Here is a 56,857-nt window from a genome sequence, read left to right on the forward strand (position 1 = left end):
GTGGTGCCCCGAGCCCCTCGGAGCACCACCACGCCCCCACTGTCCCCAGGGCCCTCCCCCATCACGTACCGTGTTCGGACCACCACAGGTTTGGGTACGTACCTCGGCGCGCCCGACGGCCGGGCGCCCACCGAGCAGGAGACCCAGCGGCCCATGGATCACAACCGCATCCCCCCGACCGTGCGCAAGACCTACGGCACCGATGATCTGGCCAAAGTCGCCAGTTTCGCCGGAGGCTTCATCAATTTCGGTTACTGGCAAGGGATCGACCTCGCCGCCCCGACCACCGAGGACCGGGTGCGCAGCCAGGAGCAGCTCTACCGGCGGGCGTTGCGGGAGTTCCCCGAGCCGCGCGAACGGCTGCGGCTGGCGGAGGTGGGCTGCGGGCGCGGGCTGGGCTCGGCGCTGGCACTGCGGGAGTTCCGCTTCGCGGGGGTGACGGGGGTGGACATCCACCCGGACCAGATCGAGCGGGCCCGTGCCGTCAACGCGAGAGCCCTGGCGACGTACCCCGATCGGCTGGCGTACACCCTCGGATCGGCGGACGAACTCCCCTTCTCCGACGGCTATCTGGACGGCGTCTTCTCCGCCGAGGCGGCCCAGCACTTCCGCGAGCTGACCGGCTTCGCCCGTGAGTCGGCCCGCGTGCTGCGCCCAGGCGGCCGGCTCGTCGTGACCACCTTCTTCACCGCCCCGGGCGCCGACATCGCCGAACGCCTCAAGATCCTCCTCGCCAGCTTCGCCGACGGCCTCGACGTCGCCCACCCCCTCGACGACTTCACCGCCGCCCTCACCCGCTCCGGCTTCACCGACATCACCACGGAGTCCATCGGCGCCGAGGTCTGGCCCGGCTTCGACCGCTACCTCGTCGACGTCGTCCCCACCGCCCACTGGTCCCGCAACTTCCTCACCGCCTGGCGCGACGGCCTCGTCGACTACCACGTCGTCACCGCCATCCGCATCTGATCCGCCGCCCGGCGCCGCGACACCCGACCCGACCGGCCCGGGCACCGCCCACCGAACCGACCCGAGCACCGAACCGGCCCGAGCACCGCCCGGTGCCCACCGGCCGCCGGATCCCGGCCGTGCAGGCCCGGCACAACGGTGGGCGCTGACGGTCAAGCCCACCGGCGCCGTCGGCACTAGCGTTCCCGGGGCAGGGAGCGAGGGGCTCTCCCGGGACCGCCCGACGACGTCGACCGCCCCCGTACCGTCGCGTCGTCGGGCCTCCCGACAGGGTGCGACGAGGCGGACAGGTGGTACGTCGATGACCGGGACCGACGACGGACGGGCCGGCGACGGCGGACAGGTCGGCGACGGCGGAGAGACCGGCGAGGCCGGCGGTTCGGCCTGGTCGCCGCTGCGCCGACGGGTCTTCCGCGACCTCTGGCTGGCCCAGTTCACCTCGAACGTCGGCAGCTGGATGCAGACCGTCGGCGCCCAGTGGCTGCTGGTCGGGCACGGCGCGGCCCAGGTGTCCCTGGTCCAGCTCGCGGCGGGCCTGCCGGTGCTCTTCCTCGCCCTGCCCGCCGGCGTCCTCGCGGACCTCGTGGACCGGCGCCGCCTGCTGCTGGCCATGCAGGCCGCCATGGCGCTGGTGGCCGCCGCACTGGCCGTGCTGGCCTTCACCGGACGGCTCGGGCCCTGGACGCTGCTGGCGCTCACCTTCCTCCTGGGCTGCGGGAACGCGCTCAACGGCCCGGCCTGGCAGGCGGTGCAGCCCTCGCTCGTCCCCCGGGACGAGTTGCGGCAGGCCGCGGCGCTGGGCGCGGTGAACCTGAACCTGGCGCGCGCCGTCGGCCCTGCCCTGGGCGGGCTCCTCATCGCCGTCCTCGGCGTCGGCTGGACCTTCGCCGTCAACGCCGCGTCCTTCCTCGCGATCCTGGCCGTGCTGGCGACGTGGCGCCCCGGTACCCCGGCGCGGGTGCCGCGGCCGGGCCAGGAGCGCGAGCACCTGATCGCGGCCCTGCGGGCCGGCGGCCGGTACGTCCGCAGCGCACCCCGGATCCGCCGGATCCTGCTGCGCAGCGCCCTGTTCGTCCCCGGCGCCTCCGCCCTGTGGACGCTGCTGCCGGTGTCCGCGCACCAGTCCCTCGGTCTCGGTGCGGCCGGGTACGGCCTCCTCCTGGGGGCCGTCGGGCTGGGGGCGGTCGCGGGCGCGGCGGCGCTGCCCGCGCTCTCGCGACAGGTCGGCGGCAACGGCGCGCTGGCCCTCGCCGGGGCCGTCTTCGCGGGCGCGCTGGTGACCCTGGCCGTCGGCGCGGGCGTGCCGGTCGCCTTCCTCGCCCTGGTCCTGGCGGGAGCGGCGTGGATCACGGCGCTGTCCACCTTGAACGCGGGCCTGCAGGTCGCCCTGCCGGCGTGGGTGCGGGCCCGGGCCTCGGCCTTCTACCTGCTCGTCTTCCAGGGCGGCAGCGCCCTCGGCGCGCTGTGCTGGGGACAGGTGGCCCAACACGCCGGTGTGTCGGCGGCGATGCTCCTGGCGGCCCTGGTTCTGCTCGGCGGGGTGCTCTCGTTGCGACGGCTGCCCCTGCCGGGCGGCCGGACCGACCCGACGCTCTCCGAGGCATGGCCCGAGCCCCGGCTGACCGTCGAGCCGGCGCCGCAGGACGGGCCGGTCCTGGTGACCGTGACCTACCGGGTGCGCGCCGAGCGGGCTCCGGCGTTCGTCACGGCGATGCGCAAGGTGGAGTCCTCCCGGCGCCGGACGGGTGCGGTCAGCTGGGGCCTGTACCGGGACGCCGCCCGGCCGGAGCAGTTCGTCGAGACGTTCACCGTGACGTCGTGGTCGGAGCACTGCGCCCAGCACCACGGGCGCTACACCGGCACCGACCGCGCCTTCGAGACCGACGCCCGCGCCCTGCTCACCGGGGAACCGACCGTCACCCACGCCGTGATGGCGCACGACCGCGACGCGTGACGGACCCTCCGTCCCGTTCCCGCGAACAGAGCGCGGGCACGGACGCGATCAGAGCGTGGGCACGGGCACGGGCACGACAGCATTCGTACACATCAGGACAAATCCGCTGTCCTCTCCGCTCATAGCCTCGTGGAGCGATCCCGGCCCGCCGCTCCGCGAGCGGCCTCCCCGACGACGCCGAGTACCGAGAGCACGTCCCGAGAGCACGTTTCGAGGGCACGTCCCGAGAACAAGGAGCGACATGATGACGGCAGTGGTGACGGAAGAGAAGCGCGCGCACGGTCCGGACCCGACGGCGGCCGGCACCGGAGGCGAGCCGGACCTGCACGCCATGACCCGGATCACCATGCGACCCATCGCGTCGCCGATGCCGCTGGGCTTCTTCACGGTGGCCATCTCCTCCGCCGTGACCAGCAGCCTGCAGCTCGGCCTGATCGACAGCGCCCACCGGCAGGCCGTGGCGCTCACGGTCTTCTCCGCCTTCGTGCTCCAACTGCTGGTCAGCATCCTGGCGTTCGGTGCCCGTGACGTCATCGCGGCGACGCTGATGGCCGGGTTCGCCGGCGCCTGGCTGGCCAACGGCCTGGTCACGTCGACGGATGCCCACGGCGGCGCGCAGGTGCTGGGAGTGATGAACCTGGTGTTCACGGTCTTCGCCGCCCTGATGGCCTCGGTGGCCAGGCCGAAGCGGGTGCTGTGGCTGCTCCTGATGATCGCCGTGCCGCGCTACTTCGTCGCCGGCCTCCACGGCGTCTCGGGCGTTTCCTGGCTGGGCCACGTCGCCGGAGCGCTCGGCATGCTGCTCGCGGCGGTCGCGATGTACGCGGCCTACGCCCTGATGCTGGAGGAGCTCCGGGGCCGGGAGGTCCTGTGGATCGGGCGCAGCGGTCCGGTCCGCGAGGCCATGCACGCGGGTCTGACCGGCCAGCTGCAGCGGCTGGAGCAGCAGGCGGGCGTACGCCGGACCCTGTAGCCGGCCCGCCCCGTCCGACCGCCCGGATCCGACGGCGTGACGCGAATCGGCTGTGCCCCCTCCCGGAGGACCCTCGGGTTCCAGGGAGGGGGCACAGCCGATTCCGTCGTTCGGCCGCCACCCGTGGGGCGGTCGGCGGCACGGAGCGGCGCCGGGCCCGCCGTCCCGTCGGGCACACGGTCGTCGCCCCCACCGGTCCTCGCCCCCGACCGGTCTTCGCCCCGGACCGGTCGTCACTCCCCGGGCCCGGGGGTGACGACCGTGTGCCCGACGGGACGGCGGATCCGGTTCAGTCGGCCACGGACCGGACGGCCTCGCGGATCACGTCCACGACCCGCTCGGGCCGGGAGAGCATGACCAGGTGCGAGGAGTCGACCTCGACCGCGGTCGCCCCGGCACGCCGGTAGCCGAACCGCTGGACGTCGGGGTTGAGGGTGCGGTCGGCGGATGCGACGATCCCCCAGGACGGCTTGTCCTTCCACGCCGCGGTCGGCGCGGCCTCACCGAACGCCGCCGCGGCGAGCGGACGCTGGGTGACGGCGAGGACCCGGGCGAGGGCGGGGTCGACATCGGCCGCGAAGATCGCCGGAAGGCGGTCGACCTCCACCGACACGTCGGTGCCCTCGCCCTCCCCGCCGTCCAGCGGGAACGGGCTGTACACGAGGGCGGAGGCGAGCTCGGAGTCGGGGAAGCCGCCCTGCAGTTCGCCCAGGCTCTCCCCCTCCTCCAGCGCGTAGCCCGCCAGGTACACCAGGGCCTTCACGTTCTCCTCGGCACCCGCCACGGTGATCACCGCGCCGCCGTAGGAGTGGCCGACCAGCACGACCGGCCCGGGTATCCGCCGGACCACCGACGCAATGTAGGCGGAGTCGCCGGTCAGACTGCGGTTCGGCACGGCGGGCGCCACCACGTCCAGTCCGTCGGCCAGCAGCTCGGGGATGACCCGGGCGAAGCTGGAGGCATCGGCGAAAGCACCCTGCACCAGTACGACGATGGGCGTGTCATTGGTCGTCATGGCTGAGTCCTCTTCGGATCGCTGATTTCCTCGGGGCGTCCGCGGGCACGCCGGGAGTCCGGCGGGTTCGCGTGGCAGGCCCGGTCGCGGCAAGGCGCCTGCTCGGGCCGGGGATCGCCCTCGGCGCCGGTTCCCGGCGCTGCCCACCAGGCTAGGAGCGCGTGGCCCCGGGGCCTGTTCCCCCGGCGCACCGGGTGCGGTCGGTCCGCGCACCGTCGGGGGCGGGCCTGCTCAGCCGACCGTCCGGGGGATGTCGGCCGGTCGCGGCGCGCCGCCCGGGCTCACCAGGAGCGGCGGTGCAGCGCCATGTGGACGGTGTCGACGGCCTGGATCAGCGCGGCCCGGGTGGTGCCCGTGGGATGGATCCCGCCGACGAGCAGGAAGCCGTGCATCACGCCCTGGTAGCGCGTCGACACCACCGGCACACCGGCCGCCCGGAGCCTGGCCGCATAGGCCTCGCCCTCGTCCCGCAGCACATCGGCCTCCGCCGTGACCACCAGCGCCGGCGGCAACCCCACCAACTGCTCCAGCGACGCCCGCAACGGCGCAGCCGTGGCCCGCGTACGCAGCCGCGGTTCGGGCAGGTAGTCGTCCCAGAACCGGCGCATGTGGTCACGGTGCAGGAAATAACCGCTGGCGAAACGACGGTACGAGCCGGTGTCGAAGTCCGCATCGGTGACGGGGTACAGCAGCACCTGCTGCGCCAGCCGCACATCGCCGCGCTCACGCGCCAGCAGCGTCAGCGCCGCCACCAGATTGGCCCCCGCGGAATCACCGACAGCCGCGATCCGCTCCCCCTCCAGACCGATCCCACGACCGTGCTCCTGGATCCAGCGGGCCACCGCGTGGCACTGCTCGACCGCCACCGGATAGCGCGCCGCGGGCGCCCGGTCATAGTCCACGTACACGACCGCCGCATCGGTGCCGAGGGCGAACTCCCGCACCAACCGCGCGTAGCAGGCGGCATCGCCCAAGGACCAGCCGAGACCGGGCAGGAACAGCACCACCGGACTCGGCTCGGCGGCACCGACCGGCCTGGTCACCTGGACGTGCACCCGCCCGGTCGGCCCGCACGGCAGCACGAACCACTCCGACGTGGTGCCGTACGGATCGTCCTCGTCCTCGTCCGCGCTGATGCTCGGCAGGCTGTCGAGAGCGAGGAAGGAGAGGTCCGGCAGCTCCGTCCGTGCCGCTCCGGCCCGGGTGTCCAGGAACTCCTGGAGTTCCCGGTCGAGCACCGGTCGCCGGGCCGGGGAGGGAGTGGGGTCGGACAACTCTTCGCTCCTGGCGTGATCGGAAGGGCCTGACCGTGCGCGGGGAGCACACCACGGCCGGGCGCGCCCGGCCGGACTTCCTCAACCGGCCCGGTGGCGACCGTCTCGTTGTCCATCCGGTCCGGTCTCCTGAATCGGGAGATTCACAGACCGTACACGACCCGGCCTGGTGGCGTCATGGATGAAGTCCGCGACGGCCGTCGGCCGGGAGAGGGCCACACTGTGGGAGGCGCCGGGCAGTTCGAGGACGGTGGCGCCGGCCCGCCGGGCGGTGAAGCGCTGGATCTCCGGGTGCAGCGCCCGGTCGGCCCCGGTCACCAGGGCCCAGGAGGGCATGGTGCGCCAGGCCGCCGCCGTCGGCGCGTCACTGAACACCCGCTCGGCGACGGGGCGTTGGAGCGCCCCGAGCACCTGCGCCACCTCCAGGTCGAGGTCGGCGGCCATCAGCGACCGGAAGCACTCCGCCGGCACGGTCAGCTCCGGCTCCCGCCCGGTGCCGCCGGTGGGAAGCTCGGTGCGCCGCAGTCGGGGAATCAGCGGCGCGGGGGTGAAGCGCTCCGCGAGCGCGTCGAAGCTCTCCCCCACGTCGGGCAGGTAGGCGGCCACGTAGACCAGCGCCAGGACGTTCGGGGCGGCGGCCCCGGCCTCCGTGATCACGGCGCCCCCGTAGGAGTGGCCGACCAGGACGACCGGGCCGTCGATGTCCGCCACGACGGCGGCCAGGTAGGCGGCGTCGTGGGCGAGTCCCCGCAGCGGGTTGGCGACGGCGAGGACCGCCAGGCGGCGCCACTGGAGCTCGGCGATGACGCCGAACCAGGTACTCGCGTCGGAGCAGCCGTCGTGGACGAGCACGACGGTGGGCCGGGTGGGGGGCATGGCGGCCTTTCGGACGGGCGCCGGACGTCCGGGCGCGAAGGACTGCGGGGACGGGTTCGGAAGGGTCGGCGGTCGTCGAGCGGCAGCCCGCGGTGACGATTCTCCCGGCGTGCCGACCGGCTGACCACCGACCGACGTAGGGATCGCCCGGCCGAACTTCATCGCTCTGTAGCAACGGCCCACCGGCCCTGCCGGCCGACAGGGCCGACCGGGCCGGCGGGCCTCCGGCCGTGGACGGCGCACGCGGCCGCGATGGGGCCGCCCCGCACGGCGTACCCTCGGGGAGCCGCGAACAGCGGCAGGGCGGGGTCGTCCGTCGGCACGGGCCGAGCCCGGCCCCGGCAGGCGAGCACGGAACGGGAAGGCGTCCATGGCAGGGTCAGGCGGTCCGCTGTCCCGTTGCGGCCTGCGCGGCCGGGAGGCCGAGCTCGAACGGCTCCAGGCGCTGATCACCTCGGTGGCCCGCACCGGAAGCGGCGGACTGGCCCTGATCCAGGGGGAACCGGGCATCGGCAAGACCACCCTGCTCGCCGAAGCCGCCGCCAGGGCCCGGGCCGCGGGCTTCTCCGTGGGCGTCGGCAGGGCCGACGAGCTGCACCACGTCGTGCCGCTCTCCTCCCTGGCCACCGCCGTCCGGCACGGCGAGCGTCCACTGCTGTCCGGCGACGCCTTCGCCGACCTCGCCCGCCATCACGACCAGCGGATCTGGCTGGTGGAGCGTCTGGCCGAGGCCGTCGAGGCCAGGGCGGGCGGCGTGCCGGTGCTGATCGGCCTGGACGACGTCCAGTGGGCCGACGCGCTGAGCCGGTTCGCCCTGCAGCAGCTCCCGACCCGGCTGCGGAGCTCGCCGGTGCTGTGGGCGCTGACCTCCCGTCCGGAGCCCTCGGGCCCGGCCGAGGAGATCGTGACGGCCGCGACCGGCGGCCTCCCGACGGTCACCGTGACCCTGGGCCCGCTGTCGGGCGCGGCCATCGGTCAGCTGGCCGGCGACACGCTCGGGGCGGCGGTCGACGGACGGGTGCGGGACCTGTTGGACGGAGCGGGCGGCAACCCGTTCCTGGCGGTCGAGATGCTCGTGGGTCTGCGCGGCGCCGGGTCCTCGCCGGAGGCCGTGCCCCCCGGGCTGGTGGCGGGTGTGCGCGGCAGGCTCAGGTCGCTGCGGCCCGACACGCTGCGCTTCCTCCGGATGGGGGCGGTGCTGGGACGCGGCTTCGGCTTCGAGGACGCCGCCATGCTCTGCGGCCGGTCGGGCGCCGACCTGGTCCCGGCGCTGGAGGAGGCCGTGCGGGCCGGGCTCCTGGACGACGACGGTGACCGGCTGGTGTTCCGGCACGATCTGCTGCGCCAGGCGGTCTACGCCGACATCCCGCCGTCGGCCCGGAAGGCCCTGCACCGCGAGGCCGCCCGCGGCCTGGTCGCCGCGGGCCGGCAGCCGATCGACGCGGTGCCGCACGTCCTCAGGGGTTCGCTGCCCGGGGACGAGGAGGCCGTGGCGTTGCTGCGGCGGGCGGCCGAGGACGTCCTGCCGGTCACCCCGGGCCCGGCGGCCGACCTGATGACGCGTGCCCTCGACCTGGTGCCGTCCGCGGGGCCGCTGCGGTTCGCCGTGGGTGAGCAGGCGGTCCTCTGCCTGACCCGGGCCGGCCGGAACCGGGAGGCGCTGTCGACGGGTGACCGGCTGCTGGCCGAGCGACCGCCGCTGGCGACCTTCGGCCGCCTCCAGGCCGCCCTCGGCGGGACGCTGTGGACCATGGACCTCGCCGACGAGCTGCGCCGCCGCACCGAGGCCGCCCTCGCCGTGGGGGGCTCCGCCCCGGAGGTCCGTGCCAGGCTGGCCGCCCAGCGCGCACTGGCCCTGTCCCGGGGCCCCGACCTCGTCGCGGCGCGCGAGGCCGGCGAGGCCGCGCTGGGTGACGCCACCGCGGTCGGTGACCGGGAGGCGCAGGTCCTCGCCCTGTCCGGGCTGGGCGAGATCGCGCTGAACGCCGGTGAGAACGCGGTCGCGCTGGAGCGCTTCGCCGCGCTGAGCGCCGTCGATTCCGCCTTCCTCCCCGAGGAGGTCGTCGCGCACCTGCACATGGACGACTTCGCGTCCGGCGAACGCCTGCTCCTGAGGGCGGCGGACGGGGACGGGGCGACGCGTCAGGCCATGCTGCTGTGGGCGCAGGGCCAGCACGACCTGGGAATCGGCCGGCTCGACGACGCCGATGCCGGCTTCGTGACCATGGAGCGCCTGGAGGACGAGGTGCGGGTGCCCGTCCAGCAGGTGAACGGTCGTGTGATCCGCTCCCGGATCGCCCTGCTGTGCGGCGACCGGGAGGCGGCGCGGGAGCACCTGGTCGCCGCGCGGGAGCGGCTGGCGGTCAAACCGAACCCGGGCAACACGGCCGCGGTGCGGTTCCTGGAGGCGGTCCACGCCGAGGCCGACGGGGACACCGGGCTCGCCGTCGACCGGATCCGCCGGGTCCAGCGGGAGGGTTCCTTCATGCGGTGGCGGCTCCTGCGGGACTGGGTCGATTCCGCGATCCGCATGTCCCTGCGCGGCGGGGAGCGCGAACTCGCCGAGGACCTGGCCACGCAGGCCGAGGCCCACGCCGCACGCAACCCGGCCGTGCCGACCGCCACGGGCATCGCGGCGCAGGCCCGCGGGCTCGTGAACGGTGATCCCGCCCTGCTCGAACACTCCGTGGAGCTGCTCGGGGCGAGCCCCCGCCCGCTGGTCCGGGCCGCCGCGTACGCCGACCTCGGGCAGGCGCTCCTGACGGCGGGACGCGCGGAGCGGGCCGCGGCCGCGCTGGCCCGCGCACGGGAGACGTTCGCCGGGTCGGGCGCCCACGCCGCGGCGGCACGGGTGCCACGGGCTCGGGAGGGTGCGGGCGCCGGCAGTCGCGGGGCGGCCGCCGTACGTCGCCCCGTCCAGGGCTGGGGGGCCCTGACGGCCTCGGAGCGGAAGGTCGCGGGCCTCATCGCCCAGGGCCACACCAACCGGTCGGCCGCCGAGGTGCTCGTGGTCTCCCCGCACACCGTCAACACCCATCTGACGTCCGTCTTCCGCAAGCTGTCGATCAGCTCCCGGGTGCAGCTCGCCAACCTGGTCGCGGCCCTGCCCGACGGCTGAGCGGGGCGCGCGGCCCGGGCGTCCGGCGCTTCACGGCCCCACGCACGCCGTGGTGCTGTCACGGCCCGAGGCCGTGGTGGCGATGGTCCGGGAGGCCACCGCGCACACGACGGGTACTCCCGGGGGTGTTTAATATGCGTTCGGACGGAAGGGACCGGTCGGGCCGCTACGACGCCCCCGGAATCCGCCCCCTCGCACGACCGACCCCGGTCGCCCCGTCGCCCCGTCGTCCTGTCACCCAGTAACCCGGCAAAGGCACCAGCATGATCCCACCGGCCAGCTCGTCGGTGCGGCGGATCGCCGCGCTCCTGACCGGGATCCTCGCCCTGGTGTCCGCCGCCGGGTGCGGTGACCCGACCGGTTCCCGGTCCGCCGGGGGCGAGGTGACCTCCATCACCGCGCTCGACTACTACACCGACGAACCCGAGCACGCCCAGTGGGGCGGGATGCTCACCGAGTGCGGCAGGACCGCCGGGGTGGAGGTCCGGCACACCAGCGTTCCGGGGGCGTCCCTCGTCCCCAAGGTCCTGCAGCAGGCGTCCTCGCGCACCCTCCCCGACCTGCTGATGCTCGACAACCCGGACCTGCAGCAGATCGCCCGGACCGGCGCGCTGACCCCGCTGGACGACTACGGCATCGACTCCAGCGGCTTCTCCGAGGGCATCCTGTCGGCGGGCACCTACCAGGGATCGGTGTACGGGCTGGCCCCCGCCGTCAGCACCGTCGCCCTCTTCTACAACGAGGACATGCTCGCCGAGGCCGGCGTCGCCGTCCCGAGGACCTGGGACGAACTGAAGGCGGCGGCGGCCGCGTTGACCCGTCCCGGGCGCTACGGGATGGCGGTCGACGCCAACCCCACCTTCGAGGGCACCTGGCAGTTCCTGCCCTTCCTGTGGTCCAACGGCGGTGACGAACGGCAGTTGGACACCCCGCAGGCCGCGCAGGCACTCCAGCTCTGGGTCGACCTGGTGAACAGCGGATCCATGTCCAGGTCCGTGCTGAACTGGACGCAGGCCGACGTCCACGACCAGTTCGTCGCCGGGAGGACGGCCATGATGATCAACGGCCCATGGCGGATCCCGGCCCTGAACCAGGAGGGGAACCCGCACTGGGGAGTGGCCCCCGTACCCGTCCCCCGGCTGGGGCAGACCCCGGTCACCCCGCTCGGCGGTGAGGTGTGGACGGTCCCGAAGGGCGCTTCCAGGGCCCGGCAGGAGAAGGCCGCCCAGGTCCTCGCCTGTCTGAACACCCCCGCCAACATGCTCACCGCGGCCGAGCAGCACTTCACCGTGCCCTCGCGCACCGCGGTGGCCGCCCGGTACGCCGAGGAGGTCCCCTCGATGGGCGCGTTCGCCAGGAGCGTGGAGGCGGCACGCTCGCGCACCGGTGAGCTCGGCGCCGCCTGGCCGAAGGCGGCGACGGGGATCTACACCGCGGTCCAGTCCGCGCTGACGGGTGAGCGGACACCGGAGGAGGCCCTCAGGCATGCGCAGCGGATCGCGACCGCCGGCTGACCCCGCCCCGGGGCGCCTGCGGGAGCGAACGGCGCGGTGGCTGTTCATCGCGCCCGCCGCGGCGTACCTGTCGCTCTTCTTCGGCTACCCGCTCGTCAAGAACCTCGTGACGAGCTTCCAGCACTACACGGTCACCACTTTCTACACGGGTGACGCACCGTTCGCGGGGCTGCGGAACTACGCCGGGGTCCTCTCCTCGGACCAGTTCCCCCGCACGCTGCTGACCACGCTGCTGTTCACCGCCGGCTCGGTCCTGGGGCAGTTCGCCGTCGGCCTGGCCCTCGCCCTGTTCTTCCGGCGCGGCTTCCCGCTCGGCGACGTGCTGCGGGCGCTCCTGCTGCTGCCGTGGCTGCTTCCGCTGGTCGTCTCCGCGACCGTCTGGAAGTGGATGCTCGACCCCGACACCGGAGTCGTCAACGCCGCACTGCGCGGCCTCCACCTCTCGTCGTCCGGCGTCCCCTGGCTCACCGGCAGCTCACAGGCGCTGGTGTCGGTGGTCCTCGTCAACACCTGGGTCGGCATCCCGTTCAACACCGCGATCCTGTACGGCGGTCTGCGGGACATCCCCACCCACCTGTACGAGGCGGCGGAGCTGGACGGCGCCGGACCGCTCGCGTCGTTCCGCCACATCACCTGGCCCCTGCTGCGGCCCGTGGTGAACGTCGTCCTGGTACTGGACGCGGTCTACACGCTCAGGGTGCTGGACATCGTCCTCGTGGTGACGGGCGGCGGGCCGGCCAACGCCACGGAGACCCTCGCCACCCAGTCCTACGAAATGTCCTTCCGGCAGTTCGACTTCGGGCGCGGCGCCGCGATGAGCAACCTGCTCGTCGTCCTGTCGCTCGTGTGCGCCCTCGCCTACCTGCGCGCCGGGCGACGCGCCAGGAACGACCGGGAGGCGGCCCCGTGAGGCGCGCGCCGCGCCGACGCGGCCCGCTGTCCACCGTCGTCGGGATCGTCCTGCTCGCGCTGATGCTGTTCCCCGTCTACTGGATGGTGAACGCCTCCCTCCAGCCGACCGGCAACACCCTGCGAGGAGAGTGGTTCCCGCTCCGTCCGGACCTCGGCGGGTACGCCACCGCGCTGCGCGACCAGGGGCGCAACCTCGTCACCAGCCTCGTCGTGGCCCTCGGCAGCGTGCTGCTCAGCCTCGCGCTCGCCGCCCCGGCGGCCTACGCCCTGGCCCGGTTCCGGCTGCGCGGAACCGACCTCGTGCTGCTCGGCATCCTGATCACCCAGACGGTGCCGGGCATCGTCGTGGCCAACGCGCTGTACGGCGCCTACGCCGATCTGGGGCTCCTGAACTCCTGCCTCGGGCTGATCCTCGCCGACTCCACCGCGGGCGTCCCCTTCGCGATCGTCCTCCTGCACGCGTCCATGCGGAGCATCCCCGGGGAGATCGTCGAGGCCGCGCAGCTGGACGGCGCCGGCCGGCTGCGCGTCCTCCGCTCCGTGGTGCTCCCGCTGAGCAGGAACGCGCTGATCACGGCCGCCGTCTTCACCTTCCTGTTCACCTGGGGCGACCTCCTCTTCGCCCTCACGCTCACCACCACGGGAACGGTCCGGCCGGTCACGCTGGGCGTCTACCAGTACATCGGCGCCCACACGAACCAGTGGAACGCCGTCATGGCCACCACGGTCCTGGCCGCCGTTCCGGCCGCCGTCCTCCTCGTCGTCGCCCAGCGCTTCGTCACCACCGCGGCCACCGACGGAGCCCTCAGGTGAGCGGCGGCCGCGGCCGGCCCGGCCCGTCACCGGCCCGCGGACGGCCACCGGTCCGCCGCCCCGGTGCCGATTCCCGGATCTGGTAGGTTCACGCGATGCTCCGCCGCGCCCCCCGCTGGCATGGTGTTCCGGAAGGCACATCTGTCGGGAAGGCGGGGAACCATGGCGCCGGACGTTCGGGAGAGAGGCGCCTCCGGCGACAGCGCCACCGCGACCACGTCGTTCTCCACCGCCCCGCTGTCCGCCGCCGCACGGGCGGAGGCCTGGCACGAAGCGGTGTCCCACACCTTCGTGCCGATGGCGGTGGACCTCCTGGAGAAGGTGCCGTCGCCCGGAACGATCGTCAGCCACCGGCTGGGTCCGATACGGATTTCGAGGATCCAGGCGGGACCCCAGGTGGTGACGCGCGGCAGGCGCATGATCGCCGCGGACGACCCTCCGACCCTGATCCTGAGCCTCCAGGAGCGGGGCACCGCGGTCAAGGAACAGGACGGGCGGGAGACGGTCGTCCGGCCCGGCGAATTCTCCGTCACCGACTCGTCCCGGGTGTTCCGGAAGCGGATCGACGAGGGGTTCGTCCTCACCTCCTTCCACTTTCCCCGGGAGGAGCTGGACGTGCCGGAGCGGGACCTGCGCGGGCTGACCGCGACGGCGTTCAGCGGCACCGGGGGCAGCTCCGCACTGGTGGCGACCTACCTAGCGCAGCTGGCGCGCCAGGCGGCGGGGCTGGACCACGTCGTTGGACGCCGGGCGGCATCCACGGCGCTCGACCTGCTGGCGATGCTCGTCGACGAGCGGGGCGGGCGCACCCGGCCGCAGAATCCGCAGAGCGCGGCCTCCTTGGAACGGGTCAAGGAGCACATCCTGCGGAACCTCCGTGATCCGGACCTGTCGCCGTCCGCCGTCGCCGAGGCGAACTTCATGTCGGTGCGCTTCCTCCACAAGCTGTTCCAGCAGGAGGGCGTCACCCTCGGCACCTGGATCCGGACCCAGCGGCTGGAGCGCTGCAGCCGGGACCTCGTGCGGCCGATGGCCGAGGAGCTCGGGGTGGCGGGGATCGCCCGCCGCTGGGGCTTCGCCAACTCCAGCCACTTCAGCCGCGCCTTCCGCGAGGCCTACGGCGTGTCACCACGGGACTGGCAGGTCGGCGTCAGGCCGACGGAGTGACGCCCCGCCGACGTACAGAGCGGAAGACGTCCTTGACCGTCCCGAGGGAAGTCCCGGACAGGACCTGCGTCCGGGAGGAGGTCGAGCCCGGTGGCGGCCGCCGTCATGGCGACGACGGCCGCCCCGAGCTCGGGCGGGAACTGGTCAGCGTCGCAGGGTGGTGACGGTGAGGCCCGGGGCGGAGCGGATCTCGGCCTCGGTGAAGCGCTCGGTCAGCCACTGCTTGCGGGCGTAGGCGCGGGTCTGGTCGGTGAAGCGGGAGGACGTCGGGTCGGCCGACTCGCCGTAGGTGAGCAGCGTCCGGGTGCGCGGGCCCCGGTCGGTCAGCTCGGTCGCCATCACGAAGGTGGCGCCGTGCGGGACGCTGCGGACGTCCGTCGGGTAGGTGCCGCCGCCGGCGCCCGAGTCCGGCCCGGCCGTGACGACGTTGAAGCAGCCCAGCTGGTGGGAGCAGCCGTGCAGCGGGATACCCGCCCAGCGCTGGACGCGGCCGATCGGGGCGTCCACCGGCAGGCCGCGGCCCGCCAGGTCCTTCACCGCGTCGGCCAGCGCGCGCTGGGCGACGGGGTTGGCGGCGTCGATGCCGCGCGGGGTGGTCAGCGGCAGGGCCGGGTCGGCCGGGACCGTCTGCCAGGCGGTCGTGCCGGTCTTCGCCAGCGCGTCCCGGTACGCCTGCCAGAGCACGGTGCCCCGGCTGTCGGCGTCGGCCCTCGTGTCCCAGGCCGCGAGCACGCCGCACGCCGGGCGCACGTCCACCCGGGTGCCGTCGGACGCGGCGATCTCCGGGTGGGCGCGGCACAGGGCCACGGCGTCGTCGCGGTCGAGTTCGGCGCTCTGCACCCGGTTGCCGAACATCGTCGCCTGGAGCGAGCCGAGGGTGAAGCCGGGGGCGCCGAGGCCGTCGGTGCCGGCCCTGCGGTCGGCGATCATCCGCAGGCTGAGCTGGGTGCGCAGCATCCGCTCGGAGGCGCCCCGGTAGACGGTGGGCAGGCCGGTGATCGGCGCGTCCGCGTTGGTCAGGTACGGGCCGTTGTTGGCGTTGGCGACGTAGTCGGTGCGGGTCAGTGCCGGGTGGTTGGCGGGGCCGAAGACGCCGGGCACGAGCGCGTCCGGGTCGCGGCCCGGATCGCAGGCGGTGGTCGAACCGTCCAGCACCGGCCCGATCGCGGTGACCGCGGCCAGGCAGCGGCCGAGCTGCTCGTCGGGGAGGTGCGGGACGGCGGAGGCGTCGGTGAACCAGGTGGTGCCGCTGGAGTCGACGGCCGTCGTGTACACCCAGGGGAGGCCCTGGTAGGTGCGCTGGGCCTGGCGCAGCTGGTCGAGGTTCTGGGCCCGGCCGATCGCCAGCCACTGGTTCAGGGAGCGGAGGTTCTCGGCGTTGGCGTCGCCGAGGGTGTAGGCGTACTCCCCGGTCCAGCCCTCGGAGAGGACGTAGCCGAGGCGGGAGCGGTAGACGGTCCGGTCGACGGTGGAGAGCGTCCCGTCGGCGGCCCGGACGGTGATCCTGACGGCCTCCTGGGCCATCCGTTCGACCTTGCCGTCCACCAGGTACGCGGTCGGGTCGCCGGGCACCAGCGTGAGCCGGTGGAGGGCGTAGTGGTCCGCGTAGCTGGTGGTGTGGCTCCAGGCGAGGCCGCGGGTGTGGCCGATCTGGAGGAACGGGATGCCGTACAGTCCGGCGCCGGCGACGTCCAGGACGCCGGGGATGGTCAGCTGGGCCTGGTAGAAGCGCTGCGAACCGGCCCACTGGAGGTGGGGGTTGGCCAGCAGCAGGCCGTTGCCGTTGCGGCTGGCGTCGCGCCCGATCGCCCAGGCGTTGCTGCCGAGTTCGGGGTTGTCGGCGGAGCGGCCGGGAGCGGCGATCCGGGCCGGAACCGCGTCGGCTCCGGACGCCCCCTCCGCGGTCGCCCCCGCAGTGCTCGCCCCGGGGGCGAGTCCGGTCCCGGCGCCCGGGACGGCCGTGGCGATCTGCTGCTTGGCGGCGGAGCTGCCCGCTTCGGTGTTGACCTCGTAGAGGATGTTCCACAGGTCGTCCGCGGTGATCGGCCCGACCCAGGCCTTCCCCCGGCAGGACGGGTCGGGGAGGTGGTCGGCTCCGGTGTCGCCCAGGTAGCGGTTGTACCCGGCGACATAGCCGTCCACCAGCTGCCGCGCCTCGTCGGTCGGGCCGAGCGGGGCGGGGGCGGCCAGCAGCCGCCGCACCGTCCCGGTGCCCAGCACGCCCCGCTGGTAGGTGTCGCTCACCAGGTTGGTCACCAGGTCGACGGACCGGGCGTCCGGGCCGAAGTGGCGCGAGCGCTCGCCGCGCACGGTGACCACCTGGTCGGCGAGCTGGCACAGGTTGTCCTGGGCGAAGGCGTACCCGTAGCCGTAGCCGAGGCCACCGAAGTCGCGGGCGACGACGTGCGGGACGCCGTACTCGGTCCGGCTGATCTTCGCGGTCCAGCCGCCCCGGTCGAGGTCCCGGCCGGCCCCGGGGTCGCCGTCCGCGGCCCGGGCCGCGGTGGGCACCAGGGCCGCCAGCAGCGCGGACGTCAGTCCGACCGCCACGGCCGCCGGGGTGAAACGCCTTCGGATCGTGCTGAACTGACGCTCTCTCATGTCTTTCGTTCCCGTCATGGGCCCCACGCTGACGCCGTGGTGCCCGGCCGGTCATCCCCCCTCGGGACGAACCTTCCTCGGCCGCCCGGCTGATCCGTGTACGTCTCGGCTAGGGGACGGTCCTTGCCCGCACCACCTCTACGGTCGGACGATGCGGTCCGTGGATCATCAGGGTCCGGCGCTCCGGCGGAGCCCGGCCGCCCGGGCGGGCGACCGCCCGGAGGACCCGGGCGGGCGACCGACCGCGGGCGGCAAGCAGCAGGCGACTGGCGGCGGACGGGTCAGGCCGAGGAGTCGGTCAGCCCGGTGGGCACCTGCCACTCCCGGCGCCGGCCCTTGTTGGTCAGCAGCAGCCCCTCCTTGAAGACCAGCAGCCCCAGCCGGCTCGCCAGTTCGGCGAGCGGCGGCAGGGTGTCGCCGGTCTTGCCGTACCCGAAGGAGGGCAGGGCGGCGGCGCTCAGCCCCAGCCGGGTGAGGCTGTCCGCCGGGGGCACCTCGACGACATCGGCGGACCTGTCCCCGATCAGGTGCCGGATCAGTGTGGGGCCCGCCCCCGGCGGGACCGGCAGCACCTCCTTGATGAAGTCCAGCACGCCCTTCGTCAGCACCGTCCCGGCCTCCGAGGGCCGCTGCTGCCGGCGGACGACGGTGTCCTTCAGGGCCTCGCCGTCGCCGAACTTGGCCGGGTTCAGCTGCTCGTGGACGCCCAGGACGTGGCCGACCACCCGCCAGATGTGGAAGTAGGCGTCCCGGTCCTCGGGCGGCAGCTCGACGCCCAGCTCGCCCAGGCCCTGCGGGATCAGTACCGAGAAGCTCAACAGGGTGCCGGCCAGGTCCTCCTGGTTGACCGGCACCCCCAGCGCGGCGGCGTCCCAGTCGCCCAGCTGGGACACGTGGTAGCGCATGGTGGCGTGCAGCAGCCGGACCTTCTGCGCCGAGCGGAGCCCGTGGCCGCTCGGCCCCAGGCCGTCGTCGTCGAGGACGTCGACGACGAACTGCGAGGTCTCCGCCAGCCGCCGGTACACCCCGGAGGTGAGGCGCTGCGAACGGACCAGCACCTCGGCCCCGTTGCCGCAGGTGTAGCAGAGCGGGAGCGAGCCGCAGAGCAGGATCGCGGCGATGAGCGGCTGGTAGCGGCCGAGCAGCCGGTGGCCGCGCTCCATCTGCTCCCGGTCCGCCCAGGAGGGCAGGACCGCGGTCTCCTCGAAGTACCGCTGGAGCCCGGGCGGCAGCCCCGCGGGGACGGCGTCGCTGTTCCGGCCGAAGCCGAGCAGCGTCTGCCGCACCTCCTCCTGCCGGCCCAGCGCGTAGGTCTCGGCGATGGCGGCGTCCCCGAGCGGGTCCCCGGTGCTGCGCATCCGGTCGAGCAGGTCGTCCGTCCAGCCATTGGCGGCCATGTGGTCCTCCGTCGAGTCGACAAGCGATCCGTATACGTATCAGTGCGCTCCGGGCCGACCCGGCAACCTCACCCGAACGAGGGCGCGCCGACCGCGCCCGGGCCGCCCGCTCCACGGGCCGGCGCGGGCCTCGGATCGGCTCAGCCCACCGTGGCCGACGCCGGGGCGGGCCGCGCCGGCTCGACCACGGTGCCGTCGGCCGCCCCGCCCAGCGTCGCCAGCCGCCGCAGGCCGGCCCGACGCTGGAGCGCGCCGAGACCGACGGTGGCCGCGCCGAGACCGAGCCAGCCGAGCGGTCCGGCCGCCATCACCACTCCGGTCAGCAGCAGCGGCCCCACCGACTTCTGCACCGACTGGGACATCCCGGCGACCCCCAGGTACGAGGCCCGGGCGCCCGGCGGGGCCAGCACCACCGCCAGCTCCCAGGAGCTCACCGAGCGCAGCAGCTCCGCCAGGGTGATCAGGACCGCCGCGCCCAGCAGCGCGACCGAGGCCACGACCGGCCCGGCGCCGGTGGCGAGCACGATCAGCAGGCAGCCGCCCAGCACCGTCACCCCGTACCAGCGCAGCGCGGCGGCCGCCCCGAGCGCGCCCTCCGCCCAGGCCGAGACCCGCAGTTGCAGCAGCACCACGAGCACCGTGTTGAGCACCAGGAAGACCGGGACGACGGCGTGCGGCGCGCCGGTGCGGTGGACCAGCCAGAGCGGCAGCCCGACGTTGAGGATCGAGTCGTCCAGGTTCAGCGGCATGTCCAGCAGGACGAACCGCAGGTAGCCGCGGTCGCGCCAGGGGCTCGGCGCGGCGGACGGCGTCCCGGCGGGCTCGCCGCCGGGACGGTCGCCGGCCTTCGCCGCGACCAGGCCGCGCCCGGACGGCTCCCGGGTGCGCCGGACCAGTGCGGCGGCCAGCAGGTAGGACAGCCCGTTGGCCGCGATCAGCACCCGATAGGCGTCCGCGGTCCCCACCGCCAGTCCGATCGCGGCGACGCCCGCGCCGAGCGCGTACCCGGCGTTGGCCACACTGCGGAACAGCGCCTGGTAGGTGGCCCGCCGCTCGCCCGCCACCCGGGTCGCGAACAGCATCTCCAGCGTCTTGGCGGCCCGCTCGGCCAGGCAGATCAGGGCCACCACGGGCAGCAGCGCGCCGAAGTCGTCGACCACCAGGAGCAGTCCCATCGCCCCCAGCCGCAGCAGGTGGCAGCCGATCAGCAGCCACCGCACCGAGAACCGTTCGGCCGCCCGCCCGGCCAGCGGGGACCCGGCGATCCCCGCCACCGCCCCCACCCCGAGCAGCAGCCCCAGCTGCCGCGCGTCCATCCCGCACGCATAGGTGAAGTACAGCACCGAGGCCGCCGCCCACACCCCCGTGCCGGTCCGGTCGACGCACTGCGCCAGCAGCATGATCCGCGCGTCCCGCCCGCCCGGCGGCCGCCGCAGCTGCGCCATCAGTCCGTTTCCCCGCATGGAGGTCCCCCGTCACGTGATCGACATCAATCTCGACATCAAGATACTTCACATCAAGAGACCTTTGAACCCCCGGGCCGCCGGTGGCGACGGGCGGGCAGGCGCCACCCGACCCGCCCCGACGGACCCGCGCGCTCGACCGGCACCACCGGCGCAGCCCTCGACGCGCGGCGGGCGGTGCGCCACACTCTCCCCAGCAGCACCCGCGCTCCCAACGCACCGGCACGACTCAACGACCACCGCACCACGGAGAGCCGATCGGTGACCACTCGTCAACTGCTGGAGATCCCCTTCTCGTCCGGCCGGACCGGATCCGGCCCGGCCACCTGGGGCCAACGGGCCATCTGGGACGCCGTACGACAGCTGCCGCCGGCCGATGCGCCGCGCTACAACATCGCCACCGCGGCGCCGCTGGAACCGGGGCTGCCGCTGCCGGTCCTGCTGACCGCACTGGAACAGCTGCTGCACCTGCACGACTCGCTGCACACCCGCCTGCTCCCGGACGAGACCGGCGACCTCCGCCAGACCGTGGACGGCGAAGGCACCCTGACCGTCCACCTGCTGAGCGCCGGGGAAGGCGAGGACCCGGCCGGGCCGGGCGCCCGACTGCACGAGGAACTGGCGGCCCAGGCCTTCGACACCGCCGTCCAGTGGCCGCTGCGGATCGGCGCGGTGACGGCGGACGGGCTGGTCCGACACGTCAGCCTGGTGCTCTCGCACACCGCGGTGGACGGCTCCGGAATGAGCCGGCTGGTCGCCGACCTGGCCGCGCTCTGCCTCGGCGGCTCGCCCGAGGAGCTGGCCGAGCTGCGCCGATCCACCCGACAGCCGCTGGAGGAGGCCGAGTTCCAGACCTCCGAACGGGGCCTGCGGCGCGACGCGGCGGCCCGCAAGCAGTTCGTGCGCAAGCTCCGGCTGGGCCCGGCCCGGCTCTTCCCGCCGGCCGCCGAGCAGCCCGCCCGGTTCCCGAACGCGGTGCTCCGCTCCCCCGCCCTGCCCCGGGCCGTCGAGCGGGTGGCGGCCGGGCACCGGGTCAGCACGGGCTCGGTGCTGCTCGCCGCGACGGCGGCGATGACCGCCCGGCTCGCCGGCTCGACCGAGGCCGTGCTGAACGTCGTGGTCAACAACCGCTTCCTGCCCGAACTGGCCGACGCGGTGAGCGTGGTCGCGGGCGACGGCCTGTTCCATCTTCCGGACGCCACGGCCGAGTTCGGCGAGGTGGTGCGCCGGACCCACGCCGCGGCGATCGGCACCTACCGGCACGCGTACTACGACAGGTCGGCCCTGGACGCCGAGGTCGCGCGACTGGCCGCCGAGGGCGTCCGACTCGCGGACCGCTCCTGCGTGTTCAACGACACCCGGGAGCTCCTCCCGGTGGCGGCCGACCCCGGCGAGGACCGGACCACGCTCACCTGGCCGGTGGAGTTCGAACCGCGCCCCGGCCTGACCTACGCCCTGGACGCCCTGCGGTCCGCCGAGGCTCTGAGCCTGGCCATGACGGCGGACCCGTCCCTGCTCCCGCGCGCCGCGATGGAGCGGTTCCTCTACGGCATCGAGGAGTTGATCCTCACCGAGGCCGCCGAGCGCGCTTGAACCTGACACTGATGTCAGGTTCTACCGTACCGGCATGACCGCCACCGCCACCGCCACCCTGCTCACCCCGTACCGCCTCGGCCGGCTCGACCTGCCGAACCGCGTCGTCATGGCCCCGATGACGCGGTACCGGGCCGCCGAGGACGGTACGCCCCTGCCCGTCGTCGCCGAGCACTACGCCCAGCGCGCGAGCGCCGGCCTGATCGTCACCGAGGGCATCTGGCCCAGCCGGCAGGGCCAGTCCGGCTGGCGCCTGCCCGGCCTGGAGACGCCCGCGCACGTGGCCGGCTGGCGCGCGGTGACCGGGGCCGTGCACGCCGCCGGCGGCCGGATCGTCGCCCAGCTGATGCACGGCGGACGCCAGGGCCACCCGCTCAACCGGCTGCTCGGCGACGTCCCGGCGGGGCCCTCCGCCGTCCCCGCCCCGGGCCCGGTGCACGTCAAGGACGGCGGCAAGGCCGAGGCCGTCACCCCGCGTGCCATGACCCGCGAGGAGATCCACCGCACCGTCGCCGACCACGTCGGCTCCGCCCGCCTGGCCCTCGACGCCGGCTTCGACGCCGTCGAACTCCACGGCGCCAACTCCTACCTGATCCACCAGTTCCTGGCCGACAACACCAACCTGCGCACCGACGAGTACGGCCCGCGCACCCTCGCCGACCGGCTGCGCTTCCCGATCGAGCTGGTCACCGCCGTCGCCGAGGCCGTCGGCCCCGACCGCCTCGGCCTGCGACTGTCCCCCGGCAACCCGCAGTTCGGCATGCACGAGGCCGACCCCGCGCCGGTCTACCGCGCGCTGCTCGGCGAACTCGACGCCCTCGGCCTGGCCTACCTCCACCTCACCGACAACGACGACTACCCGGCCCTGGCCGACCTGCGACCGCGCTGGTCCGGCCCGCTGATCGGCAACGTCGGCGAGAACCGCGCCGCCACCGACCGCGAGCGCGGCGAGGCGGTGCTCGCCGCCGGCCTGGCCGACCTGGTCTCCTACGGCCGCGCCTTCATCGCCAACCCCGATCTGCCGGAACGGTTCGCCGCGAACGCCCCGCTCGCCCCCGTCGACCCCACCCACCTCTACGGCCAGGAGGCCACCGGCTACACCGACTACCCGCGCCTGCGACCGGCCGCCCGGCCGTGAGCCGGATCGCACACCGACCCGCGATCCGGACCGGGCTCCGACCCGGGCTCCGGCCCGCGGACCGACCGACGGCACCCCCGTCCTGACCGACTGTCAGTGCCACCCGCTATGGTCGGCCCCGAACGATCCCAGCACGAACAGCACCGCAGGGGGCACCATGACCACACCGGGCACCGGCCCGCTCACCACCGCCGACCTCGTGGAGGGCTGGCACCGGGCGGGCGTCCGCGAGGGCATGGCGCTGATCGTGCACTCCTCGCTCTCCAGCCTCGGCCGGGTCGAGGGCGGCGCGGCGGCCGTGGTGGCCAGCCTGCGCGAGGCGGTCGGGCCCGGCGGCACCATCGCCGCGCCCACCTTCACCTCCGACACCGTCCGTGACCCGGCCCCCGGGCACAGCGGCGCCCCCGGTCCCGAGGTGGCCGAACTCCGTTCCGCTGTACCGCTGTTCCACTCCGGGCTGCCCTCCGCCACGGGCGCGGTGACGGAGGCACTGCGCACCCTGCCGGAGAGCCTGCGCAGCACCCACCCGCAGGTCTCGGTCGCCGCCGTGGGCGCACACGCCCGGGAGGTCACCGCCCGGCGCTCGCTCGGCTTCGCCGTCGGCCGGGAGTCGCCCTTCGGCGCGCTGCACGACCTCGGCGGGTACGTGCTGCTGGTCGGCGTCGGCCACAACCGCAACACCTTCCTGCACTACGCGGAGACCTTCGCGCCCAACCGCCGGCTCAAGCTCCGCCGCTTCCCGATGGCGATCCAGGGCGAGCGGGTCTGGATCGAGGCACCGGACGTGGCGGACGACAACGACACCCACTTCCCGGTCGTGGGGCGGGAGTTCGAGGAGCAGGCGGGCATCCGCGAGGTGCTGGTCGGCGAGGCGGCCTGCCGCCTGGTCCCGGTCCGCGAGCTCATACCCTTCGCCGTCCGCCGCCTCACCGAACTGCTGGCGGCCGACGGCCCCGGAGCGGCATAGGCCGGGCCGACGGTCCCCGCCGTGCGCGCGGAACCGCCGGCCCGATCCTCCTGTGCCGCCCTGCCGTCAGTGACGTCCCTCGTGCACCGAGCTGGTCTCCTGGATCTTCTTCCAGGACTTCGGCTCGGCCGGCGGCTGCCCCGCGTCCCGGCCGGCGTCCGCGCCCGGCGCCAGGGAGGCCGAGGCAGCGGCGCCCGGCGGCACCGGTCCGACGGCGGGCTTGCCCGGGGTGAACAGCCAGGTGTTCAGCAGGTCCCCGAGCTTCTTCCCGGAGACCTTCTCGGCGTAGGCCTGGAACTCCGGGATGGTGGCGTTGCCGTAGCGGCGCTCGGTGGGCCAGCCCTTCAGGATCTGAAAGAACTTCTCGTCCCCGACGGCGTTGCGCAGCGCCTGGATGGCCAGCGCGCCGCGGTAGTACACCGCGAGGGAGAACTGGTTCTCCTCACCCGGGTCGCCCGGCTTGACGGTCCAGAACGGGTCGTCGGCCGGGCGTGAGGCGTAGATGTAGTCGGCCAGTTCCTGCGCGGTGCCCTCGTTCTCGTGCTCGGACCAGAGGAACTGCGAATACTCGGCGAAGCCCTCGTTCAGCCAGATGTCGGACCAGCGGGAGAGCGAGACGCTGTCGCCGTACCACTGGTGGGCCAGCTCGTGCACGACCACCGACGTATTGGTGCCCCTGGCGAACAGCCCGGGGCCGTAGGAGACCCGGGTCTGGGTCTCCAGGGCGCCGCTGGACGGGGTGTTGGCGACGTAGCCGCCGACGGAGCTGAACGGGTACTCGCCGAAGTAGCCGCTCAGCCAGTCCACCAGTTCGCCGGTGCGCTCGATACTCGCCCGCGCCGCGGCGGCGTTGTCACCCAGGTCCTTGCTGTACGCGTTGTAGACCGGCAGCCCGCTCGCCGTGGTGTCCCGGGTGACGTCGAACTTGCCGATCGCCAGCGTGGCCAGATAGGTCGCCTGCGGCTTGTTCTCCCGCCAGCTGTACCGGGTCCAGCCCGCCTGCGAGCTGGTGCCGGTCAGCACGCCGTTGCTGATCACCTGGTTGCCGTCCGGCACCAGCACCGAGACGTCGAAGGTCGCCTTGTCGCTCGGGTGGTCATTGCTCGGGAACCACCAGCCGGCCGACACGGGCTCGCCGGCCACCACCGCACCGTCCGGGGTACGGCGCCAGGCGGTGTAGCCGCCGTACTTCTCCACGGTGGACGGCACATCCTTGTAACGCACCACCACGGTGGCCTGGGCACCCTTGGCCAGCGGCCGGGCGGGGGTGATCTCCAGCTCCTGATCGCCACTGGTGGCGAAGGTCGCGGGCCGCCCGTTGACCCGGACCTCGGAGACCTTCAGCGCGAAGTCGAGGTTGAACCGGGAGAGGTCCTGGGTCGCCGTGGCCAGGATCGTGGTGGTGCCCTCCAGCTCGTCGGTGGCGGGCTGGTACTTCAGCCGGATGTCGTAGTGCGACACGCTGTACCCGCCGTTGCCGAGGGTCGGGTAGTACGGGTCCCCGAGCCCGTCCGCGCCGGGTTGGAAGTCGGCGGCGGAAGCGGGAACGGCCAGGAACAGGCTCAGGGCACTGGCGGCGGAGACGATCAGCCTCTTGCGCACATGGTCCTCCAGGGATCACCGGAACGACAGGGTCGAATCGATCCTTCTCCCGTCAACCCCTCGCCCACTCCCCGATCGTGAGATCTTCATGAAAAGAAACGCGCCGAAATGACGGCTCCGCAGCGGTGCCGCGGAGCCGTCACATCGGCCGGTCCGACATGTCGTCAGTTATGGGCTTCGTGCACCGAGTTGGTCTCCTGGATCTTCTTCCAGGACTTCGGCTCGGCCGGGGACTGTCCCGCGCCCGAAGCTGCGTCCGCGCCCGGCGCCAGGGAGGCCGAGGCAGCGGCAGCGGTGCCCGGCGGCACCGGTCCGACGGCGGGCTTGCTCGGGGTGAACAGCCAGGTGTTCAGCACGTCGCCGAGCTTCTTCCCGGAGACCTTCTCGGCGTAGGCCTGGAACTCCGGAATGGTGGCGTTGCCGTAGCGGCGCTCGGTGGGCCAGCCCTTCAGGATGCGGAAGAACTTCTCGTCCCCGACGGCGTTGCGCAGCGCCTGGACGGCCACCGCACCGCGCTCGTAGACCGCACCGGAGAACTGGTCGTCCGGGCCCGGGTCGCCCGGCTTGATCTTCCAGAACGGGTCGTCGGCCGGGTGCGAGGCGTAGACGTAGTCGGCCAGTTCCTGCGCGGTGCCCTCGTTCTCGTGCTCCGACCAGAGGAACTGCGAATACCGGGCGAAGCCCTCGTTCAGCCAGATGTCGCTCCAGCGGGAGAGCGAGACGCTGTCGCCGTACCACTGGTGGGCCAGCTCGTGCACGACCACGGAGGTGTTGGAGCCCTTGGCGAACTGCCGGGGGCTGTAGAAGATCCGGGTCTGGGTCTCCAGGGCGTAGCCGGTCGGCACATTGGGGACGTAGCCGCCGACGGAGCTGAACGGGTACTCGCCGAAGTAGCCGCTCAGCCAGTCCACCAGTTCGCCGGTGCGCTCGACGCTCGCCCGGGCCGCGTCGGCGTTCTCCCCGAGGTCCTTGCTGTACGCGTTGTAGACCGGCAGCCCGCTCGCCGTGGTGTCCCGGGTGACGTCGAACTTGCCGATCGCCAGCGTGGCCAGGTACGTCGCCTGCGGCTTGTTCTCGCGCCAGCTGTACCGGGTCCAGCCCGCCTGGGAGGTGGTGCCGGTCAGCACGCCGTTGCTGATCGCCTGGGTGCCGTCCGGCACGAGGACCGAGACGTCGTAGGTGGCCTTGTCGCTCGGGTGGTCGTTGCTCGGGAACCACCACCAGGCCGCCTCGGGCTCGTTCGCCGCGATCCCGCCGTCCGGCGTGCGGTGCCAGCTGGTGAAGCCGTACCGCTTCACGCTGGAGGGCACGCCCTTGTAGCGCACCACCACGGTGGCCTGGGCACCCTTGGCCAGCGGCCGGGCGGGGGTGATCTCCAGCTCCTGCTCACCACTGGTGGCGAAGGCCGCGGGCCTTCCGTTGACCCGGACCTCGGAGACGTTCAGCGCGAAGTCGAGGTTGAACCGGGAGAGGTCCTGGGTCGCCGTGGCGAGGATGGTCGTGGTGCCCTCCAGTTCGTCGGTGGCGGGCTGGTACTTCAGCCGGATGTCGTAGTGGGAGACGCGGTAGCCGCCGTTGCCGTAGGTCGGGTAGTACGGGTCGCCGACCCCGGCCGCGCCGGGTTGGAAGTCAGAAGCGGAAGCGGGAACGGCCAGGAACAGGCTCAGGGCACTGGCAGCAGAGACGATCAGCCTCTTGCGCACGTGGTCCTCCAGGGATCACCGGAACGATGGGGTTGGATCGATCCTTGTCCCGGGTGCGCCCCGTCCACTCCCAAATTGTGAGATGTTCATGAAAAGAAACCCGCCGACATGACGGCTTCGCAGCGCTGCCGCGAAGCCGTCACACCGTCCCGCGGGCCCCACCCGTCACCCGCACCCCACCCATCACTCCCGCCCCACCCGCCACTCACGATCCGAGCGTCACCGGCGCCCGCACCAGCGAGCCGTACTCCGTCCACGAGCCGTCGTAGTTCTTCACGTGCGGGTACCCGAGCAGTTCGGTGAGCGCGAACCAGGTGTGCGCGGAGCGCTCGCCGATCCGGCAGTACGCGATCACCTCGCGCTCCGCTTCCACGCCCTTCCCCGCGTACAGCTCCCGCAGCTCCTCCGCCGAGCGGAACGACCCGTCGTCGTTGGCCGCCTGCGACCAGGGGACGTTGACCGCGCCCGGGATGTGCCCGGGCACCTGCGCCTGCTCCTGCGGAAGGTGCGGGGGTGCGATCAGCTCGCCCCGGAACTCGGCCGGCGAGCGGACGTCCACCAGCACCGCGTCCGCCCCGGGCTTGGCGAACACCTCCGCCTTGGCCAGGACCTCGTCCCGCAGCGCCCGCAGCTCCGGCCGTTCGGGCCCGCCGATCCGGTAACCGGTGTGCTGGTAGTCCATCACCTCGGGGGTGAGCTCCCGCCCCTCCAGCTCCCACTTCTTGCGCCCGCCGTCCAGCAGCCGCACCGGCCCGTAGCCGCGCAGCCGCAGCAGCCAGTAGGCGTAGGCGGCGAACCAGTTGTTGTTGCCGCCGTAGAGCACCACGGTGGTGTCGTCCTCGACCCCGGCCGCCCGCAGCAGGTGCTGGACGCCGTCGCGGTCGACGTAGTCCCGGCCGACCTGGCTGTGCAGGTCGGTGGTCCAGTTCCAGCCGACCGCGCCGGGGATGTGGTCCCGGTCGTAGGCCTCGGTGTCCTCGTCCACCTCGACGACCCGGATCGTCCCGTCGTCCAGGTGGTGGGCCAGCCATTCGGTGCGGACCAACGCCTCGGGGTGCGCGTAGCCGTTGCCGGTCATCCCAGGCCTCCTTCGCTCTGCCCAGGTCGCTGCGCCCGACGGGGCACGGTGGGCCGCACGAGGACGGCGGGGCGTACGGGCACGGCGAGGCGCCGGCGACCGGGCCGGACAGTTCGAACCTACGCCGCCCGTCCGGCCCCGGCCACCCCGGCCGGGAGATCTTCCCGGGCACCCCCGCCCGGGAAGCCCGCCCGTGCGCCGTCAGCCCTGCGCCGCGCCGCCGAGCCGCGCCACGTAGTACAGGTTCAGCACGTCCCCCTCGACCCGCTTCGCCTCGACCGAGCGGAACCCGGCCACCGCCAGCATCCGCCGCGCCGTCTGCTCGCCCCAGACCGTCCCGAGGCCCTCCCCGCCCTCGCCGAGCGAGACGGTCATGCAGTAGAAGGTCGAGAAGGTGTAGAGCGCGGGCGCCAGCGGGTGGTCGATGTTCTCCGCCAGCTCACTGCTGGCGGCGATGTCGCCCATCAGGAAGACGCCGTCGGGCCGCAGCGCGCCCGCGACGGCGGCCAGCGTGCGGGTCGGGCGGGCCAGGTCGTGGATCACGTCGAAGGCGGTGACCAGGTCGTACTCCCCGGTCAGCCCGGCCGAGTCGGCGACCTCGAACCGGGCGTTGCGCAGGCCCAGTTCGGCCGCCGCCGCGCGGGCGGCGGCGATCCCCTCGGCGGAGATGTCGATGCCGGTGAACCGGCTCTCCGGGAAGGCCCGGGCGAGCACCGTGACGGCGTGCCCCTGCCCGGTGCCGATGTCCACCACGTCGATCCCGGCGCGCAGCCGCTCGGTCAGCCCGTCCGCCAGCGGCACGATCGCGTCCACCAGCGCCAGGTCGTACACCCGGGCGCTCTCCTCGGCCTGGAGCCGCTGGAAGCGCGGGTACGCCGAGTACGGCATGCCGCCGCCGGTGCGGAAGTGCCCGAGCAGCTCCTGTTCGACCTCGCCCATCATCGCGAGGAAGGGCATCATCCCGGCCAGGTTGTCCGGCCCGGCCGCCCTGGTCAGTGACGCCGCGTGCTCGGGCGGCAGCACATAGGCGCGCTCCTGCGGGTCGTACTCCACGAAGCCGGCGACGACCATGCAGCCGAGCCACTCGCGCACGTAGCGCTCGTTCAGTCCGGCGGCCCGGGCGATCTCCTCGCCGGTCGAGGGGGCGAGTCCGGCCATCAGGTCGAACAGCCCGGTCTGGTGGCCGATGCTGACCATCAGGCCCAGGCAGGCGTCGTTGAGGACCTGCAGCACGCGCCCGCCGAAGGCCTCCTGTCTCACCGCGTCCGGTTCCCGTACGGACATGACTTCCTCCTCCGCGACCGGGCCGGCACCCCCTCGTCAGTCACGCTACGCCGCTCACCCGAACGGCCCCACAGCACGGGCCGTGGGGCCGTTCGGCGGATGGTCCGGCGGCTCCCGACGCGGCGCCGGACCGTTCGGATCGGCGGTAACGGTCCGCTCAGGAGAAGACGACGGAGCGCAGCTTCAGCCGGTCGCCGAGCTTCTTGCCGGGGTTCATGACGTAGAACACGTCACCCTCGCAGCCGAAGTCCAGGTAGACCGTGGCCGTGGAGCGGGTGAGGTTCTCCGGCGCGAAGCCCGGAGCGTCCTCGGTCGTCCACGGCAGGTCGATGCACTCGCCGCTCCGCGGGTCGGCGAGGCCGGTGATGACCCCGGGGCCGACCTTGTAGAGGAAATCGCCCTCCGCGGCGTTGGCGGAGAAGGGAACGGCGAGGACGAGGGCGACGGCGCTGGCGGCGGCGAGCACGGCGTTGCGGAGACGCATGGGCGAGGGCCTTTCAGGTGGTACCCGGCGGTACCCGGATTCATCGGTGCGAGATCACCCTAGAGGCCCAAAATCCGCAAAAACGGTTCTTCTAATCCACCTATTCGAGTGGTTTAAGGGTTAAAACCGCTACCCGTCACCCTGTGGAGGGTCACCGGAAACCCCGTCAGTTCGGCGGAGCGGTGAAGTAGTACCCCGAGTCGACGAGCACCGGCAGGTACGCCTTCAGCGCCGCCACCGTCTGAGAGCGGTCCCCGCCGCCGTCGTGGTTGAGCACGATCGACCCGGGCCGGACGTTCTTGAGGATCCGGTCGATGATCGCCGAGGTGCCGGGACGGGCCCAGTCCCTCGGGTCCACCGACCAGGCCATGTTCCGCATCCCGAGGTCGGCGGCCACCTTGAGCGAGGCCGCGGACCAGTCCCCGCCCGGCGCGCGGAACCAGGTGGGCTGCCGGCCGGTGGTGCGGTGCAGCAGGTCGGAGGTGCGCTCCAGCTCGTCCCGCACCTTGGCCTCGGACAGGTGCCGCAGGTCCGGGTGGGTCCAGGTGTGGTTGGCGATGTGGTGGCCGCGGTCCGCGATCTCCCGGACCAGGGCGGGGTGCTCGACCACGTTCTCGCCGATCAGGAAGAACGTCGCCCTGATCCCGTACTGCTCCAACAGTGTCAGCACGGTCGGCGTGTGGCGGGGGTCCGGGCCGTCGTCGATGGTGAGCGCCACCACCCGCCGCTCCGGGTCCAGTTCGTACACCGGCTTGGCCTCCGCCTCGGTGAGCACGCGGCTCACGGGCACCGTACTCGGCGCGGCGGACGGCGGCACCGACGAGGACGCCGCGGACGGCGTGCCCCCCGGGACCACCGACGGCGCGGCTGCCGTGGCCGGCGCGGCACCCGGCCCTCCCGGCGCCCCCTCGGTCCCCGCCGGGGCGGACCGGGCGGCGGCGGCGCCCGCCCCGTCCGCGGCTCCGCCCTCCCCGCCGCCCACGTAGCTCCGACATCCGGCAGCCGTGCCCAGGAGGGACATTCCCGCCGCAACCAGTAGCAATCTGCGCGAAGTAATCTGACGATCTGACAGCATTGTGGATGCATGCCCCGGCCGTCACCGCCCCTCCCGGGGGCAACTCCGACGGCCCCGATCACCACTCCGACGGCCCAGGGCCACCGGCCGTCCACCCCGCTTCCGAAGATCTTCCACGGATCTTCCCCGACCGGACGCTCCACCTCCTGTCCGGACCGCTACGCTGTGCCTTCCCCAGTGTGATGATCTGCCATCAGAGGACGTGGCCATGACGACAAGTCAGGACTCCCCCCGCCCGGGCCCGCAGGACGACGACTCCCCCGAGCTCAGCCAGTGGGAACGTTTCGGCGTCGACACCACCGCCCCGCACTCTGCGCGCGTGTACGACTACTGGCTGGGCGGGAAGACCAACTTCCCGCCGGACCGCGCCATGGGGCAGGCCATCGAGCAGGCCGTTCCCAGCGTCAAGGCGATGGCCAAGGCCAACCGGGCGTTCCAGGGCCGGGCCGTGCGCTACCTGGCCCGGGAGCACGGCATCCGCCAGTTCCTCGACCTCGGCACCGGCATCCCGACCTCGCCGAACACCCACGAGATCGCCGAGGCGGTCAGCCCCGGGACCCGGGTGGTCTACGTCGACAACGACCCGATCGTGCTCGCCCACGCCCGCGCGCTGATGGTCTCCAGCCCGGCCAGCCGCACCACCTACATCCACGCCGACCTGCGCAAGCCCGAGGAGCTGTTCGCCGACCCGGCGCTGACCGCCACCCTCGACCTCACCCAGCCGGTCGGCCTGCTGATGATCGCCGTCCTGATGCTGATCGCCGACGAGGACGACCCGTGGGGCCGGGTCGCCGCGCTGCGCGACGCCCTTCCGGCCGGCAGCTGCATCGCCCTGACCACCCCGACCCCGGACTTCGACCCGGAGGCCGTCGGCAAGGTCGCCGAAGCCGCCCGGGCCGGCGGGATGACCCTGGTGCCGCGCGGCTACGACGACGTGGTCCGCTTCTTCGACGGCTGGGACCTGGTCGAGCCGGGCGTCGCCCCGGTGCTGGCCTGGCGCCCGGACGGCGAGCCCCCGGCCGACCCGAAGGCCGCGTACTACTGGGGCGGCGTCGCCATCAAGCGCTGACCGACGAACGCCGGGTGGGACGGCCGCGAACCGTCCCACCCACCGCGGCCGTCACTTCAGCAGCCGCGACAGCCGCCGGTCCGCCAGCGGCCTGCCCCCGGTCTGACAGGTCGGGCAGTACTGGAACGAGGAGTCCGCGAAGGACACCTCACGAATCGTGTCCCCGCAGACCGGGCAGGGCTGACCGGTCCGGCCGTGCACCCGCAGCCCGAGCTTCTTCTCCGCCTTCAGCTCCCCCGCCGCCAGCCCGCGCGAACGCTCCACCGCCTCGCGCAGCGTGCCGCCCAGCGCCTCGTACAGCCGGGCCACCTCGTCCTCCGTCAGGCTCCCGGCGAGCTTGTACGGCGACATCCGGGCCGCGTGCAGCACCTCGTCCGAGTAGGCGTTGCCCACCCCCGCCAGCACACCCTGGTCCCGCAGCACGCCCTTGAGCCGCCGCCGCTCGCCGTGCAGCAGCGCCGCGAACTCCGCCAGGGTGAACGCCGGGTCCAGCGGGTCCGGCCCGAGCCGGGCCACCCCCGGCACCTCGGCCGGATCCCGCACCACGTACACCGCCAGCCCCTTCTTCGACCCCGCCTCGGTGAGGTCGAACCCGTCCCCGGCCTCACCCGCCAGCCGCACCCGCAACGCCAACGGGTTGCGCGGCCCCGGCCGCGGCGGCTCGACGGGCAGGCCCTCCTTCCACCGCAGCCAACCGGCCCGGGCCAGGTGAACCACCAGGTGCAGCCCCTCGGCCTCGACATCCAGGAACTTCCCGCGCCTGCCCACCGCCCCGACCGTCCGCCCCTCCAACGCCGCCACCGGCGGTTCGTACGTCTTCAGCGCACTGATCGCCACCGGCTGCACCCGAGCGATCACCCGCCCGATCAACCGCTCGGACAGGAACACACTCAACGCCTCGACCTCGGGCAGCTCCGGCATGCGCCCAGTCTCCCCCACCCCACCACCCCCCGCCCGCCCGCACCTCCCTCCCCCCACCCCACCCCACCGAGAGCAACACCCCCGAGAACGCCCCTCTCCCCACCCCCACCCCCACCGCGATCGGGCCCCTCCCACCCCCGCGAGAGGGACGCGCTGCGGAAGGGGGCGGCGCAGGGGGTGGGTGCGGAGAGGGGCGTGACGGGTGATTTTCAGACTGCCAACGGTCTCCACACCCCACCCACAGGGTCGGCAGTCTGAAAATCATCCAGCCCCCGGAGCACCCACCCCCGGAGCCGCCCCCGGCCCCCCACCCTCCCGAAAGCCCCCAACAACACCACCCACCCCCCGTTGCCCACCCCCACCCCGAGGCGCACGCTGGACCCAGGGAGGTGCCGCGCACCATGAGCACCCTTGAGGAACAGATCGACATCGCCGCCCCCGTCCTCGCCGCCTGGGAGCAACTGCACCGGGTGCACGAGTACCCCCGGTTCGTCGACGGCGTCAGCAGCGCCCAGCCGCACGGCCGGAACCTCGCGCACCTCGGGGTGGAGGTCGACGGCGAGCGGCACTCGGTCGATGCCGAGATCACCGACCGCGGCCGGGGCCGGGTGATGGCCTGGCGGACGCTGGATCCGCTCCCGCTGCGCGGCGCCTTCGCGCTGCTGCCGCTCGATGCCCGGCACACCCGCTTGCAGATCCGGGTGGAGTACGACCCGGAGGCGGTGCGGCGCGAGTTCGGCGGGCCGCGCGGTTTCGCCCAGGCCGGGGCGATCGAGCGGGCGGTGCGCGAGGATCTGGACCATTTCCGGGAGCTGGTCGAGGCGCGGGTGAACGCCGCCGGGGCCGACCCGTAAGCATCGGATAAGCCCAGCTCAGCGCGGGCGGTGAGGCTCTTCACAGCGCACCGCCCGGCAGACCGTTTCGGTTTCAACCTGTGGCAGACTCGGGTGCCATGGACATCGGGCCGGTCACCAGGACGCTCCGCGCGGCGGTCTTCGCCGCGCTGGTCGTGCTGCTCGCCGGGCTCGGCCAGGTGCTGGTCACCGGCCGCACGCTGCCGGTCGGCCCGATGCTGCTGGCCTCGGCCGCCGTCTTCGCGGTGGCCTTCTCGCTGGCCGGCCGCGAGCGCGGCTTCCCGGCGATCGCGGCGGTGTTCCTGCCCCTGGAGCTGGGCGCCGGCGCGCTGTTCGACCTCGCGCAGAGCACGTGTCCCTCGCTGCCGCCCGGCGCCGGGCACGGCCTCCGGCCGCTGCTGTGCGGTGGCGGTTCGCTCGGCGGTTTCCTGCTCGGTCACGGCGTCTCCGCGCAGGCCGGTGTGCTGCTGCTCCTGCTGCTGCACACGGTGATCGCGCTGGCCGGCGCCTACTGGCTGCGCCGTGCGGACGCCGCGCTGTGCTGCCTGGCCGGCGCCGTCCGGATGGTGGGCGAGTTCCTGCACCGCCATCTGCCGGCCGCCGCCCGCTGGCTGCGGCTGCTGGCCGCCCCGCTGCCGGCCCGTCCGCCGGCGCGGGTGCCGTTCCCCCGGGCCAGCCGCGCGCTGGTCCCCGCCGAGGACGTCGTCGTCCGCCCGGCCGTCCGGCGCGGTCCGCCGGTGTTCGCCCTGGCCGTCTGAGCCGCGGGTCTCCCCGCCCGCTCGGTCGGCTGTTCTCTCCCCGCGCAGGCCTCGACGGGCCGCGCCGCCCCGTACGCCCGAGAGCACAGGACGACACCCCATGAGCAACACCCGCAAGACCGCCAAGAAGGCCTCCGCCACCGACCGCATGCGCGTCGCCCGCGCCCAGGCCGAGCGCTCCGACCGCATGCGCCGCCGGGTGGTGGTCGGCGGCGCCTCGGTCGCCGTCCTCGCCCTCGCGGCGGGCGTGGCCTTCGCCGTCGGCGGCTCCTCCGGCTCCGGTTCGAGCGCCGCGAGCGGCCCGCTGGTCGTGCCGGCCAACGCGAGCGGCACCGACGGCACCGTGGTCACCTACGGCAAGGCCGACGCCCCGCACACCCTGGACGTCTACGAGGACTTCCGCTGCCCGTTCTGCGAGCAGCTGGAGACCACCACCGGCACGGCGATCCAGCAGCTCGCGGACGACGGCACGTACAAGGTCCAGTACCACCTGGCGACGTTCCTGGACAACAACCTCGGCGGCAAGGGCTCGCGCACCGCGCTGGCCGCGGCCGGCGCCGCGCTGAACGAGGGCGTGGACAAGTTCAAGGCCTTCCACGACGTGCTGTACGCCAACCAGCCGGACGAGCGCAGCGACGCCTTCGGCGACGTCAACCACATCCTGGACCTGGCCGGCCAGGTGCCCGGCCTGAAGACCGACGGTTTCGTGAAGGCCGTCCAGGACGGCACCTACGCGCCGTGGGCGGCCAAGGTCAACGAGGAGTTCAACAAGAGCGACGTCACCGGCACGCCGACCGTCAAGCTGGACGGCAGGAAGCTGGACGTCCTCTCCAACGGCAAGGCCGTCTCCCCCGAGCAGTTCACCGCGATGGTCAAGCAGGTGACCGGATGACGGCCGGCGCGCCCGCCGTGCGGCCCACGTACGGCGCGAGCCGCCCGTTCGCCTGGCTGCTGCTGATCGGCGGCGCCGTCGGCCTGTTCGCCTCGGCGGTCCTCACCCTGGACAAGATCCGGCTGCTGGAGGACCCGTCCTACGTCCCCAACTGCAACATCAACCCGATCATCAGCTGCGGTTCGATCATGCGCAGCGCGCAGGCGGAGGCCTTCGGCTTCCCCAACTCGCTGATCGGGCTGGTCGCCTTCGGGGTGGTCGTCGCGGTCGGTGCCGGGCTGCTCTCGGGGGCGGCGTTCCGGCGCTGGTTCTGGCTCGGCCTGCAGGCCGGGACGGTGTTCGGGGTCGGCTTCGTGACCTGGCTGATGTACCAGGCGCTGTACCGGATCGGTGCGCTCTGCCCGTACTGCATGGTGGTGTGGGCCGCGGTGATCCCGCTGTTCTGGTACACCACGCTGCACAACCTGCGCTCGGGCGTGATCCCGGTGGGCCCGCGGCTGCGGACGGCCGTCCGGGAGGCGGCCCGCTATCACTGGGTCGTCCCGGCCCTCTGGTACGCGGTGATCGCGCTGCTGATCCTCAACCGGTTCTGGTACTACTGGAGCACCCTGATCTGATCCCGTCCGCCGCCCCTTCCCCCGCGGCAGGGGCGGCGGACCGTCTCCCGGTGAGGCCGCCGATGCGCCGCAGGATCGTCCTCTTCGTCTCCCTGTCCGTGGACGGCTACTTCGAGGGCCCGGACCACGACCTCGGCTGGAATCTCGTCGACGACGAGGTGCACACCCACTTCAATCGCGAGCTCGCCCGAATGGGTGGTTTCGTCTCCGGCCGGGTGACGCACGAGCTGATGGCCTCCGTCTGGCCCACCGCCGACCAGGACCCGGCCGCCGACGGTCCGACGGCCGAGTTCGCGGGCATCTGGCGCGCGATGCCGAAGACCGTCTTCTCCCGCACCCTCGACCACGCCGACTGGAACACCACCGTCGTCCACGAGGTCACCTTGGAGTCGGTCGCCGCCCTCACCGCCGGCCCCGGCGGCGACCTCTGCCTCAGCGGGGCGAACCTGGCCGAGTCCTTCCTCGCCCTCGACCTGATCGACGAGTTCCGGCTCTACGTCCACCCCGTCGTGCTCGGCCGCGGCACGCTCTTCTTCCGCCCGACCGACCACCCCACCCCGCTCGCCCTGGCCGAGACCCACCGCTTCACCAACGGCGTGACGCTGCTGCGCTACGAGCGCGTCGGCCCGTCGCCCCTGGACGGGTGACGGGCCGGCGCGACGGACGGGCGGGTCAGAAGACGTACGCCTCGACCTCGGCGAGCAGCTCGGCCCGGCGACGCTCGCTGATGAAGGAGGCGCGGAAGGAGTTCGCCGCCAGCCGGCGCAGGGCCTCCTGGTCGAGGGCGAGGGCCTCGCGCACGGCGCGGAAGTTGTCCTCCACGTAGCCGCCGAAGTACGCCGGGTCGTCGGAGTTGACGGTGACCAGCAGCCCGGCCTCCAGCATCTCGTCCAGCGGGTGGTCGGCGAGGGTGTCGATGCAGCGCAGCCGGACGTTGGAGAGCGGGCAGAGGGTCAGCGGGATCTGCTCGCGCACCAGGCGGGCGACCAGCTCGCCGTCCTCCAGGCAGCGCAGCCCGTGGTCGATCCGCTCGACGCCGAGGACGTCCAGCGCCTCGGTGATGTACGCGGCCGGGCCCTCCTCGCCCGCGTGGGCGACCCTCCGCAGCCCGGCCTCGGCGGCCCGGCGGTACACCTCGCGGAACTTCACCGGCGGGTGGCCGACCTCGGCGGAGTCCAGGCCGATGCCGGTGATCCGGTCGAAGTACGGGCGGGCGGCCTCGAAGGTCTCCAGCGCGGACTCGGCCGACTCGTCCCGCAGGAAGCACATGATCAGCTGGGCGCTGATGCCGTACCGCTCCTCGCCGCGCTCCAGCGCCCGGGTCAGTCCGTCCACCACCGCGCCCAGCGGGACCCCGCGCGCGGTGTGCGCCTGCGGGTCGAAGAAGATCTCCGCGTGGCGGACGCCCTGCTCGGCGGCCCGGGCCAGGTAGGCGTCGGCCAGGTCGGTGAAGTCGTCCTCGGTGCGCAGCACGGCCATCAGCGCGTAGTAGAGGTCCAGGAAGGACTGGAGGTCGCTGAAGGAGTACGCCTCGCGCAGCGCCTCGGTGTCGGCGTACGGCAGCTCTACGCCGTTGCGGGCGGCGAGTTCGAAGGCGAGTTCGGGCTCCAGGGTGCCTTCGATGTGCAGGTGGAGTTCGGCCTTGGGAAGCGGCATGTGCGATCTGTCCGAGCGTCGGCGGGATGGTTTCTGAGGAACGCGGAAGGATTCATCCTACGAGCCGCGCCCACCGGCCGGGTGCAGCCGCGACGGTCCCCGGGCACCCTGGAGGAGGGGACTTCCGCCGAGGAGGCACCGAGATGCGGCACGCCGACGACCCGCACATCCGGCCCGCGGGCATCTCCCCGCACGCCCTGGGCAACGACACGCTCCTGCACGAGCTGGAACAGCTCCACCGCACGCGCCACGAGACCTTCCTGTACGGCTCGGAGGAGGCGCTGAAGCGGCACACGCTGCGCACCGGGGAGCTGGAGGCCGAGTTCCTGCACCGCTTCCCCGGCCGGCAGGTCACCGCGGCCCGGACCAGGGCCGGGGCCAGGGCCCGGGAGGCGGCCGCCCGGGTGGAGTCGCTGCCGGAGTGAGCGGAGCGGAGCGCCCACCCGCCGGGACACGCCGGGCGCGCCGAGGCGTGCCCGGAGCCGGGCGGTCAGGGAGGGTGTGAGGGCAGACGCACCGGACCCCGACCCACCTGGGAGCCCCGCATGCCCATCGCCAGCGTCAACCCCGCGACCGGCGAGACCCTCCAGACCTTCGAACCGCTCGACGCGGCCGGCATCGAGCGGCGGCTGGCCCGCGCCGAGGCCGCCTTCCACGGCTACCGCGGCACCACCTTCGCCGCCCGCGCCGAACTGATGCACCGCGCCGCCGACCTGCTGGACCGGGAGCAGGAGGCGGTCGCCCGCACCATGACCGAGGAGATGGGCAAGCCGCTCGCCGCCTCCCGCGCCGAGGCCGCCAAGTGCGCCAAGGCGATGCGCTGGTACGCGGACAACGCCGAGGCGCTGCTCGCCGACGAGCACCCGGCCCCGGCCGACGTCGCCGACTCCGGGGCCACCCGCGCCTACGTCCGCTACCGCCCCCTCGGCCCGGTGCTGGCCGTGATGCCGTGGAACTTCCCGCTCTGGCAGGTCGTCCGGTTCGCCGCGCCGGCCCTGATGGCGGGCAACGTCGGCCTGCTCAAGCACGCGTCCAACGTGCCGCGCACCGCGCTGGCGATCGAGGAGCTGTTCCGGCGGGCCGGCTTCCCGGAGGGCTGCTTCCAGACGCTGCTGATCGGCTCGGGCGCGGTCGAGGGCGTGATCCGGGACCGCAGGGTCACCGCCGTCACCCTCACCGGCAGCGAGCCGGCCGGGCGGGCGGTCGCGGCCACCGCGGCGGACGAGGTCAAGAAGGCCGTCCTGGAGCTGGGCGGCAGCGACCCGTTCGTCGTGCTGCCGAGCGCCGACCTGGACGCCGCGGTGCGCACCGCCGTCCGGGCCCGGGTGCAGAACAACGGCCAGTCCTGCATCGCCGCCAAGCGCTTCATCGTGCACACCGACGTGTACGAGCGCTTCACCGCCGCCTTCACCGAGGCGATGCGGGCGCTGAAGGTCGGCGACCCGATGGACGAGGACACCGACGTCGGCCCGCTGGCCAGCCGCCAGGGCCGGGACGACCTGGAGGAGCTGGTCGAGGACGCCCGCACCCGCGGCGCCCGGGTGGAGTGCGGCGGCGGACGCCCGGAGGGCTGGGACACCGGCTGGTTCTTCGAGCCCACCGTGCTGACCGGCATCACCCCGGCGATGCGGATCCACCAGGAGGAGACCTTCGGCCCGGTCGCCACCGTCCACCGGGTGGCCGACCTGGACGAGGCGGTGGCGGCCGCCAACGACTCGCCGTTCGGGCTCAGCTCCAACGTCTGGACCACCGACGAGGCCGAGCGGGAGCGCTTCGTCCGGGACATCCAGGCCGGCGGGGTGTTCTTCAACGGCATGACGGCCTCCCACCCGGCGCTGCCGTTCGGCGGCGTCAAGCGCTCCGGGTTCGGGCGGGAGCTGTCCGGGCACGGGATCCGGGAGTTCTGCAACGTCACCACGGTGTGGATCGGCTGAGCCGCACCTCCCGGCCCCGTGCCCGTCCCGGCCGGGTCAGGACGCCATGCGGTGCCGGCCCGGCCCGGGGGTCATCCAGCGGGCGATCACGCCGCCCATCGCGATGAGCGTCAGGCCCCGGAAGATCGCCATCGGCACCAGCACCGGCAGCAGGCTCACGCCCGGATCCGCCGGGATCGGAGACAGCGCGCAGCGCTCAGCCCCTGGGGCGCGGACGTCCGGCGACCGACCAGCCGTGCAGGTGGCGCAGGTAGTCGTGGGCGTCCGGCAGGGTGTCCACCAGGTTCCGCTGCTGACGCTCGATCCGGTCGAACAGCGGCTCGGCACCGCGCACCGACTCCGGCCGGTGGGCCAGCGCGGGCAGCGGGGCGTCCGGCTCCACGCCGAGCCCGGCCAGCACGGCGCAGTAGCCGGCGTTGGACCAGAGCCGACCCGGTTCGGGGGCGCCGCCGCCGCAGTACGGCCGCTCTTCGGCCGGCGGGGCGCCCAGCGGCAGCCCGGCCCGGTAGGCGACGGTCTTGGCGCGCAGGCTCGCCGGGACGTCGATCTCCCGGTGGGCGCGCCAGAACGGGGTGTCGGTGCGCGGCGCGCAGGCGTAATGCGCCTGGACGAAGTCCCGGGCCTCGTCGAACTCGGTGGCCACCGCGCGGTTGAAACCGTCCAGCAGGGCCGGGGTGAAGGCACCCGCCGGGAAGTGGCGCACCAACTGCTGGAGCGCGCTGACGACGAAGTGCAGCGCGGTCGGCTCCAGCGGGTCCAGCAGGCCCGCGCTCGCACCGATGCCGACGCAGTTGCGCACCCAGGCGCGGCGGGTGCGCCCGGCCCGGAAGACCGTCTCGGCGACCTCGGCGCGGTCCGGGTCCAGGCCCCAGAGGCGGCACAGCTGCTCGGTGGCGGTGCCGGCGTCGGCGAAGGCGCCGGCGTAGACGTAGCTGGACTCGAACCGGCCGAGCAGCGGGACCTTGCCGGCCCAGCCGGACGGCATCGCGATCACCGTGCGGTACGGTTCGATGCCGAGCGCGTAGTCGTCGTGCGGCAGCCGAACGGTCACCGCGCGGTCGCACGGCTGGTCGCCGAGGTCGAGGTAGGGCTCGGCCATCGCCTGGCGCAGCAACCGGGCGCGCGGACCGGAGCAGTCGACGAAGAGGTCGCCGCTCAGCGCCTCGCCGGCGGTGGTGTGCAGCGTCTCCAGGTAGCCGTTGGCGTCCAGGTCGACCCGGGCCAGGGTGCCCGGCACCCTGAGCACTCCCAGCTCGGTGGTGGCGTGGCGGCGCAGGAAGTCGGTCAGCCGGGCCCGGTCGAGGTGCCAGCCGTAATGGGTGGCCCGACTGCCGTCCATCCAGCGCGGGGAGCGCCGGGCGTCCAGCAGCGGGGGCTCCCGGAAACAGGCGTGGTCGAAGGGCACGGCGGTGACGCCGTGCTGGTGACGGTTGAACCAGTAGTGCGAGAGCGGGAGCCGGTCGTGCTCGGGCAGCGGCCCGTACGGGAGGTAGAAGGCGTCGGGGCCGCCCTGCGGCAACTGCCGGGCGTCCGGGCGGCCGGCGCCGGGAGTTCGCCAGTTGACGAACCGCACGGCCGTCCCGAAGGAGGCGTCGCACGCGCGCATCCAGTCGTCCTCGGCGATGCCGAGCGGGTCGAAGAAGGAGTCCTGCAGGGCCGGCAGAGCCGCCTCGATCCCGGCGTCGCCGGCCGTCTCGGGCTCCTCCAGGACGGTCACCGACACGGTGCCCTGCAGCGCCGCTCTGAGATGGGCCGCCGTCATCCAGCCGGCCGGGCCTCCGCCCAGCACCACCACGCTCGCGATCCGGGCCTCCATCGCCGTTCCCCTCCGCTCCTCGACCGTCGGCCCAGCGTGCGGGGGCGGGCTATGGCGCAGCCATATCGCGGGCCGCCCGCCGGAATATACGGAATTCATAGCTCGGGAACCGAAGCTCGGAGCGGCGGACCGAAAGCACCGCCACAACCGGCCCCGGGAGGACGCCATGGAACAGAACACCGCCCCGACCGAGCTCCGCGTGGCGGAGCAGAACGGCGCGGGAATCCCCGACGGCCCGGACCGGGAGTTCCGGGAACAGCCGGAGCGGTACGAGCCGGCCGCCGGGCGCGGCCTGGACTTCGGGCACGCCGGCGGCTGTGGCTGACCGGAAGACCACGGCACCGGACCGTGGCGCGGCCGGGGATCAGCCGGCCAGCGCCCTGATCCGTTCCGGGACCGCCCCGACGATGTCGCCGATTGGCAGTTCGGCAGCGAACAGCCGGACCAGCGACGTCAGTTGGAACACCGGGCGGGGCTCCGCCGAGACGGCCAGCAGCCGGGCCTCGGCCAGGGCGTCGAGCAGGTCCGCGGCCGTCGGTTCGCCGATCCCGAGCAGGGCCGCCGCCCCGCGCGCCGTGAAGGTGCTGGCGCTGGCCCGGGCCAGCAGGTGCAGCACGATCCGGGCGGCCGGGGGGAGGGCGCGGTGGCCGGGGCGCAGGCTCTCCCGGACGTCCAGGTCGCCGAGCCGCAGTTCGTTCAGCCGTCGGTCGGGCGGTTCGAGCCGGTCGGCGAGGGCGGCGGGCGACCAATGCGGGTGGGTGGCCAGCCGGGCCGCGCTGATCCGCAGCGCGAGCGGCAGCCGGTCGCACAGTTCGACGATCCGGGCAGCCGAGGCCGGGTCGGCGGCCACCCGCTCTCGACCGGCGACGGTGGCGAGCAACTGGTAGGCGTCCGGGAACTCCAGCGGGCCGAGCTGAAGCGCACGGCTGCCCTCGACCGCGGCCAGCGGACTGCGGCTGGTGACCAGGGTGCGGCAGGGCCCGTCGCCGGGCAGCAGCGGGCGGACCTGCCGTTCGTCGGCCGCGTCGTCCAGCACCAGAAGCAGCCGCCGGCCGGCCAGCCGGCTGCGGAACAGCTGGACGCGCTCGTCCAGGCCGTCCGGGATCTCCCGGGGGTGGGCGCCGAGCGCGCGCAGGAACGAGCCCAGCACCCCTGTCGGATCGCGGGGGCGGGCCTGCCGGGCGCGCAGGTCCGCGTACAGCTGGCCGTCCGGGAAGTCGCAGCGGGCCAACCGGGCGGCGCGGACGGCGAGCGCGGACTTGCCCACCCCGGGCGGGCCGGTGACCACGGTGACCGGGCCGGGTGCCGGGTCGGGCCGCAACCGGGCGCGCAGCAGGGCGAGTTCGTCCGCACGCCCGGTGAAGTCCGGGTCGGCTGCGGGCAGCGTCGCGGGGGGCAGGCCGGTCCAGAGGGTGACCGGCGCGGACTCGACGGCGGCGGGCGCGGCGGCCGGGGCGGACAGTTCGCCGTGCAGAACGGCCCGGTGCAGGGCCCGCAGGCCGGGGCCCGGGTCGACGCCCAGTTCCTCGACGAGCAGCCGACGGCCGTGCTGATAGACGCCGAGCGCGTCCGCCTGCCGGCCGCAGCGGTGCAGGGCGGTCATCAGCTGGCCGCGCAGCTTCTCGCGGACCGGATGCTCGGCGACCAGGCTGGTCAGTTCGGCCACCAGGGCGTCGTGCCGGCCGAGTTCGAGCTCGGCGTCGATCCGGTGCTCCAGGGCGGTCAGCCGCAGCTCCTCCAGCCGGGGCAGTTCACGGCCGGTCAGGTGCTCGGTGGTGCCGGCCAGCGGGGTGCCGCGCCAGTGCGCGAGGGCGGCGCACAGCAGTTCGGCCGCGCGGCGGGGCCGGCCGGCGGCGAGTTCGGCGCGGCCCTGCTCGGCGGCGCGCTCGAAGGCGTGCAGGTCGAAGGTGGCCGTGCCGAGGTCCAGCCGGTAGCCGGGGGGGCGGCGGAGCAGAGCGACCTCCGGGCCGAGCCGACCGCGGAGCCGGGAGACGTAGGTGTACAGCTGGGCGTTGCGGGTGGCCGGCGGGTCGCAGCCCCAGAGCAGCGTGCTGAGCCGTTCGTCCGGCAGCAGCCGGCCCTCGGCGAGCAGCAGGGCGGCCAGCACGGTGCGCTGCTTCGCGCCGTCCAGCGGCACCTCCCGGCCGCCGTCCAGCACGTCCACCGGGCCGAGAATCCGTAACTCCATGCCGTCCCCCCTCCCCGGGCGCCGCCGAGCGCCGAGCGGGCCGCGCGGCAACCACCGGTTGACTCCCTCCGGCCGCGGCCGCGGCGCGTTCGAGCGGCGTTCATCGCCGACGTGTTCGTTGGTAACAGAATCGCATCGGACACGACAAGAAATGCTTCAGGAAGCTGCCACCGGAATCAGGCCCGGGTGCCGGCCCGAAACCCCCGGGGACAGCTAGGGGACAGCATCGTGCCGCACGGCCGCCGCCCCTGCTCGGACCTGCCGCGAAGTGCGATGCTGAATGGCCCGGGCGGCAGTTCGCCCTCCGGCTTTCGCCCCGCGCACGGGTGTTCGCCCGGCCGCCACCTGACTGCGCGAAAGGAGGCACGGCCCGACCCCCCGCCACACGGGCGGGCCCCCGCCGCTCATGCAACTGGCCCTGTTCCTGGTCCTGTCCTTCGTCGTCCTGCTGCTCACCATCGCCGTTCTCTCGGCCGGGGCCCGTCGCCTGCTCGGGCTGCGGATCGGCCGCACCCGGGCGCTGCTGACCAGCCTGGTCGGCCTCGGCGCGGCCGCCGTGATCGGCGCGGCCATGGGGGACTCACGGCGCGGTGCCCTGATCACCGTGCAGCTCAGCTGCGCGGTACTGGTCTCGACGGCCTTCCTCGCGCTGTCCGAGGTCGTGCTGCCCAGCGGCTCGATATCCGGCGTGGTGCGCTGGCCGCAGGCCGTCCGCCGCCGGCTTGCCCGGGGCCGCCGCTACACCGAGCTGAGCCGGATCGCGGTGCGGCACGGGCTCGGGCGCTGGCTGCGCGGGCGCGGCCGCAGCGCCGGCCCGAGCGCCGCCTCCGAGCGGGCCGCGCTGGCGGTGTCGCTGCGGCTGGCGCTGGAGGATGCCGGGGCCACCTTCGTGAAGATGGGCCAGCTGCTCTCCACCCGCTACGACCTGCTGCCGCCCGAGTTCGTCGAGGAGCTGACCCGGCTGCAGCACCAGGTCGCCCCCGAGCCCTGGGACGAGATCCAGCAGGTGCTGGCCGAGGAGCTGGGCCGGCCGGTCTCCGAGGTGTTCGCCTCCTTCGACCGGGAGCCGCTGGCGGCCGGGTCGATCGCCCAGGTGCACCGGGCCGCCCTGCACTCCGGCGAGCGGGTGGTGGTGAAGGTGCAGCGCCCGGGCACGCGGGCCACCGTGCAGCAGGACCTCGACATCCTGTTCCGGATCAGCCGCAAGCTGGAGGAGCACACCGAGTGGGGCCGCAGCGTCGGCGCGCTGGAGCTGGCGGACGGCTTCGCCCGCTCGCTCCACGAAGAGCTGGACTTCCGCGTCGAGGCCCGCAACACGGCCGCCGTCCGGGCCGGGGCCGAGCGCTCCGACGCCCCCACCGGGGTGCTGCTGCCCGAGGTGCACGAGGAGCACTCCAGCCGACGGGTGCTGGTGCTGGCCTGGATGGACGGGGTGACCCTCGGCAGCGCCGGGGCCGCGCTGCCCGGCGACGAGGCGGACCGCGCCGCGCTGGCCCGGCAGCTGGTGGAGTGCGTGCTCCAACAGATCATGCTCGGCGGGGTGTTCCACGCCGACCCGCACCCCGGCAACATCATGCTGCTCCCGGACGGCCGGCTCGGGCTGCTCGACTTCGGCTCGGTCGGCCGGGTGGACCGGATGCTGCGCGCCTCGCTGCGCAACCTGCTGCTGGCCATCCACCGCAGCGACCCGGTGGCCCTGTGCGACGCGCTGCTCGAACTCGTCGACCGGGACGAGGAGATCGACGAGGCCCGGCTGGAGCGCGCTCTCGGCCGGTTCATGGCCCGGCACCTGACGCCGGGCGTGCGCCCCGACCGCGAGATGTTCGCCGACCTGTTCCTGCTGGTCGCCCGGCACGGCCTCACCTGCCCACCGGACATCGCCGCCGCGTTCCGCGCGCTGGCCACCCTGGAGGGCTCGACGGAACTGCTCGTCCCCGGCTTCGACATCGTCACCCAGGCGAAGGGCTTCGCCCGTGACCAGCTGCGGCGCAGGCTCACCCCGAAGGCGCTCGGCGAGGTCCTCGTCGAGGAGGCGCTGTCGCTCGCACCGATGCTGCGCCGGATGCCGCGCCGGCTGGAGCGGATCACCAACGCGCTGGAGCACGGGCGGCTCGGCGTGCAGGTGCGCCTGCTCGCCGACGAACGGGACCGCCGCTTCGTCCGCACCCTGGTGCACGAGGTGCTGCTCACCTTCCTCGGCGGCACCCTCGGCCTGATCGGGGTGCTGCTGGTCGGCACCTCCGGCGGTCCCGTCCTCGGGCACTCGCTCCAGCTCTTCCAGGTACTCGGCTACAACCTCCTGGTGATCAGCAGCGTGCTGGTGCTCCGGGTGGTGTTCTCGATCTTCCGCGCCCAGCGCTGACCCTCTCCCACCGTCCCCGACCAACTCCTGGAGTACCGATGACCGCAGTCGACCGAACCGTGCCGGCCACCGCCCGGCCGGCCACCTGGGCGGCACATGCCACCGCCCTGTGGTCCTTCGTGTTCGCCCTCTTCCACCTCTACTGGGCGCTCGGCGGCACCTTCGGCCTGGGCGACGGCGAGAACATCGACATGTCCAGCAGCCCCGGCTTCCTCGCCTACGACCTGGTGGTCACCGGGATGTGCCTCTGGGGCACGGTCGTCCCGCCGGCCCTGCTCCTCCCGGTGTGGCGGGAGCGCACGCTCGGTGCGGTCGGCAGGGTCGCGGCCGCGACCCGGGTGCGGACGGCCTGGCGGACGGGGGCGCCGCTGTGGACCGTGACGGCGAGCGCGTGGATCGCCGCCGTGCTGCTGGTGGTGCGCTGGGGACTCGGGATGCTGCCGCAGAGCATGACCGGGCAGACCAACGAGAAGGTGTTCGGGGTGGCGCAGCCGTCGGCCTACACGATCTGGTCGATGCGGGTGGTCGAGGGCTACTTCCTGCTCGGCGGGCTGCTGTTCGCGCTCGTCCTGGTCCAGTACTACCGGAAGTCGCGCGAGCGGGTGTGACACAGCGAGCGGCCGGTACCCCCCGACAGGGTACCGGCCGCTCGGCGCGTACGGGCTCAGCGCTCCGGGTGGAGGGTCACCGGCAGGGTGCTGTACCCGAACAGGAAGTTGGAGTAGACCCGGGCGGCCGGCCCGGCCTGCTCGATGCCGGCCACCTGCTCGCGCAGCGCTTCCAGCAGGGCCTTCAGCTCCTCGCGGCCGAGGAAGGCGCCCAGGCAGAAGTGCGGGCCGTAGCCGAAGGTCACGTGCTTGTTGGGGGTGCGGGCGAGGTCGAAGGTCCGCGGGTCGGCGAAGACCTCGTCGTCGAAGTTGGCGGAGGTGTTCCAGAGCGTCACGATGTCGCCCGCGGCGATCTGCCGGCCGCCGATCTCCAGGTCGACCAGGGCGCGCCGGCCGAAGTGCATGGCGGGCGTCGTCCAGCGCAGGATCTCCTCCGCCGCGCTCGCCACGCTCACCTGCCCGGCCTTGAACGCCCGCCACTGCTCGGGGTGCTGGGCGAAGGCGAGCACCGCACCGATGGAGGCCATCCGGCTGGACTCGTCGCCGCCGATGATCAGGCTGTAACAGTTGAAGATGATCTCGTCCTCGGACAGCGGCACCCCGTCCACCTCGCCGGTGGCGAGCGCGCTGATCACGTCGTCGCCGGGGTTGCGGCGGCGGGCCCGTGCGAGGTCGGAGAAGTAGAGCAGGATCTCGTTGCGGGCGAGCCACGCCTCCTCGGCGCTGCCGTCCGCGCTGTCGGCGCTGAGCACCTGCTTGTTCCAGTCCAGCAGCCGCTGGCGGTCCTGCGGGGGCACGGCCATCAGGTCGCAGATGGTGCCCATCGGGATGTGCTCGGCGACCTCGGCGGCGTAGTCGAAGGTGCCCTGGCCGAGCGCCCGGCCCAGCAGCTCGGTGGTGCGCAGCCGGACCTGGGCCACCACGTGGTCGAGGGCGCGCGGCGAGAAGGAGCGGAGCATCAGGTTGCGGATCGCCCGGTGCCGGGCGCCGTCGGTGACGGCGAGCATCTTGCCCCCGGCCGAGTCGCCGCCCTGGAGCAGGGTGGTCAGCACGTTGCCGCGCTCGGAGGTGAAGCGCTGGTTGTCCTTGTAGACGGCCAGCACGTCGTCGTACCTGGTCAGCGCCCAGAAGCTGGGCAACTGCGCGGTGGCGCGGTGCTGGTGGACGGGGCGCTCGGTGCGGAAGCGCCGCCAGAGGGCGTACAGGTCGGTGCCGACGAAGGTCCGCGGGTCGGTGAGGTCGACCGCGTCCAGGTCGAGGGCGTCGACGGCCTCGGCGGCGCTGAGGGCGTCCACGGCGCCGAGGGCGTCGAGGTCGACGGCCGACGGGGTGGCCACGGGTTCGGTGCTCGGTACGGTCATCACAGGTCTTTCCGAAGAGAAGGGCTTTCCGGTGGCTGCGAGCCAGTCAGCGCGGCCGGTTCCAGCCCGCGGCGGGCGGCTCGCAACCACTCCTGGCGGATCAGGCCGCTGGGCAGCCGGATCATCAGCCAGTACCGCCTGAAGCGCCGGCGGGTGGCCGGGTCGGTGCTCAGCACCCGGGTCTCGGTGGACAGTTCGCCGCCCGCGCAGTGGAAGTTGAAGGCCACCTTGTAGTGGCCGTCCTGGTCGAAGTCCCGGAAGGCGGCCCCGGGTCCGTCGCCGAGGTCGGCGGGCCCGCTGCCGCCGGTGGTGCGGACGGCGGCGCCGATGACCAGTTCGTCCGCCGAGCGGTGCAGCACGGCGAAGCCCCCGGAGAGCATGGACGCCAGGAACGGGCGCCCCGACTGGCCGCGCTTGGTGCCGAGGGTGCCGACGGTGGTGATCGCGTGGAACACCGGGACGTCCCGGAAGCGGACGGCCTCGACGGCGGCGATCGCCACCGCCGGGTCGGTCGTCGCCGGCACCGCGATCCGGTGCCGCTCGGTGTGGTCCCATTGCGGCAGCAGACGGTCCAACTCCACGATCCCACTCCTGTCCTGGTGGTGTTGTGCGGTGGCGCTCAGGCGGTGGCGGTGCCGTGGCCGAGCGGGCAGCCGGGGCCGGCCGACTCGGCGGCGGTGTCCTTGCGGACGTCGGACACTCCGGTGCGGGCCTCGTGCAGCTCGGGGAAGAACCACTGGTCCAGCGTCCGGCGCAGGAACTCCGCGCCCGCGCTGCCGCCGGTGCCCGGCCGCGAGCTGAGCGCGCGGACCACCAACAGCCAGTGCCGGTAGCGCCACTGGTGGAAGGCCGCGTCGAACTCCAGCAGGTCCTCGGCCAGTTCGCGCAGCTCGTCCGGGGCCAGGCCGGGGACGAACAGCGCCTCGGCGTCGAGCCCGTTGCGCTCCAGCAGCGCGGTGAAGGCATCGCGCAGCGAGGGCTCCTCGAAGCGCCGGTTCAGTCGCTCGCACTCGGCGGTGGTGGAGCCCGGCAGCGTCAGGTAGCGGCGCTCGCGCAGGCCGCAGATCATCTCCAGCTCGCGGAACTGCACCGACTGGAAGCCGCTGGACTCGCCCAGCACGCCACGGAACTCGTTGAAACCCTCGGGGGTCATGGTGCCCAGCACGTCCATCTGGACGACCCAGAGCCGGACCATCTCGCGCATCCGGCGCAGGCACCATCGGGCCGGGCCGGTGCGGCCCTGCTGGATCAGATCCCGCGCCCGCTCCAACTCGCGCAGCGCGCAGGCGAACCAGAGCTCGAAGGTCTGGTGGGTGACAATGAAGAGCAGTTCGTCGTGGGCCTCGGTGCGCGGGCGCTGCAGCTCCAGCAGGCCCGGCACCTCCAGATAGCCGCCGTAGCTGATCGGGGCCTCGGGCCCATCCGCCGGGCCCCGCTCCAGGCCGGCCGTCGGTTCGGTCATCATCTCGGTCATCGGACGTTCCTAGGTCTCACTCGGGTCTCAGGAGTCGTTCAACGGGCTGCGGCAGTGCGGTACTTGCGCACTGCCAGCGGTGCCACCAGGGCGAACAGCACGGCCATCCACAGCAGGCTCAGCAGCACCGGGTGCTGCACCGGGAAGGAGCCGGAAGCGGTGGCCTGCGGGTTGCCCCACAGGTCGCGGCAGCCGCCGACCACCGCGCTCAGCGGGTTCCACTCGGCCGCCACGGCCAGCCAGTGCGGCAGTCCGGTGAGCGGGATGAAGGCACTGGACAGGAACATCACCGGCATCAGCAGCACCGAGGGCACCCCCGAAGCGGTCTCGGCGTTGCCGGTCGACAGGCCGATCAGCGCGCCGACCCAGGCCATCACGAAACCGAACAGCAGCAGCAGGCCGAAGCCGGCCAGCACCGACAGGACGCCGGTGTGGGTGCGCCAGCCGATCAGCAGTCCGACCATCGCCATCGCCAGGCAGCTCAGAGCACGCAGCGCGGTGTCCCCGACCGTGCGGCCGATCAGCACCGCCGCGCCGGACATCGGCAGCGAGCGGAACCGGTCGGTCAGGCCGTTGCGCAGGTCCTCGACGGTGCCGACCGCCGTGTTGGGCACCGCCGACATCACGCCCTGGGTGAAGATCCCGGCCATGATGAACTCATGGTAGCCGCCGCCCGGGACGTCGATCACGCTGCCGAACAGCACGCCGAACAGCAGCGCGAAGACCATCGGCAGCAGGATCGCGCTGACCAGCTTGCCGGGCATCCGGATCAGGTGCCGCAAGTGCCGCTCGACGCAGACCGTGCCCTCGACGAGTACGCCTGTCATGCCAGGCTCCGTTCCTTGAGTTCCGTGAGTTCCGTGGGCTCGTTCGGCTCAGCGGCGGGCCGGCCGCCCTGGCCTGTGAGGGTGAGGAACACCTCGTCCAGCGATGGCCGGCGCAGCGCGAAGTCCACCACCTCGATCCCGCGCCGCTCCAACTCGGCGGCGGCGGTTGCCAGACCGGAGTTCGCGGCGGTGAGCCGGGCGGACACGAAGCGCCCGTCCTCCGAGAGCGCCGGGACGGAGCCCGGCAGCGCGGCAAGCACCTCGGTGACAGCCGGCAGCTGCGCCGGGTCCACCGGGCGCACCTCCAGCCGCTCGCCGCCGACCCGGCGCTTCAGCTCGTCCGAGGTGCCCTCGGCGATGACCTGCCCGGAGTCCACCACCACGATCCGGTCGGCCAGTTGGTCGGCCTCCTCCAGGTACTGGGTGGTGAGCAGGATGGTAACGCCGGCCGCCACCTGCTCGCGGATCATCGCCCACAGGGCGAGCCGGCTGGCCGGGTCCAGGCCGGTGGTGGGCTCGTCCAGGAAGAGCACCGCCGGGTCGGCCACCAGGCTGGCGGCCAGGTCGAGCCGGCGGCGCATGCCGCCGGAGTAGGTGCCGGCCCGCCGGTCGGCGGCCTCGCCCAGGTCGAAGCGCTCCAGCAGTTCGGCGGCCCGCCGGCCGGCCGCGCGCCGGTCCAGTCGCTGCAGCATGCCGACCATCCGCAGGTTCTCCCGGCCGGTCAACTGCTCGTCCACGGCGGCGTACTGGCCGGTCAGGCCGATGCTGCGCTGGACGTCCCGGCGCTGGGTGCGGACGTCGTAGCCGGCCACCTCGGCGGTGCCCTCGTCCGCGTCCAGCAAGGTGGCCAGGATCCGTACGGTGGTGGTCTTGCCCGCACCGTTCGGGCCGAGCACGCCGAGCACGGTGCCGGCCGGGACACACAGGTCCACCCCGTTCAGCGCCTGGTGGTCACCGTACCGCTTGCGCAGGCCGGCCGCCCTGATCGCTGTCTCCATGCCTCAACTCCTGTTGTTCGTCGGAAGGTTCAGTGGCTACTGCGGTGAAGCCGCGCGGCGAGCGTGCGGCCGATCGCGGCGAGCGGGCCGGGCGCGGTCATCGCGTCGTGCGGGCAGGCGACCTCGACCAGTTCGAACTCCCCCGTCAGGTAAGGCTGCCAGGACTCGACGGCGGGCGCGTCCGCGTCCCGGCCCTCAGTGGCGAAGAAGTACAGGACGTCCCCCCGGAAGACGGCGGGGCGCACCGCGTCGGCCAGTCGGCCGTTGTTCGCCGCGACCCGCTCGATCGCCGCGACGTGCCGGGCCTCGATGCCGGGCAGTGCACTCGCGCCCAGCAGTTCGGCGGCCTGCGCGTGGCTCAGCTCGCCCTCCGGCGCCGGGGATCCGGTCAGGCCTACCAGTTCGCGGCGGAACGCGGCGCCGTCGTGCTCGACGTGTTCCCTGCCGTGCGGGTAGGCGTCCAGCAGGGTGAGCAGAGCGACCCGCTCTCCGGCTGCTTCCAGCCTGGCGGCGATCGCCTGGGCCACCACGCCGCCGAAGGACCAGCCGAGCAGGTGGTACGGCCCCTCGGGCTGGACGGCCCGGATCCGCGCCAGGTACTCCTCGGCCATCTCCTCGACGCTCGCCGGGAGCCGGTCGTCGTCGCCGCGCAGGCCGCGGGCCTGCAGGGCGTACAGCGGGCGGTCGTCCAGGCTGCGGGCGAGGCCGGAGTAGACCCAGCCGATGCCGAGGCCGGGGTGGACACAGAACAGCGGAGGCCGGCTGCCGCCGGCGCGCAGCGGCAGCAGCACGTCGAGCGTGTCGTCGAAGCGGTCCCCGGTGGCGCGGTCGGCCAGCCGTTCGGCGAGCCGGGCGACGGTGGGCGCCTCGAACAGGCTGCGGATGGTCAGTTCGGCGCCCAGGGTCTCGCGGATCCGCCCGGCCAGGCGGGTGATCAGCAGGGAGTGCCCGCCGAGGTCGAAGAAGTTGTCGTCGATGCCGAGCCCGGTGACGCCGAGCACTTCGGCGAACAGGGCGAGCAGCTGCCGCTCGCGCTCGTCGCGCGGGGCGCGGCCGGCGGCGGCGGGGCCGAACTCCGGTGCGGGCAGGGCGGATCGGTCGATCTTGCCGTGGCTGCTGAGCGGCAGCCGGTCGAGCACGACCACGGCGGCCGGGACCATGTAGTCCGGCAGCAGGGCGGCCAGGTGGGCGCGCAGCTGGGCGGGTTCGGCCTCGGCGCCCTCGGCGGGCACCGCGTAGGCGACCAACCGCTGGTCGCCGGTCGGGGCGTCCTCGGCGGAGCGGGACGTGTCCTCGCGCAGCACGGCGGTCGCCCGGACCACGTCCGGGTGGCCGGCCAGCACGGCCTCGATCTCGCCGAGTTCGATCCGGTGGCCGCGCAGCTTGACCTGGTCGTCGGCCCGGCCGAGGTGAACCAGCCGGCCGTCCGCCGTCCAGCGGGCGAGGTCGCCGGTGCGGTACATCCGGGCGCCGGCCGGGCCGTACGGGTCGGCGGTGAAGCGCTCGGCGGTCAGGGCGGGGCGGCCCAGGTAGCCGCGGGCCAGGCTCGCCCCGGCAATGTACAGCTCGCCGGGCACGCCGGGCGGCACCGGGCGCAGCGTGGCGTCCAGCACGTAGGCGCGGGTGTTGGGGAAGGGGCGGCCGATCGGGACGGGGCCGGCCGGCAGCGGCTGCCCGGGCTCGATCCGGTGCTCGGTGCAGTTGACGGTGGCCTCGGTCGGTCCGTAGACGTTGACCACGGTGGCCTGCGGGTGGCGCTCGCGCCAGGCTCGGACGGCCTCGCCGTACAGGGCCTCGCCGCCGAGCAGCAGTTCGCCGGTGGGCGAGAACGCGTCGGGCAGTTCGGCGAGCAGCGGCAGGTGGCTGGGGGTCGCCTTGAGGAAGGTGACCGGCTGGTCGGCCAGGGCCGCCTCGGTGGCGGCGTCCTCGGTGAGCGGGGCCAGGTGGACGGTGCCGCCGGTGACCAACGGGGTGTAGAGCGCGGTGACTGTCAGGTCGAAGGTGACCGGCGAGTGCAGCAGGGCGGCGCCGGCGGCGGCCGGGTAGGCGGTGGCGGCCCAGCCGAGGTAGTCGGCGACCGAGCGGTGCTCGACCACGACGCCCTTGGGCCGGCCGGTGGATCCGGAGGTGAAGATGACGTAGGCCGGGTGGCCGGGGTCGAGCGGCGCGCTGCGGTCCGCGTCGGTGAGGTCGACGGCCGACTGGGCAGCCGCCGGCCCGCGGAGCTCGTCAAGCAGCAACACCTCGATGCCGTCCGGCAGTTCGAAGCCCTCGCGGTCGGTCAGGAGCAGCTTGGGCATGGCGTCGGCGAGCACCTGGCGGGTGCGCTCGGCCGGGTGGTTCGGGTCGAGCGGCAGGTAGCCGGCGCCGCTCTTGAGCACCCCGAGCAGGGCGACGACCAGGTCGGCGCTGCGCGGCAGGGCGAGCGCGACCAGGGTGCCGGGGGCGGCGCCGCGCGCGACGAGCACCCGGGCGAGCCGGTTGGCGCGGGCGTTCAGCTCGACGTAGTCGAGCACGTCGGCGCCGGCCACCAGGGCGGTGGCCCCGGGAGTGCGGGCGACCTGGGCCTGGAACAGTTCCGGGACGGGCACCACCGGAACGGGCCGTTCGGCGCCGCTCCACTCGGTGAGCAGCTGCCGGCGCTCGTCCGGGCCGAGCAGGTCGATCCCGCCGATCGGCTGGTCCGGGGCCTCGGCGGCGGCAGTGAGCAGCCGAGCCAGCCGCTCGGTGAGCCGCTCGGCGGTGGCACGGTCGAACAGCTCGGTGTCGTACTGCAGGACGCCGTCGATGCCGGTCGGGGCCCCGGTCGCGGCGTCGAAGCGCTCGCCGAGGTGGGCGGCGAGGTCGAACTTGGCGCCCTGCTCGGCGGGCGTGTACGGCTCGGCGCGCAGCCCGGCCAGGTCAAGCGTGGCCTCGGTGTTGTTGTGGACGGTCAGCATCACCTGGAACAGCGGGTGCCGGGCGAGCGAACGGCGCGGGTTGAGCACCTCGACCAGCCGCTCGAACGGCAGGTCCTGGTGGGCGTAGGCGGCGAGGTCGGTGTCCCGGACCCGGTCGATCAGCTGGCGGAAGGTCGGGTCGCCCGAGGTGTCGGTGCGCAGCACCAGGGTGTTGACGAAGAAGCCGACCAGGTCGTCCAGGGCGTCGTCGGTGCGCCCGGCGATCGGGGTGCCGATCGGCAGGTCGTCTCCGGCGCCGTGGGCGCTGAGCAGGGCGGCGAGGCCGGCCTGCAGGACCATGAACATGCTGGCCCGGCCGTCCCGGGCGAGCCCGGCGAGGCGGGCGTGCAGCCTGGCGTCGAGCCGGAAGGCCACGCCGTCGCCGCGGTGGGCGGCGACCGCCGGGCGGGGCCGGTCGGTGGGCAGCCGCAGCTGGTCGGGCAGGCCGTCCAGGGTCCGGCGCCAGTGTGCGAGCTGCTTGGTGGCCTGGCTCTTCGGGTCGTCCTCGCTGCCGAGGGCGTGGCGCTGCCAGAGCGCGTAGTCGGCGTACTGGACGGGCAGCGGCCGGAAGCGCGGGGCCTCGCCCCGGCTGCGGGCCGCGTAGGCGATGGAGAGGTCGCGGGCGAGCGGGGCGATCGACCAGCCGTCGGTGGCGATGTGGTGGACGGTGAGCAGCAGCACGTGCTGCTCGGGGGCCAGCACGAACAGGTCGGCGCGCAGCGGCTGGTCGACGGAGAGGTCGAAGCCGCGGCCGGCGGACCGCTGGATCGCGGCTTCGAGGCCGTCCTCGGTGGTGCCGGTGACGGTCAGCGCGGGCCGGGCGTCCGCCGCGTCGAGGACGTGCTGGCGCGGTTCGCCGTCCCGGTCGGGGAAGACGGTGCGCAGGCTCTCGTGCCGCGCGGTGAGGTCGGCGAGGGCGGCCTCCAGCGCGGCGCGGTCGAGGGCACCGTGCAGCCGGACGGCCAGCGGGACGTTGTAGGTGGCGTCCGGGCCCTGCATCCGGTTGAGGAACCAGAGCCGGCGCTGCGCGAAGGACAGCGGGACGGCCTCGGGCCTGGGGCCCGCCTTCAGCGCGGCCCGGGCGCCACCGGCCGCGGCGACCCGCTCGGCGAGCCCGGCCACGCTGGGTGCCTCGAACAGGGCGCGGATGGGGAGTTCGACGCCGAGGTCGGAGCGGACCCGGCTGACCAGCCGGGTGGCGAGCAGCGAGTGCCCGCCGAGCTCGAAGAAGCTCTGGTCGACGCCGACCGAGGGCAGGCCCAGGATCTCGGCGAAGAGCGCGCACAGCGCCTCCTCCTCGGGGCCCTGCGGCTCGCGGCCGGCGGGCTCGCCGGCGAGTTCGGGGGCAGGCAGGGCCTTGCGGTCGACCTTGCCGTTGGGCATCAGCGGGAATTCGTCGAGCACCACGAAGGCTGACGGGACCATGAACTCCGGCAGCTTGGCGCCCAGGTACTCCCGCAGCTCGTCCACGGCGACGGTCTGCCGCTCGGCGGCCACCAGGTAGGCGACGACGCGCTTGTCGCCGGGCTCGTCCTCGCGCACGACCACAGCGGCGTGACCGACCGCGGCGTGCAGGCCGAGGACGGACTCGATCTCGCCGAGCTCGATCCGGAAGCCCCGGACCTTCACCTGGTCGTCGGCGCGGCCGGCGAACTCCAGCTGCCCGTCGGCGCGCCAGCGGCCGAGGTCGCCGGAGCGGTAGAGCCGGGCGCCGGGCGGGCCGTACGGGTCGGCGACGAAGCGCTCGGCGGTCAGGCCGGGACGCTTGAGGTAGCCGCGGGCCAGGCCCTCGCCGGCGATGTACATCTCGCCGGCCACGCCGGGCGGCACCGGACGCAGTGCGCGGTCGAGCACGTACACCCGGGAGTTGGCGAACGGACGGCCGATCGGCGGGGTGCCGCCGGGGGTGAGGGCGGTGCTCATGGTGGCGCCGACGGTGGTCTCGGTGGGGCCGTAGCCGTTGAGCAGTCGGCGGCCGGGCGACCAGCGCGCGACCAGTTCGGGGGTGCAGGCGTCGCCGGTGGAGACCAGAGTGGCGCCGGCCAGCACCTCGTCACCGGTCGGCAGCGCGGCGAGCGCGACCGGCGGCAGGGTGGCGTGGGTGACGGCGTGCCGGCGGACGAGCTCGGCCAGCGGCTCGCCGGGCAGCACGTCGTCGGCGCTGCCGAGGACGAGGGCGGCGCCGGAGAGCAGGCCCATCGAGATGTCCCAGAAACCGGCGTCGAAGCTGACCGAGGCGAACTGCAGCACCCGGCTGCCAGGCCCGGCCTGGACGGCCTCGGCCTGGGTGGTGACCAGGCTGGCCAGGCCCCGGTGCGGGACGACGACGCCCTTGGGGCGGCCGGTGGAGCCGGAGGTGTAGATGACGTACACCGGGTTGGCCAGGTGCAGCGGGGCGATGCGGTCGGCGTCGGTCGGGTCGCTCGCCGGGCGAGCGGCCAGGGCGGCGAGGGTGGCCGGGTCGTCCAGGACGACGCTCGGCACCTCGGCGCCGGCCGCGCCGAGCAGTTCGGCGGTGGCGGCGGTGGCGAGACCGAGCACCGGCCGGGCGTCGGCAAGCATGAAGGCCAGCCGGTCGGCCGGGTACTGCGGGTCGAGCGGCAGGTAGGCGGCGCC

Annotated in this window: 46 protein-coding genes (1 of these 46 only partly in view); 23 read left to right on the top strand and 23 right to left on the bottom strand. The window is 73.8% G+C overall.

Annotation, left to right across the window (positions count from 1 at the left end; genetic code table 11):
* Positions 1-153 precede the first annotated feature (153 nt).
* The 3 genes from ACFVVA_RS07775 (at position 154) to ACFVVA_RS07785 (ending at position 3,893) form a co-directional block, all read left to right on the top strand.
* Positions 154-966, top strand: coding sequence for a class I SAM-dependent methyltransferase (locus ACFVVA_RS07775; RefSeq protein ID WP_387686756.1), 813 nt, complete (start codon positions 154-156; stop codon positions 964-966).
* Between the two features lie 301 nt (positions 967-1,267).
* A complete protein-coding gene (locus tag ACFVVA_RS07780; RefSeq protein WP_387686758.1) occupies positions 1,268-2,920 on the top strand; it encodes an MFS transporter in 1,653 nt (550 codons plus the stop codon).
* 241 nt (positions 2,921-3,161) lie between these two features.
* Complete coding sequence (locus tag ACFVVA_RS07785) at positions 3,162-3,893, top strand: GPR1/FUN34/YaaH family transporter (protein WP_387686760.1); 732 nt, start codon at positions 3,162-3,164, stop codon at positions 3,891-3,893.
* A 289-nt stretch (positions 3,894-4,182) separates the two neighbouring features.
* Here the strand turns inward: ACFVVA_RS07785 and ACFVVA_RS07790 are convergent, their stop codons facing one another.
* The 3 genes from ACFVVA_RS07790 to ACFVVA_RS07800 form a co-directional block, all read right to left on the bottom strand.
* Positions 4,183-4,908 (bottom strand): alpha/beta fold hydrolase, encoded by a 726-nt coding sequence (locus ACFVVA_RS07790; RefSeq protein WP_387686762.1) that lies wholly within the window; start codon positions 4,906-4,908, stop codon positions 4,183-4,185.
* 281 nt (positions 4,909-5,189) lie between these two features.
* The gene (locus ACFVVA_RS07795; protein WP_387686765.1) at positions 5,190-6,182 is read right to left on the bottom strand and encodes an alpha/beta hydrolase; all 993 of its coding nucleotides are present in this window, start codon (positions 6,180-6,182) and stop codon (positions 5,190-5,192) included.
* Between the two features lie 81 nt (positions 6,183-6,263).
* Positions 6,264-7,058 carry an alpha/beta fold hydrolase gene (locus ACFVVA_RS07800; RefSeq protein WP_387686768.1) on the bottom strand — a complete coding sequence of 265 codons (795 nt, stop codon included), beginning with the start codon at positions 7,056-7,058 and terminating at the stop codon, positions 6,264-6,266.
* 370 nt (positions 7,059-7,428) lie between these two features.
* Between ACFVVA_RS07800 and ACFVVA_RS07805 the strand changes: the two genes are divergently transcribed.
* The 5 genes from ACFVVA_RS07805 (at position 7,429) to ACFVVA_RS07825 (ending at position 14,582) form a co-directional block, all read left to right on the top strand.
* On the top strand, positions 7,429-10,176 hold the full coding sequence (locus ACFVVA_RS07805; protein ID WP_387686771.1) for an AAA family ATPase: 2,748 nt from the start codon (positions 7,429-7,431) through the stop codon (positions 10,174-10,176).
* 263 nt (positions 10,177-10,439) lie between these two features.
* On the top strand, positions 10,440-11,690 hold the full coding sequence (locus ACFVVA_RS07810; protein WP_387686774.1) for an ABC transporter substrate-binding protein: 1,251 nt from the start codon (positions 10,440-10,442) through the stop codon (positions 11,688-11,690).
* Positions 11,662-12,600 (top strand): carbohydrate ABC transporter permease, encoded by a 939-nt coding sequence (locus tag ACFVVA_RS07815; RefSeq protein ID WP_387686777.1) that lies wholly within the window; start codon positions 11,662-11,664, stop codon positions 12,598-12,600. The genes ACFVVA_RS07810 and ACFVVA_RS07815 overlap by 29 nt, the downstream gene beginning before the upstream one ends.
* The gene (locus ACFVVA_RS07820; RefSeq protein WP_387686780.1) at positions 12,597-13,415 is read left to right on the top strand and encodes a carbohydrate ABC transporter permease; all 819 of its coding nucleotides are present in this window, start codon (positions 12,597-12,599) and stop codon (positions 13,413-13,415) included. Before ACFVVA_RS07815 ends, ACFVVA_RS07820 begins: the two co-directional genes overlap by 4 nt.
* A gap of 162 nt (positions 13,416-13,577) precedes the next feature.
* On the top strand, positions 13,578-14,582 hold the full coding sequence (locus ACFVVA_RS07825; RefSeq protein ID WP_387686782.1) for a helix-turn-helix domain-containing protein: 1,005 nt from the start codon (positions 13,578-13,580) through the stop codon (positions 14,580-14,582).
* Between the two features lie 144 nt (positions 14,583-14,726).
* Here the strand turns inward: ACFVVA_RS07825 and ACFVVA_RS07830 are convergent, their stop codons facing one another.
* The 3 genes from ACFVVA_RS07830 to ACFVVA_RS07840 form a co-directional block, all read right to left on the bottom strand.
* Positions 14,727-17,183, bottom strand: coding sequence for a penicillin acylase family protein (locus tag ACFVVA_RS07830; protein ID WP_387686784.1), 2,457 nt, complete (start codon positions 17,181-17,183; stop codon positions 14,727-14,729).
* A 281-nt stretch (positions 17,184-17,464) separates the two neighbouring features.
* Positions 17,465-18,580 carry an oxygenase MpaB family protein gene (locus tag ACFVVA_RS07835; protein WP_387686786.1) on the bottom strand — a complete coding sequence of 372 codons (1,116 nt, stop codon included), beginning with the start codon at positions 18,578-18,580 and terminating at the stop codon, positions 17,465-17,467.
* 140 nt (positions 18,581-18,720) lie between these two features.
* Entirely contained in the window at positions 18,721-20,025 is a 1,305-nt protein-coding gene (locus tag ACFVVA_RS07840) for an MFS transporter (RefSeq protein ID WP_387686788.1), read from the bottom strand.
* A gap of 279 nt (positions 20,026-20,304) precedes the next feature.
* Here ACFVVA_RS07840 and ACFVVA_RS07845 point away from each other — a divergent pair, with 279 nt between their 5' ends.
* The 3 genes from ACFVVA_RS07845 (at position 20,305) to ACFVVA_RS07855 (ending at position 23,741) form a co-directional block, all read left to right on the top strand.
* Positions 20,305-21,636 (top strand): condensation domain-containing protein, encoded by a 1,332-nt coding sequence (locus tag ACFVVA_RS07845; RefSeq protein ID WP_387686791.1) that lies wholly within the window; start codon positions 20,305-20,307, stop codon positions 21,634-21,636.
* Between the two features lie 34 nt (positions 21,637-21,670).
* Positions 21,671-22,774 (top strand): alkene reductase, encoded by a 1,104-nt coding sequence (locus ACFVVA_RS07850; protein WP_387686793.1) that lies wholly within the window; start codon positions 21,671-21,673, stop codon positions 22,772-22,774.
* A gap of 157 nt (positions 22,775-22,931) precedes the next feature.
* Positions 22,932-23,741 carry an aminoglycoside N(3)-acetyltransferase gene (locus ACFVVA_RS07855; protein WP_387686795.1) on the top strand — a complete coding sequence of 270 codons (810 nt, stop codon included), beginning with the start codon at positions 22,932-22,934 and terminating at the stop codon, positions 23,739-23,741.
* A gap of 66 nt (positions 23,742-23,807) precedes the next feature.
* On the opposite strand, the gene ACFVVA_RS07860 is transcribed toward ACFVVA_RS07855, so the two are convergent.
* From ACFVVA_RS07860 to ACFVVA_RS07885, 6 genes are all read right to left on the bottom strand, one after another.
* Positions 23,808-25,343, bottom strand: a complete 1,536-nt coding sequence (locus ACFVVA_RS07860; protein WP_387686797.1) for a M1 family metallopeptidase — start codon at positions 25,341-25,343, stop codon at positions 23,808-23,810.
* 164 nt (positions 25,344-25,507) lie between these two features.
* Positions 25,508-27,046: a M1 family metallopeptidase gene (locus tag ACFVVA_RS07865; protein ID WP_387686799.1), complete on the bottom strand. Its 1,539-nt coding sequence runs from the start codon at positions 27,044-27,046 to the stop codon at positions 25,508-25,510.
* A 205-nt stretch (positions 27,047-27,251) separates the two neighbouring features.
* Entirely contained in the window at positions 27,252-28,124 is an 873-nt protein-coding gene (locus ACFVVA_RS07870; protein WP_380544564.1) for a sulfurtransferase, read from the bottom strand.
* A gap of 201 nt (positions 28,125-28,325) precedes the next feature.
* Positions 28,326-29,408: a class I SAM-dependent methyltransferase gene (locus ACFVVA_RS07875; protein WP_387686802.1), complete on the bottom strand. Its 1,083-nt coding sequence runs from the start codon at positions 29,406-29,408 to the stop codon at positions 28,326-28,328.
* 157 nt (positions 29,409-29,565) lie between these two features.
* Positions 29,566-29,892 (bottom strand): hypothetical protein, encoded by a 327-nt coding sequence (locus ACFVVA_RS07880; protein ID WP_387686803.1) that lies wholly within the window; start codon positions 29,890-29,892, stop codon positions 29,566-29,568.
* A 166-nt stretch (positions 29,893-30,058) separates the two neighbouring features.
* On the bottom strand, positions 30,059-30,667 hold the full coding sequence (locus tag ACFVVA_RS07885; protein ID WP_387686806.1) for a polysaccharide deacetylase family protein: 609 nt from the start codon (positions 30,665-30,667) through the stop codon (positions 30,059-30,061).
* On the opposite strand from ACFVVA_RS07885, the gene ACFVVA_RS07890 reads away from it, so the two are divergent.
* Together ACFVVA_RS07890 and ACFVVA_RS07895 are read left to right on the top strand one after the other, a co-directional pair.
* Positions 30,660-30,878: a hypothetical protein gene (locus ACFVVA_RS07890; RefSeq protein WP_387686808.1), complete on the top strand. Its 219-nt coding sequence runs from the start codon at positions 30,660-30,662 to the stop codon at positions 30,876-30,878. The two genes, ACFVVA_RS07885 and ACFVVA_RS07890, sit on opposite strands and share 8 nt — an antisense overlap.
* A gap of 297 nt (positions 30,879-31,175) precedes the next feature.
* Positions 31,176-32,036 (top strand): SAM-dependent methyltransferase, encoded by an 861-nt coding sequence (locus tag ACFVVA_RS07895; RefSeq protein WP_387686810.1) that lies wholly within the window; start codon positions 31,176-31,178, stop codon positions 32,034-32,036.
* Positions 32,037-32,087: 51 nt separating this feature from the next.
* Here ACFVVA_RS07895 and ACFVVA_RS07900 read toward each other — a convergent pair whose 3' ends face one another.
* A complete protein-coding gene (locus ACFVVA_RS07900) occupies positions 32,088-32,957 on the bottom strand; it encodes an Fpg/Nei family DNA glycosylase (protein ID WP_387686812.1) in 870 nt (289 codons plus the stop codon).
* Positions 32,958-33,358: 401 nt separating this feature from the next.
* On the opposite strand from ACFVVA_RS07900, the gene ACFVVA_RS07905 reads away from it, so the two are divergent.
* From ACFVVA_RS07905 to ACFVVA_RS07925, 5 genes are all read left to right on the top strand, one after another.
* The gene (locus tag ACFVVA_RS07905) at positions 33,359-33,811 is read left to right on the top strand and encodes an SRPBCC family protein (protein WP_387686814.1); all 453 of its coding nucleotides are present in this window, start codon (positions 33,359-33,361) and stop codon (positions 33,809-33,811) included.
* A 98-nt stretch (positions 33,812-33,909) separates the two neighbouring features.
* The gene (locus ACFVVA_RS07910) at positions 33,910-34,569 is read left to right on the top strand and encodes a hypothetical protein (RefSeq protein WP_387686816.1); all 660 of its coding nucleotides are present in this window, start codon (positions 33,910-33,912) and stop codon (positions 34,567-34,569) included.
* Between the two features lie 100 nt (positions 34,570-34,669).
* Positions 34,670-35,461 (top strand): DsbA family protein, encoded by a 792-nt coding sequence (locus ACFVVA_RS07915; protein ID WP_387686817.1) that lies wholly within the window; start codon positions 34,670-34,672, stop codon positions 35,459-35,461.
* Positions 35,458-36,078, top strand: a complete 621-nt coding sequence (locus tag ACFVVA_RS07920; RefSeq protein ID WP_380553744.1) for a vitamin K epoxide reductase family protein — start codon at positions 35,458-35,460, stop codon at positions 36,076-36,078. Before ACFVVA_RS07915 ends, ACFVVA_RS07920 begins: the two co-directional genes overlap by 4 nt.
* Positions 36,079-36,140: 62 nt before the next feature.
* Positions 36,141-36,725 (top strand): dihydrofolate reductase family protein, encoded by a 585-nt coding sequence (locus ACFVVA_RS07925; protein WP_387686820.1) that lies wholly within the window; start codon positions 36,141-36,143, stop codon positions 36,723-36,725.
* A gap of 25 nt (positions 36,726-36,750) precedes the next feature.
* Here the strand turns inward: ACFVVA_RS07925 and ACFVVA_RS07930 are convergent, their stop codons facing one another.
* Entirely contained in the window at positions 36,751-37,734 is a 984-nt protein-coding gene (locus tag ACFVVA_RS07930; RefSeq protein WP_387686822.1) for an adenosine deaminase, read from the bottom strand.
* 143 nt (positions 37,735-37,877) lie between these two features.
* Between ACFVVA_RS07930 and ACFVVA_RS07935 the strand changes: the two genes are divergently transcribed.
* Both ACFVVA_RS07935 and ACFVVA_RS07940 read left to right on the top strand, forming a co-directional pair.
* Entirely contained in the window at positions 37,878-38,159 is a 282-nt protein-coding gene (locus tag ACFVVA_RS07935; RefSeq protein ID WP_359909119.1) for a DUF6158 family protein, read from the top strand.
* Between the two features lie 120 nt (positions 38,160-38,279).
* Positions 38,280-39,668, top strand: a complete 1,389-nt coding sequence (locus ACFVVA_RS07940; protein ID WP_380553738.1) for an NADP-dependent succinic semialdehyde dehydrogenase — start codon at positions 38,280-38,282, stop codon at positions 39,666-39,668.
* Between the two features lie 36 nt (positions 39,669-39,704).
* Here ACFVVA_RS07940 and ACFVVA_RS07945 read toward each other — a convergent pair whose 3' ends face one another.
* Positions 39,705-39,827, bottom strand: coding sequence for a hypothetical protein (locus ACFVVA_RS07945; protein ID WP_387686825.1), 123 nt, complete (start codon positions 39,825-39,827; stop codon positions 39,705-39,707).
* 37 nt (positions 39,828-39,864) lie between these two features.
* Complete coding sequence (locus ACFVVA_RS07950; protein WP_387686827.1) at positions 39,865-41,484, bottom strand: tryptophan halogenase family protein; 1,620 nt, start codon at positions 41,482-41,484, stop codon at positions 39,865-39,867.
* 166 nt (positions 41,485-41,650) lie between these two features.
* Here ACFVVA_RS07950 and ACFVVA_RS07955 point away from each other — a divergent pair, with 166 nt between their 5' ends.
* Positions 41,651-41,809 (top strand): hypothetical protein, encoded by a 159-nt coding sequence (locus ACFVVA_RS07955; protein WP_363383304.1) that lies wholly within the window; start codon positions 41,651-41,653, stop codon positions 41,807-41,809.
* 39 nt (positions 41,810-41,848) lie between these two features.
* Here the strand turns inward: ACFVVA_RS07955 and ACFVVA_RS07960 are convergent, their stop codons facing one another.
* The gene (locus tag ACFVVA_RS07960) at positions 41,849-43,672 is read right to left on the bottom strand and encodes a BTAD domain-containing putative transcriptional regulator (protein WP_387686829.1); all 1,824 of its coding nucleotides are present in this window, start codon (positions 43,670-43,672) and stop codon (positions 41,849-41,851) included.
* A gap of 406 nt (positions 43,673-44,078) precedes the next feature.
* Here ACFVVA_RS07960 and ACFVVA_RS07965 point away from each other — a divergent pair, with 406 nt between their 5' ends.
* Positions 44,079-46,034, top strand: a complete 1,956-nt coding sequence (locus ACFVVA_RS07965; protein ID WP_387686831.1) for an ABC1 kinase family protein — start codon at positions 44,079-44,081, stop codon at positions 46,032-46,034.
* 38 nt (positions 46,035-46,072) lie between these two features.
* On the top strand, positions 46,073-46,642 hold the full coding sequence (locus tag ACFVVA_RS07970; RefSeq protein ID WP_387686834.1) for a hypothetical protein: 570 nt from the start codon (positions 46,073-46,075) through the stop codon (positions 46,640-46,642).
* A 56-nt stretch (positions 46,643-46,698) separates the two neighbouring features.
* On the opposite strand, the gene ACFVVA_RS07975 is transcribed toward ACFVVA_RS07970, so the two are convergent.
* The 6 genes in view from ACFVVA_RS07975 to ACFVVA_RS08000 are tightly spaced (at most 38 nt apart) and all read right to left on the bottom strand, a layout consistent with a single transcriptional unit that may run on beyond the window.
* Positions 46,699-48,003 carry a cytochrome P450 gene (locus ACFVVA_RS07975; protein WP_387686836.1) on the bottom strand — a complete coding sequence of 435 codons (1,305 nt, stop codon included), beginning with the start codon at positions 48,001-48,003 and terminating at the stop codon, positions 46,699-46,701.
* Complete coding sequence (locus ACFVVA_RS07980; RefSeq protein ID WP_387686839.1) at positions 48,003-48,584, bottom strand: hypothetical protein; 582 nt, start codon at positions 48,582-48,584, stop codon at positions 48,003-48,005. Before ACFVVA_RS07980 ends, ACFVVA_RS07975 begins: the two co-directional genes overlap by 1 nt.
* Before the next feature lie 38 nt (positions 48,585-48,622).
* On the bottom strand, positions 48,623-49,477 hold the full coding sequence (locus ACFVVA_RS07985) for a tryptophan 2,3-dioxygenase (RefSeq protein WP_387686841.1): 855 nt from the start codon (positions 49,475-49,477) through the stop codon (positions 48,623-48,625).
* 38 nt (positions 49,478-49,515) lie between these two features.
* Complete coding sequence (locus ACFVVA_RS07990; protein WP_387686845.1) at positions 49,516-50,304, bottom strand: ABC transporter permease; 789 nt, start codon at positions 50,302-50,304, stop codon at positions 49,516-49,518.
* Positions 50,301-51,302 (bottom strand): ATP-binding cassette domain-containing protein, encoded by a 1,002-nt coding sequence (locus ACFVVA_RS07995; RefSeq protein WP_387686847.1) that lies wholly within the window; start codon positions 51,300-51,302, stop codon positions 50,301-50,303. The genes ACFVVA_RS07990 and ACFVVA_RS07995 overlap by 4 nt, the downstream gene beginning before the upstream one ends.
* A gap of 29 nt (positions 51,303-51,331) precedes the next feature.
* Positions 51,332-56,857, bottom strand: partial view of an amino acid adenylation domain-containing protein gene (locus ACFVVA_RS08000; protein WP_387686849.1) — the 3' portion only. Its footprint extends 1,665 nt past the window's final position; only the last 5,526 of its 7,191 coding nucleotides appear in the window; its start codon lies beyond the right edge, outside the window; its stop codon occupies positions 51,332-51,334.

Origin of the sequence: Kitasatospora sp. NPDC058048 (genome assembly GCF_042885555.1) — a bacterium.
In the GTDB taxonomy this organism is placed as follows: domain Bacteria; phylum Actinomycetota; class Actinomycetes; order Streptomycetales; family Streptomycetaceae; genus Kitasatospora; species Kitasatospora lactacystinica.

Excerpts from the sequence above, each read along its gene's own strand:
- ACFVVA_RS07775 (WP_387686756.1), top strand. The coding sequence starts at position 154 with ATGGATCACAACCGCATCCCCCCGACCGTGCGCAAGACCTACGGCACC.
- ACFVVA_RS07780 (WP_387686758.1), top strand. The coding sequence starts at position 1,268 with ATGACCGGGACCGACGACGGACGGGCCGGCGACGGCGGACAGGTCGGC.
- ACFVVA_RS07785 (WP_387686760.1), top strand. The coding sequence starts at position 3,162 with ATGATGACGGCAGTGGTGACGGAAGAGAAGCGCGCGCACGGTCCGGAC.
- ACFVVA_RS07790 (WP_387686762.1), bottom strand. The coding sequence starts at position 4,908 with ATGACGACCAATGACACGCCCATCGTCGTACTGGTGCAGGGTGCTTTC.
- ACFVVA_RS07800 (WP_387686768.1), bottom strand. The coding sequence starts at position 7,058 with ATGCCCCCCACCCGGCCCACCGTCGTGCTCGTCCACGACGGCTGCTCC.
- ACFVVA_RS07805 (WP_387686771.1), top strand. The coding sequence starts at position 7,429 with ATGGCAGGGTCAGGCGGTCCGCTGTCCCGTTGCGGCCTGCGCGGCCGG.
- ACFVVA_RS07810 (WP_387686774.1), top strand. The coding sequence starts at position 10,440 with ATGATCCCACCGGCCAGCTCGTCGGTGCGGCGGATCGCCGCGCTCCTG.
- ACFVVA_RS07815 (WP_387686777.1), top strand. The coding sequence starts at position 11,662 with ATGCGCAGCGGATCGCGACCGCCGGCTGACCCCGCCCCGGGGCGCCTG.
- ACFVVA_RS07825 (WP_387686782.1), top strand. The coding sequence starts at position 13,578 with ATGGCGCCGGACGTTCGGGAGAGAGGCGCCTCCGGCGACAGCGCCACC.
- ACFVVA_RS07830 (WP_387686784.1), bottom strand. The coding sequence starts at position 17,183 with ATGAGAGAGCGTCAGTTCAGCACGATCCGAAGGCGTTTCACCCCGGCG.
- ACFVVA_RS07835 (WP_387686786.1), bottom strand. The coding sequence starts at position 18,580 with ATGGCCGCCAATGGCTGGACGGACGACCTGCTCGACCGGATGCGCAGC.
- ACFVVA_RS07840 (WP_387686788.1), bottom strand. The coding sequence starts at position 20,025 with ATGGCGCAGCTGCGGCGGCCGCCGGGCGGGCGGGACGCGCGGATCATG.
- ACFVVA_RS07850 (WP_387686793.1), top strand. The coding sequence starts at position 21,671 with ATGACCGCCACCGCCACCGCCACCCTGCTCACCCCGTACCGCCTCGGC.
- ACFVVA_RS07855 (WP_387686795.1), top strand. The coding sequence starts at position 22,932 with ATGACCACACCGGGCACCGGCCCGCTCACCACCGCCGACCTCGTGGAG.
- ACFVVA_RS07870 (WP_380544564.1), bottom strand. The coding sequence starts at position 28,124 with ATGACCGGCAACGGCTACGCGCACCCCGAGGCGTTGGTCCGCACCGAA.
- ACFVVA_RS07875 (WP_387686802.1), bottom strand. The coding sequence starts at position 29,408 with ATGTCCGTACGGGAACCGGACGCGGTGAGACAGGAGGCCTTCGGCGGG.
- ACFVVA_RS07880 (WP_387686803.1), bottom strand. The coding sequence starts at position 29,892 with ATGCGTCTCCGCAACGCCGTGCTCGCCGCCGCCAGCGCCGTCGCCCTC.
- ACFVVA_RS07895 (WP_387686810.1), top strand. The coding sequence starts at position 31,176 with ATGACGACAAGTCAGGACTCCCCCCGCCCGGGCCCGCAGGACGACGAC.
- ACFVVA_RS07900 (WP_387686812.1), bottom strand. The coding sequence starts at position 32,957 with ATGCCGGAGCTGCCCGAGGTCGAGGCGTTGAGTGTGTTCCTGTCCGAG.
- ACFVVA_RS07905 (WP_387686814.1), top strand. The coding sequence starts at position 33,359 with ATGAGCACCCTTGAGGAACAGATCGACATCGCCGCCCCCGTCCTCGCC.
- ACFVVA_RS07910 (WP_387686816.1), top strand. The coding sequence starts at position 33,910 with ATGGACATCGGGCCGGTCACCAGGACGCTCCGCGCGGCGGTCTTCGCC.
- ACFVVA_RS07915 (WP_387686817.1), top strand. The coding sequence starts at position 34,670 with ATGAGCAACACCCGCAAGACCGCCAAGAAGGCCTCCGCCACCGACCGC.
- ACFVVA_RS07920 (WP_380553744.1), top strand. The coding sequence starts at position 35,458 with ATGACGGCCGGCGCGCCCGCCGTGCGGCCCACGTACGGCGCGAGCCGC.
- ACFVVA_RS07925 (WP_387686820.1), top strand. The coding sequence starts at position 36,141 with ATGCGCCGCAGGATCGTCCTCTTCGTCTCCCTGTCCGTGGACGGCTAC.
- ACFVVA_RS07930 (WP_387686822.1), bottom strand. The coding sequence starts at position 37,734 with ATGCCGCTTCCCAAGGCCGAACTCCACCTGCACATCGAAGGCACCCTG.
- ACFVVA_RS07935 (WP_359909119.1), top strand. The coding sequence starts at position 37,878 with ATGCGGCACGCCGACGACCCGCACATCCGGCCCGCGGGCATCTCCCCG.
- ACFVVA_RS07940 (WP_380553738.1), top strand. The coding sequence starts at position 38,280 with ATGCCCATCGCCAGCGTCAACCCCGCGACCGGCGAGACCCTCCAGACC.
- ACFVVA_RS07950 (WP_387686827.1), bottom strand. The coding sequence starts at position 41,484 with ATGGAGGCCCGGATCGCGAGCGTGGTGGTGCTGGGCGGAGGCCCGGCC.
- ACFVVA_RS07955 (WP_363383304.1), top strand. The coding sequence starts at position 41,651 with ATGGAACAGAACACCGCCCCGACCGAGCTCCGCGTGGCGGAGCAGAAC.
- ACFVVA_RS07960 (WP_387686829.1), bottom strand. The coding sequence starts at position 43,672 with ATGGAGTTACGGATTCTCGGCCCGGTGGACGTGCTGGACGGCGGCCGG.
- ACFVVA_RS07965 (WP_387686831.1), top strand. The coding sequence starts at position 44,079 with ATGCAACTGGCCCTGTTCCTGGTCCTGTCCTTCGTCGTCCTGCTGCTC.
- ACFVVA_RS07970 (WP_387686834.1), top strand. The coding sequence starts at position 46,073 with ATGACCGCAGTCGACCGAACCGTGCCGGCCACCGCCCGGCCGGCCACC.
- ACFVVA_RS07975 (WP_387686836.1), bottom strand. The coding sequence starts at position 48,003 with ATGACCGTACCGAGCACCGAACCCGTGGCCACCCCGTCGGCCGTCGAC.
- ACFVVA_RS07985 (WP_387686841.1), bottom strand. The coding sequence starts at position 49,477 with ATGACCGAGATGATGACCGAACCGACGGCCGGCCTGGAGCGGGGCCCG.
- ACFVVA_RS07990 (WP_387686845.1), bottom strand. The coding sequence starts at position 50,304 with ATGACAGGCGTACTCGTCGAGGGCACGGTCTGCGTCGAGCGGCACTTG.
- ACFVVA_RS07995 (WP_387686847.1), bottom strand. The coding sequence starts at position 51,302 with ATGGAGACAGCGATCAGGGCGGCCGGCCTGCGCAAGCGGTACGGTGAC.